Raw genomic sequence first — 55,849 nt, 5'->3', positions numbered from 1 at the left:
CCTGTCCATTGACGTTGTTCATCTGCATCGTCCTTCGCGCGTCACGCGCATCCTTGGCTGGAGGGGACATGGCGGAGCATGTTCAGGTCCATGTCGTCGTCGGCCGGCGGGCGGCCTTGCAGCGTGCCGTCGTCGCGCAGGATGACCGGCCCGGCATGGCGGCGCGAGACCACCGAGTCCGGAGCCAGGGCCTCGTTCGACAAGGCGTGGATGGCCCGCCACAAGCCGCCGTCGACCGGATAGCCGTGGCGGATGGCCTGGGCCAGCAGCGGATCCCATTCGTCGATGCCCAGGGGCCGCGCGGTGTTGAACAGCGTCACCACCGCCTTCGGCCCCTGGCCCGTGGCCTCGTCGGGCTGCGAGACTTCGGCGCCTATGCCGTAGCGGCGGCCCAGCCCGGCCATGACGTGCAACTCGTGCAGGTCCTGCACGCCGGACACGCGCAGCGTGGCCCGCCCCGCCGACCGGGCGCGCTCCACGCCCAGGTCCATCAGGGTGGGCAGCAGCACCCAGGCGTGGATGCCGCCGCCGTCCACGACCAGCGCGCCGTCATCGGCATCCACCACCGACACCCGGTCCAGCCAGCCTTCGCGCAGCCGTTCATGGCCTTCATACAGGGCGCGGAACCCGCCCAGCCCCATGGACTGGGAAAGCAGCACCACTTCCCTCACGCCGTGCACGTAGCCGGGCGGCAGGCGGCACACCAGCAGGATGCGGTCTATGCACATGCGCGCCTCGCGCACGGACACATCGAACACGCGGGCAGAATCGGCGGCTTGCCTGTTCATAGGACGGGCTCCTGGGGATAGAACCAATGGGGATCGGCGCCGGCTGCGATGTCGGCGGCGGTGGGCGCGCCCTGGTAGATGACGCCGCGCAGGTTGCGCTGCAGGTAATCGCGCGTCTTGTCGATGCCGTGTATGCCGATGTTGATGAAACGCGTGATCTCGCACGGCACGAAGTGCTCGCCCATGATGTTGGCGCGGGGCGAGTGGAAGGCCATGCCGCTGAGCGTCTGCACGCGGCTCACGATGAAACGGTATTCAGGCTTGTCCAGCAGGAAGCGCGCGACGCTGGTGGCCGGCGGACGCTGGGCGATCTCGCGGTCCAGCCCCACCACCAGGCGCGGCAGGTCCAGCCCGAGGTTGAAGACCTCGCCGGCTTCGGCGCGCGGACCCCGCCGGGGTTCTTCGGCCGTGGCCGACTTGTACCAGACGAATTTCGACGCCCCCTCGGACTCCAGGTCGATGTCGAAGGCCCACCCGTACTCGGCATGCAGCAGGTCGCGCAGATGGCCGATGGACATCGACGGATCGGTCGCGTATTCCTCGTCCACCGCCAGGCCCTCGGCCAGGCGGTCGCACAGCTCGGGCACCAATTCGGTCAGCAGGCCCAGGAAGGTTTCGTAGGCTTCCTCGTGCACCGTGCCGTCCAGCGCGTCGCACAGCGCGGACAAGGGATAGCGTTCGACGCTGCCCCGCACCGTGCCGGTGTCGTGCAGCGCCTGCACCTGTGCCCGGATGGCCGCCAGGTCGGCGGCGATGTCCGCGCTGGCCGTGAACTGTTCGTAATCCATGCGGTCCTCGCGCCGGAACGCGATGGCCTTGTCCAGCAGCTTCAACAGCAGCGCCAGCTTCGCATCGCCGGCCGCCACGCGCAGCCGCTTGGCGCCCACGATGGCCTGTTCCCGCGCCAGCACCCAGTGGTGCACCAGCTTGGGATGGTTGTTCACGTACAGGATAAGTCCCAGTGCCGACGCGTTGCCCACGCCCAGGAAACGTTCGATCTCCGGCGCCAGGCGCACCGCCGCGGGCGAGGCGCAACGCGCCAGGTGATTGACCAGGTCCACCGAGAACACCCGCATCATGTAGGCGCACAACATCTGCGCGTCCAGCGGACGCCGCAGCGGGTGCGTGCTTTCCAGCGCGCGGAACGAACGGGTGCCGAACGTGCCGTTGCCATCCAGGCCGGTGTTGCGCATCAGGTAGCAGACGTCGGCCAGCGTGGGCACGTCGGGTTGGCGCCCCTGCGCCAGCGACTCCACCGTGTGGTTGAACACGCGTGCGCTACGGTTCGAGCGGGCCCAGATCAAGGTGCCCGGCGTGGCGCGGCCGGCGTAGAGCTTGGGAATTTCCTCGCCCGTGATGCGGATGTCGCGTTCGGACACCGGCCCTTCGACCAGCGCCGCCATCATGTCCCAGGCGCGGCCGATGATACGGCCCGCCCGCCCTTCCATCCTGGGCTCGAACGAATGGACGATGAAATCGAAAGGCATCGCCCCCGTGTCGATGCGGTACAGCGCCGTCCCGCGCGCCCGGTCGTCGATCTGCCAGCGCACCCGTTCGATCGTCCACCGCTCGCGTATGGCCTTGGCCATCAGCAACCGGGACACGCTCAGGCGGCTGGCCTGCATCACGCCCATGCGGGCGGGCGTCATCAACAGATCCGCGCTGCGGATGCGCGGCTCGCGCCCGGCCGGGGCGCCGGCTTGCGCCTGGGCCACGGCGGCCTCTTCCACGTCGGCAAAGTCCATGCATGCTCCTGTCGTCATCGCGCCTGCCATGCGGCGCATCGGGAAAACCGGCTTCCTGATATTGTATTCTATTAGAATACTTATGATTCTATTTAAATCATTCTATACTTCCCATCCGCGAATGCAAGAATTTTTCTGACGAGGAAGCTGCGCCATGCTCGAAGCGCGCGAGGCCGGCGGCGTCCGGCCGCTCAGTTCGGTACTGAAGACGCTGCAATTGCTGGATCTGCTGGGCAAGTCCGACCGGCCCATGAAACTGATGGAACTCGCGGCCGCCTCGGGCAGCAGCCGCGCCACGACCTACCAGAAGCTCCTGACGCTGGTGGAAGCGGGCTGGCTGGAACAGACGGAACAGGGCAGCTACCGCCTGTCGCTGCACGCGGCGCTGGTGGGCGAGACCGCGCTGGTGCAGGCCAACCTGGGGGAACGGTTCGCGCACGTGATGCAGGAGCTGGTCCTGCAGGTGGGGGAAACGGCTTCGCTGGCCGTCCTGAACGGCAATTGCGTGCGGCTGGTGCGCCGCGTGGAAGCGCAGCAGGTGGCGGTGCGCGCCGACGTCAAGGTCGGCACCCTGCTATCCCTGAACGACAGCTCGTCCGGCCGGGTGCTGACCGCCTTCTCCAGCCCCGCCTACCGCGAGATGCTCCAGCGCCAGGGTGCCGTGCTGGCCAGGCCGGCCCTGCTCAAGGAGATCGCGGCGCGGGGCTACGCCGTCTCCGAAGGCACCGACACGCCGGGGGTGCAGTCGGTGGCCATGCCGGTGTTCGATGCCAAGGGCGCGTGCATCGCCGCGCTGTCCCTGGTCACGCCGGCCTCGCGCTTCGATCCCGACAAGCTGATCGGACCGCTGCGCGAGGCCGTGCAAACGCTCAGCCAGTTGAAGTAGCGCCGGCGGCTAAAGCTGGATGTTCAGCTTCTCCACCAGCCCTCCCCACTTGCGTTCGCCCTCGGCGATGGAGCGCCGCGCGTCGTCCACCGAACCGCCCGCCGGCTCGGCGCCTTCGCTGGCCAGGTTCTCCCGGATGGCGGGCGACTTCAGCACTTGGTTCACGTCGCGGTTGATCCGGTCCAGCACAGCCCTGGGCGTGCCCGCGGGGGCCATCAGCCCGAACCATCCCACCGCCTCGTAACCCGGCAGGCCGGCCTCGGCCACCGTGGGCACGTCGGGCAGCACCGGCGAGCGCTTCGCGCTCGTCACCGCCAGCGCCTTGAGCTTGCCACCCTTGATGTGCTCGCGCACCAGCGGAAACGGCGCGAAGTTCAACTGGATCTGTCCGGAGATCGTGTCCGAAACGGATGGCCCGCTGCCCTTGTAGGGAACGTGGGTAAGCTTGACGCCCGCCATGGACGCGAACAATTCGCCGAACAGGTGATTGGACGAGCCGTTGCCGGACGAACCGTAGTTGAGCTTGCCCGGATTGCGCCGCGCATACTCGATCAAGCCCTTCACGTCATCGAACGGCATCTTCTCGTTGGCGACCAGCACCACCGGCGGCGTGGCCAGCAGCACCACCGGCTCCAGGTCCTTGGCCGGATCGTAGCTCAGGCTCTTGTACAAACTGCGTGCGACCAGGATGTTGCCGAACGAGCCGAGCACGGTGGTGTAGCCGTCCGGCCTGGACTTGGCCACCATCTCCACGCCTATCGTGCCGGCCGCGCCCGGCTTGTTCTCGACCACGACCGACTGCCCCCAGAGCTGGGACAGCCCCTGCGCCACCACCCGCCCCAGCAGATCGGTATTGCCGCCGGGCGTATAGGGCACGATCAGCCTGCTGGGCCGCGACGGAAAGGCGTCGTCCGCCCGCGCCGCCGGAGCGGCCAGCAGCATGCCGCCCAGCGCGGCGGCCAACAGATGCTTGGTGATCATCGCCCTCTCCTCACGAAGCCGACACGGCGGCCTGCCCATGTCGGCGCTCGTACGACGTGGCGAACTCGCGCGTCTGGCCGAACACCGCCGGCAGCGGCCGGCCGTTGGGCAGGGTCAGCCAGGCGCGCAGCAAGTGCCGCCGGCGAGCCGGGTCGTCATGGTCCTGGTACTTGGTGCGGGCATGCAGCACCGAATAGTTGTTGCCGATCTGGATGTCGCCCGGCTCCATGCTGAAGCTCAGCTGCACCGCGGGGTCGTTGCAGATTTCCTCGACCAGGTCGATGGCCTGCGCCTGGGCATCGGTCCAGCGCGGCACGCCGGGCAGGTCCTGCGCCAGCTTCAGGTAGCGGCGCTTGTACAGGGCGCTGAGCCGGCCCTCGAAAAAGTTCAGGATGGGCACGGTCTGGATGCGCAAGCCGCCGCGATGCTGGCCCCGCGTGTCGAAATGGAACGGCTCCTGCAGCACGCCGACCAGGTCCGGCCGGCGCCGCAGCACCTCGTTGTACAGCGTCGCGACGCTGACCAGCTTGCTGACGCCGCCCGACCGCGCGGTGCGCAGGCACAACAGCATGAACGCGTCGCCGCCGTCGTTGTGGAAGGTCAGTTCGTCGTCGGTCTGGTAGCTGCGCACCGAATTGTCGTTCGACACTTTCATCCCGGTATTGGTGACGCTGTGCATGCGATTGCCGGCGCCATCCTGCTCCTGCGGCTCGCCCAGGTGCACGGACAGGCCCCAGAACAGCAGCCGCGCCTCGTCGTCCGTGTAGTCGGCGATGGGCAGGCCGCGCAACAGGGCGAAACCGCGTCCGCCCTCGAGTTCCCCGCGGACTTTTTCCAGGCGCGCGGCCATGCGCGGAATGGGAAAGTCGGCGGCCTCGAACCGGGTCGGCTCCAATCCCTTGGCTCGCGCCGTGGCGGTGGCCTCGGCCAGCTCGCGGATCTCCTCCGGCGCCAGGCGCCAGATCCAGTCGCTGGTGCCGGCCAGGCTGTCGCCGCTCCACACCTCGGGACCGGCGATGGGTTGCAATGGTCGGGTCGTCATGTCGTCTCCTTCGTGGCATTAATTTTGAGCATCTTAACATTGTCGACAATTTAAGGACTTGGTTGAATACGCCTGCCACCCACCTGGGCATAGGCATGATTCCAATTGCAAGAGGAACGAAGATGCATCAGACTTCCCGAAAACATGAATTAAATTTCATCAACAACCCATGGAAAGCCGTCCATGGGCCATGACATCCAGGCAAGGAGGAGACATGCACACAACGACAGCCCCCCGTACGCCCACCCGGCACGGCCGGCTCCGCCCCGGACTCCTGTTCGGCGCCAGCTTCGCGTTGGCCGTCGCGGCCTGCGGCGGTGACGGTGGCGGCGACACGTCCGGCACGGCGCCGCCGCCCGACCAGGCGGCGCTGAGAACGGCCTGCCCCGCGCTGGCCGGCACCAAGGTGGAAGGCCGCCTGCTCGGCCTGCCCAGCGGCGATGCGACACTGGCATCGGCCCAACTGGTGGCGGCCGGCGATGCCACGGGCCTGCCGGAATACTGCCAGGTGCGGGGAGCCATCGCGGCGCGCAGCGCCGGCGCCGATCCCATCCGCTTCCAGATCAACCTGCCGCTGTCGTGGAACGAGAAAGCGCTGATGGTCGGGGGCGGCGGCTTCAACGGCACCCTCGTCACCGGGCTCGACCCCCTGCGCGACGCCCCCGCCGGCCAGCCGCTGCCCTTGGCCCAGGGCTACGCCACGTTCGGCACGGACTCGGGGCACGATGCCGCCGCCTACCTTGCCACGGACCCCGCGAAGTTCGCGCTCAATGACGAGATGTTCGCCAACTTCGCCCACGAGTCCTACAAGAAGGTCAAGGACGTCGCGCACGAAGTCTTCAGGCGCTTCTACCAGCGCGCTCCCAGGAAGCAGTACTTCTTCGGCGGATCGGAAGGCGGACGCGAGAGGTTGACGATGGCCCAGCGCTACCCGCAGGACTTCGACGGCATCGTGTCGGTCGTCCCCGTCATCCAATGGACCGGGCTCTTCAACGGCTTCCTGGCCTTCACCCAGCCGCAGTTCCACGGCGGAACGCTGGATACGGCCAGCATCAAGCTGGTGGCCGACGCCGTCAATGGCGCCTGCGACGCGCTGGACGGCATCGCCGATGGCGTGGTCAGCGACTACCTGGGCTGCCAGGCCAGGTTCGACCTCCAGGCGCTGCGCTGTCCCGACGGCGGCGACGGTGCCACCTGCCTGTCGGATGCGCAGCTCGCCACGCTGAAGGCGGCCTATGAACCCGTGCGCATGCCCTTCCCGCTCGCCAACGGCATTACCACCTATCCGGGCCGGATGTTCGGCGGCGAGATACAGCCGGGGGGCGAAGGCATCGGCCGCTGGATCAGCACCGGGCAGGTCCCTTCCGTGCCCACGCCGGCAGCCACCGACGCACGAGGCGTCATCTATGGCAGCAGCTACGCCCGCTACGTCATCGCCCGCGACCCCGCCTTCGACGTGCGCGGCTACGATCTCCTCGCCTACGCCGACCGCATCCGGCAAGTCTCGGAATGGATGGACTCCACCAACCCCGACCTGTCGGCCTTCTTCAAGCGGGGCGGCAAACTGATCATCCGCGAGAACACCGGGGACTTCGCGCAAAGCCCTGCGGCCGGCATCCAGTACTACGAGAGCGTCGTCGCGCGCATGGGGCAGTCCGACGCCGACAAGTTCCTGCGGCTGTATGTCTCGCCCGCCTCGTCGCACGGCGGCCGCGCGGCCAGCCGCACCACCGGCCAGGAAGTCCCCACCACGCACGATACGCTGGACACCCTGGACCGCTGGGCCGACGCGGGCGTCGCGCCGGCCGATGCCCTGGTGCAGGTCCGGCGCGACACGGCGGCGCCGCACAAGGTCCTGGCCTCGCGGCCCATGTGCCGCTATCCGGCCTTCCCGCTCTATGGCGGTGGCGACCCGCTGTCGGCCGACAGCTACCGCTGCTCCAGCCTGGGGGCGCGCTAGGCGGCCGGCGCGCGCCGCGTCCCGGGCCGATCCAGGCCCGGCGCTACGCGGCGCCGCTGTCCTTGAGCAGGCGGCGGATCTCCGCGCTGTTCTCGTCCAGCCGGGCGGCCCACAGCCGCTCGGCCTCGTCGGCATCACCCTTGCGGATGGCCTGCAGCGACTTGCGCCACAGCGCCAGCGAACGCTTGCGGCGCTCGACCGAGCGCAGGCCCAGTCGCGTATAGCGCGACATCTGCAGCGACAGCGACGTGATCAGCGTGAACAGGCGGTCGTTGCCGCTGTGGGCGGCACAGCACAGCGTCAGGCGCGACAGCGTCTCGCCGAAAGCATCGCCACCCGCCGGATCCTCGGCCAGCGGCGCGAGCTGGGCCACGCCCGCCTCCAGGATCGCCACCAGTTCGGGGGACGACCGGGCGGCCACGCGCCGCGCCACCACGCGGACCAGGGCCTGGCGCACTTCCTGCAGGTCCTCGATTTCCTTCAGCGACAACTGCGTGGCCTGCGCGCCCCGGCGCGGATGGATACGCACGATGCCTTCCTTCTCCAGCAGCCGCATCGCCTCGCGCACCGGGCTGCGGCTGACCGCGAACTCGTCGGCCAGGTCCTGTTCGCGTATCCACTCGCCCGGCTCGATGGCGGAATTCAGGATGCGGTCGCCCACGTGGGCGGCGATCTGTTCCGGCAGCGTCAAGGTCTTGGACTGCCCCAGCAGCCAGCGGAAGCTGGTCGCGCTGCCTTCGTCGTTGGCTTGCAGGAATGCGGAAGATCGGGTGATAGCGGACGGCTCCATCGAATGCCCTGGTTGGTTGTCTGCGTCTGGCAAGCGGGCAGTATACGGCGCAGGCGCGGCCCGGACCGGCGGCCCCCGAAGCGCGCCATCTATTGCTGCTATCAATAGTTGCGCCATCGCGAGAATGCCCAGGCGTCCTCGTCCCGGCACGTCCATGCGGACGGCCCCTTCATTAATGCTGCTAATACCAAGCCTTCTCTTTCAACGATAGTTCCCCGGGCCGACCGTCATTAGACTGGCGTCGAACACGATGACTGCGCCGCGGCGACGTACCGGGCGCAGGTGGAGAGACATGGACTACACCATCACCCTGCATCCCAGCGGCCACACCTACGCCTGCCCGCCCGGCACCCCGGTGCTGAAGGCCGGCCTCGACAACGGGCTGTTCATGCCCTACAGCTGCCGCTCCGGCATCTGCCGGACCTGCCGCGCCACCATCGTCGAAGGCCGCGTCGACTACGGCGACGTGCATCCCAGTTGCCTGGACGAGGACGACAAGCGCCAGGGCTACGCGCTGCTGTGCAAGGCCACGCCGCTCACCGACCTGGTAGTCCAGGTGAACGAACTGGATCCGGCCGATGCCATCCGCTCGAAATACATGCCGGCCCGCGTGCTGAAGATGGAACGGGCCGCCGACGACGTGATGATCGTCACGCTGGGCCTGCCCATGAACGAGCCCACGCTGTTCCGCGCGGGCCAGTACCTGGACATCCTGCTGCAGGACGGTACCCGCCGCAGCTATTCCATCGCCAGCGTGCCGAACAACGAGGGCGTCCGGCAGGTCGAACTGCACATGCGCCACCTGCCGGGCGGACGCTTCACCGACCACGTGTTCGGCGCGATGAAGCTGCGCGAGATCCACAAGCTGGAAATCCCGCTCGGCTCGTTCTTCCTGCGCGAGCACAGCGACAAGCCCATGATCATGCTGGCCTCGGGCACGGGCTTCGCCCCCATCAAGTCCCTGATCGAACATGCGCTGGAGCGCGGCATCCGCCGCCCCATCACGCTGTACTGGGGCGGCCGCAGGCGCGGCGACCTCTACCTGCACGATCTGGCGCAATCGTGGGCCGACCGGCACGGGCACGTGCGTTTCGTGCCCGTGCTGAGCGAGCCCACGCCCGCCTGCGCCTGGACCGGGCGCACGGGGTACGTGCACCTGGCCGCGATGGAGGACTTCCCCGACATGTCCGGCCACCAGGTCTACGCCTGCGGCGCGCCGGTCGTGGTCGACGCGGCCCGCCGCGACTACGTGGCGCGCTGCGGCCTGCCCCAGGACGAATTCTTCGCCGACGCGTTCCTGACCGCCGCCGACAAGCGCTGACATCCGTACCCACGCCTTGGAACAAGGAGACATCATGCTGCCCGAAAATTGCAGGGTCGATACGCCGGCCCACGACTCCGTGGTCAAGCCCTTCTGTCTGGGCCACGGCACGCTGGAGTGCTACAGCCTGAAGGCCTCGCGCCGGTTCTACGAAGAATTCCTGGGACTGGAATGCGTGCGCCACGGCAAGCCGGCCATGGCGGTGCGCCTGGCCATGCGCTTCCACATCATCTGCGTGGAGGTCGGCGACCAGGTCCATCCCGCCAACCTGCTCAACCACTGGGGCCTGGACCTGCCCAGCCGCGAGGCCGTGGACCAGGCCCACGCGGACGCCGTGCGCCTGCAGGACAAGTACGGCATCCGCCAGGTATTGCCGGTGCAGGACATGCACGGCGTGTACTCCTTCTACCTCGAGGACCTGGATCACAACTGGTGGGAGCTGCAGTGCTACGACAACGGCTTCCAGCACGACGACCTGTTCGACTTCGGCGACCGCTTCTCGATGGACGACGCCGCCGACATCGGTTCGCTGGAAGAACTCAAGATCCGCAACCAGGGTGACGCATGATCCAGCTCGTGACCTTCCTGCACGACGGCCAGAGCCGTACCGGCCTGCTCCACGAGGGCAACATCTACGCCTCGCCGCGCTACCCGCGCGTGCAGGACGTGCTGGACGACTGGCCGCGCGCCGACGGCAAGCTGGCCGTGCTGGCCGGCGACCTGCCGGGCCGCGAACCGGTCCGCGGCGCCACCCTGCTCGCGCCGCACCCCCACCCGCCCACCATCTACTTCGCCGGCGCCAACTACCGCGACCACGTCGAAGAGATGCAGCGCGAGCTGTCCATGCCGCTGGAGATCGACCCCAAGGGCGCGGGCCAGATGCCCTGGCACGCCATCAAGGCCTCGGGCGCCACGGTGGTCGGGCCCGAGGCCCGGGTGCGCGTGCCGAACGGCTCCCCCCAGCTGGACTGGGAACTGGAACTGGGCGTGATCGTGGGCAGGACCGCCAAGGACGTGGCCGTGGACGAGGCGATGGACTACGTGGCGGGCTACGTGGTGGCCAACGACCTGTCGGCGCGCGGCCATTTCGGCCGGCCCGGCGTGGCCGAGGGCTCGCCCTTCAAGTGGGACTGGATAGGCCAGAAATCCTTCGACGGCGCCTGCCCGATCGGCCCCGCCATCACGCCCGCGCGCTTCGTGCCCGACCCCATGAACCTGGCCATGAAGCTGTGGGTGAACGACGAACTGATGCAGGATTCGAACACGTCGCGCATGCTGTTCAGCATCGCCGATCAGATCGCCCACCTGAGCTCGCGCCTGACGCTGCTGCCGGGCGACCTGATCCTGACCGGCACGCCGGCCGGCGTGGGCGCCGCGCGCAAGCGCTTCCTGAAACCGGGCGACGTCGTGCGGCAATGGATCGAGCACATCGGCGAATTCCGCTTCACCATCGCGCAATGAACCCGCGCGCGCACGCCCTGCGCTCAGGGCCGGAAGCCGATGCCGTCGATGCAGTCGACCACCTGCGCCCGGAACCACTGGCTGGCCGGATCCTTGTGGAAACGGTCATGCCAGTACAGCGCCACCTCGAAATGGCCCAGCGGCAGCGGCACCGGCTTCACCGCCAGCGGGAAATACTTGCACAGTTCCACCACCAGCGACTCCGGGCAGGTCCAGATCAGGTCCGAGTTCAGCACCAGGTGCGGGGCCGCCAGGTATTGCTGCATGCGCACCTGGATCCGGTCGCGGGCGCCCACCTCGTTCAGCGCCCGCTCCAGCAGGATGTGGCCGCTGCCGGCGTACTCCACCAGCAGGTGCTGCTGGGCCACGAAGCGCTTCTGCGTCAGTTCCTGCCTGGCGATGGGATGGTCCCGCCGCATCAGGCACAAGTAGCGCTGCTTGAACAGCACCTTCCGGTGGATGTTGCGCTCGAGCGCCGGCAGGTAGCCCAGCGCGACGTCGATGCGGCCGGTCGACAGGCCCTGCACGGTCTCGTCGATGGGCGCGAACACGACGTTGAGCTTGACGTCTGGCGCGGCCCGGGCGATGCGGGTGTACAGGCTGGGCAGCACCACCACCTCGCCCACGTCGCGCGTGCGTATGGTGAAGGCCCGCCGCGACTGCGCCGCGTCGAACGACGACAACATGCCCGACGTCTTGCGTATCGCGTTCAGCGATTCGAGCAGCGCGGGCGCGATCTCGGCCGCCAGCGCCGTGGGCTCCATGCGGCGGCCGGCCAGCACGAACAGCTTGTCCCGGTACTCCTCGCGCATGCGCTTGAGCGCGCTGCTGACCGCCCCCTGCGTCACGCCCAGGTTCTCGGCGGCCAGGGTAACCGAGCGATCGCGCCACAGCGCCTCGAACACATACAGCAGATTCAGGTCTTTCACGTCGCGGCTCCGGTCGCAACCCAGGAAAAACTATCAATTCCGCTAATAGCCTGGAATCACCGCCGGCCCATGGATGGCGGGCCGGCAGGCGCGGATACTGGCCAACCAACGGCACAACTATAAAGCACGGTGATGCCCGGTCCGCAGGCATGCGGGCATGCCCCAATAGGGCTGCGGGCAGGACATTCAACAAGGGAGACACACATGCGACGCACTCTGGCATTGACCCTCGGCCTGGCCGCCGCGGCCGCCTGCGGCACGGCGGCGGCCGAACTCAGGATAGGATTCCTGGCCACCCTGTCAGGCCCGTCGGCCGACGTGGGACAGGACCAGTACGACGGCTTCATGCTGGCCGTCGAGCAAATGCAGGGAAAACTGGGCGGCGTCGCCACCCGGGTCGTCCGGGAAGACGACCAGATGAAGCCCGAGATCGCGGTCCAGGCGCTGACCAAGCTCCTGGACCGCGACAAGGTGGACGTGGTCACCGGGCTGACCTACGCCAACGTCCTGATGGCCCTGCAGGGGAAGATCGCCGGCACGGACATCCCCTTCATCGGCTCGGTGGCCGGCCCTTCGCCCACGGCCGGCGCGCAGTGCAAGCCCAATCTCTTCATCACCTCGTGGCAGAGCGACGCCACCGCCGAGGCCATGGGCAAGTATCTCCAGGACAAGGGCATCGATCCGATCGCGATCCTCGCGCCGAACTTCCTGGGCTCCAAGGACAAGGTCACCGGGCTGAAGCGTTTCTATCGCGGCAAGATCGCGCAGGAAACCTATACCCCGCTCACCCAGCTCGACTTCTCGGCCGAGCTGTCCGCCACCGGCAACTCGGGCGCCAAGGGGCTGTTCGCCTTCTTCCCGGGCAGCCAGGGCGTCAGCTTCGTGCGCCAGTACCAGCAGTTCGGCATGCTGCAGAAGTTGCCCATGTATTCGGTGCACACCGTCGAGCCCGGCAGCGTGAACGCCATGGGCAAGGCCGGCGTCGGCGCCATCGTGGCCGAATCCTGGCAGCCCGGCGCCGACAACGACGAGTCGCGCCGCTTCGTCGCCGCCTTCGAGAAAAAGTACAAGCGCACGCCGACGTCCTATGCGGCGTTCAGCTATGACGCCGCCATGCTGATCGACGCCGCCGTCCGCGCCCGCTCGGGCGACGTGTCCGACCGCCGCGCGCTGGCCGCCGCGCTGCGCGGCGCGCCGTTCAAGTCGGTGCGCGGCCCCTTCCGGTTCAACCGCAACAACTACCCTGTCCAGAACTACCACATCTACCAGGTGGTGGAAGGCACGGGCGGCAAGCCCGCCTTCAAGGTGCTGGTGCCCAACGTGCTGGCCGACCACGAGGACGCCTACGCGCGCGACTGCGCGCTCAAGGCCGAGGGCGCGTGACCATCACGCCGCCGCGCGCGGCACCCCCTAGTGGTGCCGCCAGTACCCTTGCAGGTCCTCGGCCACCGGCATCGCCGCCAGCAGGCCCAGCAGCACCGCCAGCGGCACGGTGGACACGAAGCCGAAATAGGCGAACGACAGCGCGCCGCCCACGCCGCCGGCGAAGAACAGCCCCACCAGCATGCTCAGCACGCGCAGCTTGGCGCGGTCGGCCCGCACGAAATGCCCCGGATCGGCCTCGCGCGAGACGTTCCAGTAGAACAGCTTGCCCAGCTCGATGCCGATGTCGGTCACCATGCCCGTGACGTGGGTGGTGCGGATCTCGGCGCGCGAGATCTTGGTGATGATGGCGTTCTGCAAGCCCATGATGAAGCACAGCAGCATGACGGTCGCGGGCACCGCCAGCCAGCGGAACTGCTCGATGTTGCCGCCCAGCAGACCGAAGCTCAACAGGAGCCCGGCCTCCAGCAGCAGCGGCAGCGCATACTCGCTGGCCAGGCGCGAGCGGCGGCCGAAGTTGATCAGCACCGCCGAGGTCGCGGCCCCCAGCACGAAGAACAGCAGCGCGGCCAGCCCCTGCAGGAAGAAGGCGATGCCGCCCAGGGCCAGGTGATCGGCCATGGACGACAGGATGCCGGACATGTGGGAGGTGTACTGCTGCACCGCCAGGAAACCGCCCGCGTTCACCGCGCCGGCGACGAAGGCCAGGAAATAGGCGAGATGGCGGTTGGCCTGGGGCGTGCGTTCGACGGCGGTCAGTCTGCGTAGGTAGAACAGGGGCATGGCGCGGGCATTCCGGGAACGGCGGCGGCGCATGGGCCAGCAGAGGCCGCGCCGGGCGACCCGCCAAGCATAGACGTTTTCCCGCGCCCTGCGGGAGCCGGCTTCAGTCCGGCTTGCCCTTGCCGCCCTTCTTCGGCGCCTCGGCGCGCGCAGCAGCTCCCAGCAACAGGTCGGCGCCGCTCATGCGCTCCATCCACGACAGGGTATCGGCATACGACAGGAAATGCCGCAGGTATCCCGGCGCCAGGTCGTGCATCAGCATCAGCGATTGGTGGACGAGATGCAGCGAATTCAGCGGCCCGGCGTTCTCGGGCACGTTCTCCAGGGCCTGCCGCAATTCCCGGCCCACGCGCAGCTCGGCCCACAGGCCACGGAAGTAGTCCAGCACCGCCATGTCGCCGGCGGCATCCTGAAGCGCGGCGCCGTTCGCGGACAGGAGATCCACCAGCGTGGTCAGGCCGTCGGCGGCCACGGGCGCCGCCACGGCCTCGCTCGCATCCGCGGCCTGCGCCACGTCACGGGCATAGTCCGCCAGTGCGGCGGCCAGCTTCTCGTCCAGGACGCGGCGCGCCTCGCCCTCGTGGCCGGATGCCCGCCGCGCCAGCGCCTCGATGAAATGGAAACGCAGCGGGTCGACGCGATCGGCTCCCTGCCCCCGCCAAGCATCGAGCAGCGCCGCCGCCTCGGTAACGACGTCCTTACTCACGGCGCTGGGAAGACCGGGGCATGGGCGCGATCTCCACGCGCCGGTTGCGCGAACGGCCGTCCTCGTCGGCGTTGGGCGCCACCGGCTGCTCGGCGCCGAAGGCCGCGGCAAACACCGAAGACGAAGGGATGCCCTCGTCGATCAGGGCGCGCGTGACCGTCAGCGCCCGCTGCGCCGACAGTTCCCAGTTGTCGGCGAAGCGGCGGTTGCCCTCGCGGATCTGCCTGTCGTCGGTGAACCCGCTCACCATGATGATCTCATCGCGGGCCTTCAGGTAGGCGCCCAGCGGCCCCACCAGGCTCTTGAGCAACTGCCGGCCCTCGGGCTGCAGGGCGTCGGAGTTCAACGCGAACAGCACGTTGCCGCTGATGCCGATGCGGCCATCGACCAGCGTCACCCGTCCCGCGGCCAGCGGTCCGGCCAGCGCCTGCTCCAGGGCCTGCCGCCGCTGCGCCTCGCCCTGCCTGCGCTGCACCTCTTCCTCGAGCTTGGTGGACAGCTCCAGTTGCGTGCCGATCACGCCCACCAGGAGCAGCACGAAGGCCCCCAGCATGACCGACATCAGGTCGCCGAACACCGCCCAGACGGGCGATGCCGGCTCGACGTTGGATTCGATATCGTCGGCCATCAGGTCGCGTCGCCCACCGGCGCCCGTTGCGTGTCGAGCTGCCGCAGCTCCTCGACGATCTGTTTCTGCGACATCATGCTCAGGTCGATCACGTCCTTGGCCTGCGCCACGTAGTAGGCAAGCTGCTCGTCGCTACGGGCGATGGCCTTGTCCAGCGCGCCCTCGATGCCGCGCAGATGCTCCATCAGCTTGTCGCTGGACTCGCCGAACAGCTTGACCGCCTGGCCCAGCGCCTCGCCCAGGCTGGCCACCTCGACGGCGCTGCCGGTGACCTGCGCGGCCACGGACTCCAGCTTGTCGGTCTCGGCGCCGACCTGCTCGGTGAAGCGCGTCCCCACCCGTTCCAGCATCTCGGCCGACGCCGCCACCAGCGCATCGACCGCCTCCCGCTGTTCGGTGCTGGCGTGGTTGACGGTGTCCAGCAGGCTGCCCACCGTCTGCAGCAGGCGCTCGCGCTCTTCCAGCATCGCGTTGTCGCGGGTCATGCCGTCGGACAATTGCTGCCGCAGTTCGCCGATGATCCGGGCCGCCGCCAGCGGGGCTTCCGAGGCTGCCTGCACCAGCCGCTCGATCTCGGCGATGGTGGCGCGCGCATGGGCCTGGGACTCGGCCGTCATCTCGCCCGCCGTCCGCGCCAGCGTCTCGCAGACTTCCTGTTGCCGGCCCGCGATCCGCTCGCCGGCCTCGCGCCATTCCTGGCTGAGCGACCCGGCCAGGGCCTCCAGGGCGCCGGTCCATGCCGCCTGCCGCGCCTCGTCGCGCGCGGCCAGCTCGGACCTCAGCTCGCCATGGGCCTGTCCCACCGTGTCCAGCAGCGAAACCGCGTGGCGCTCGAAGGTGGCCGCGGCCTCGGCCAGCGCCTGGCGCGTGTCGCCGGACAACTGCTCGCTGACCTGTCCATGCCGCGCGAGCGCCTCGTTCCAGGCGCCCGATACGTTCTGGACCGTGGCCTCGAGCTGGCCGGCCACGCGCTCCACCAGGCTGGCCGCCCCTTGCTCGAAAGTGGCCGCGAAACGCTCGAAGGACGCACGCATGTCGCCGGCCAGGGCCTCGCCCGTGCGCCGGTGCTCGTCCAGCGCCATGCTCCAGGCACCGGACACCGTCCCGGCCGTGGCATCCAGCCGGGCGGCGATCCCGTCCACCAGCCCCGCCGAACGCTGCTCGAAATCCCCCGCCAGCCGCTCGAAGGACGCACGGACGTCGCCGGCCAGCGCCTCGCTGGTACGCTGGTGCCCCGCCAGCGCCGCATTCCAAGCCTGCGACACCTGGCCGGCCACGCCCTCCAGCCGCGCGGCCACGGTTTCCACCATCTCGGTCGAACGCCGGGCGAAGGCCTGCGCGACGCCGTCGAAGGTGGCGCGCAGTTCGCCCGACAGGGTCTCGCTGGTCTGCTGGTGTGCCGCCAGCGCCGTCCCCCAGGTCGACGACACCTTGTCCACCGACGCCTCCAGGCGGGCGGACACGCCGTCGACCAGGCTGGCCGAGCGCTGCTCGAAAGTCCGGGCGAATCCGTCCAGCGCCGCGCGCAGGTCGCCGGCCAGCGCGTCGCTGGTCCGCCGGTGCTCGCCCAGCGCGGTGCTCCAGGTACCGGCCACCGTGGCGGTGCTGGCTTCGAAGCGGCTGGACAGCGTGTCCAGCTGCCGCTGCACCGCCTGCGTGACCGTCTGGTGCAGGCTGGCCGTCTCGCGCGCCAGGCCGGCCATCGCGGACTCGACCACCGGCTGGATCGTGGCGCCGGCCACCCGCGCGCTGTCGGCCAGGCTTTCCTTCAGACTTTGCTCCACCGAACCGGCCAGGCGCCGGTACTCGGACTCGACCCGGCCGTGGAAGCTTTCCTGCCCGGCGGCCAGGCGCTCGCCCAGGGCCTCGTTGTGTTTGGCCACGGACTCCGCCAGTGCCTGCAGCCGGTCGACCAGCGCCGGCATCAGCTCCGCCTGCCGCTGCAACAGCTTGAACGACTCCTCGCGCTGGTGGGCCAGCGAATACGGCCGCAGCACCGTCGCGATGCGCGTATCCAGCGCCTGCGCCGCCTGCAGGCGCTCGCGCCGGCACAACGAGGCCAGCAGCCCCAGCATGGCCGATGCCGCCACGCCGGCCACCGACGTCCCGAACGCGAAGCCCAGTCCCTTGACCGGCGCCGCCAGCGACGCCCGGATCGCCTGCAGGTCGGTCGCGCTCTCCAGCGCCACCCCCGTGCCACGCAGCGTCGCCACCATGCCCAGGAACGTACCCAGCATGCCCAGCAGCACCAGCAGTCCGGCCAGGTACGGTGTCAGCGCCGGGCCCGGCAGCCCCACCCTTTCGCCCTCGACGCGCAGCCGGACGGCGTTGCGCAGCGAGGGGTGCACTTGCTCCAGCCACGTCCCCAGGCTGGATGGCGGGGACGACAGGTCGGCCGTGGCCCGCGCCAGCGAGGACGTCGCCTCGTGGAAGCGCCGCAGTTCCAGCCCGCCCAGCACGTAGAACGCGGCGATCAGCAGGATCACCGCCAGCGCCAGCAGGTTCGAGCCGACATAGCCCACGCCCACCCAGCCCACGACGGCCAGACCCACGAAGAAAACCACGAAAGGAAGATATCTGCTCATCTAGGACGAATCAGCTTGCGCGAAGGGCCGCCAGCAGCCCCTCGACCGGTTGAAATCGGAAATCCAGTTCGGCCAGCAGGACGCCCCGCATGTCCGCGCGGAAGGTGTCCAGCCAGGGGCCGGGATCGTTGCTGGCCGGCGCGCCGGCCTCCTGCGTCTTCTCGGCGGGATCCCGGCCCGCCTTGCGCAGGCGCAGGAAATGGCCTTCCAGCAGGCCGGGCACCGAGGCCAACAGGTTGCGCTCCTGCGTGCCCAGCACCCGCTCCATGACGGCGTCCACGGCCGCCAGCCGCGCCATGTCGGGCGACCCGGCGGCCAGCATGGCGCGCAACCGGCCGCGCAGGGCCGCGATGCCGGTCTCCATCTGCTGCTGCTTGGCCAGGTAGCGCTGGCGGTAGCGGGAAAAATCGGTGTCGTCGTCCGGATCGACCAGAAGCGCCGGATCGCGACGATGGCGGCTGCGCACCGGGCGCAGCACCCTGTCCTGCTCGATGGCCTGGGCCAGTTCGTCCCGCACCCGCACGCAGTCCTCCCGCGCGGCCGTATCGCAGGCAGGCGTGCTGGCGGGCGCCGCTTTCGCGTTGCCGCTCAGCACCGCGGACAGCGCGATGGCATCGGTCCAGCCGAGCCACAGGCTCAGCCGGTCGGCAAGCGGCTGCCGGGGGGTGGGAACGTGGGCGTGCGCCAGGCGGGCAAGCAGGCGGACGAAAGCCGGACCGCTGGCGCCTGTGCGCCCGGACATGTGCGCCATGGGACCGGACGGGCAAAAGCCGGAAGTTTACACGGCCGGCCGCCCGGCAAACCGCCTGGGGCAACGGGAACAGAAGTGGTTACATCTGCATTGACAGAGCGGGAACAGGCCCTAGTCGGCCACTTCGATCTTCCGGTAGACCTTGAACCCCTGGCTGCGCACCGTCGACACCGGCAATTCCAGCCCGCACGCCTGTTCCACCTTGCGCCGCAGACGGCGCATCTGCGTATCCAGGCGGCGCTGGTCGTAGTCCAGGAAGTTCTCGTCCAGCGCCTGCACGATGGCCTTGCGCGTCACGCACTCGCCGGTGCCGTTGGCCAGGGCGCGCAGCACCTTGTAGTCCTGCGCCGACAGCGGGATCGGCCCGAATCCGGGCGGGGTAAGGCTGGGCGGTGCCGAGGAAAGCCGCCATGTCTCCCCTGCCGCCGCCGGCTTCAGGCGCTCGTCCGGCAGTACCTCGTCGCGGGCGGAAATGTCGCGCGCCACCGCCACGCGATGCGTCTTGTCGTCCGACAGCCGCGCCGACCACATGATGTGGGCCACGCTGCCGTCCTTGCGGACATAGCGGTTTTCGAAATAGCGCTGGAGATAGCCGGCCTCGATGCGCTGGACCGCCTGCAGCGTGCGGGCGCGGTCATCGGGATGGACGAACTCGATCATGCGGCGGCCCAGCATTTCCTCGGGCTTGTAGCCGAAGATGCTCTCGCCCGCCCCCGTGATCGACAGGAAACGGCCGTCGTGGTCCACGACGCAGATGGCATCGAGCAGCAGGTCCAGGACTTCGGCGGGCGGCAGCTTGGCCATGGGTCATTCGGGCAATGGTTCGTCAAAGCAGCTTTGCAGAATACCCCTGCTTTGTTAGCAGAGACACCGCCTTCTTGTCGAACGACACAAAGGTTTCCGCGCCGAGCCACGTTCCGTCATAGGCAATTACCCCATCGGCAAAATCGCCGCCGGCCTCCAGCAACGCCAGGCCGGCCTCGGCCGCAGGACGATTGACAACGACGTTGTTCGTGCTCAAAAGCGCGCGGATCGCCACGGCGATATCCGCGCGGTCCACCTCATACCGACCGCGCAACACCCAAACGACTTCGCACAGCGTCTGGAGGCTCACCGCCACCATGTCAGCGGTTTCCAGTAGCTCGATGGCCCGGGTCGTTTGGGCTTCGTCATCGTCAACGATGCTGCGAAGGATGATGTTCGTGTCGGCGGTAACTTTCATTGCCCATCGGCCTTCATGGCACCTTCCGCTATCGCATCGTTGATGTCCTCGATGCTTAGCTTGGCGCCGTTGGTCTTGCCTTTCAGGATGCCGCGCAATTCCCGGAAGGATCCTTTCCGCTCCGCGGCTTTCAAGGAGGCCCGATTATCCGGCAGCAGATCCAGTTCGATCTTGTCGCCCGGCTTGATCCCAAGGTGTTGCAAGACTTCCTTCCGGAAGGTGACTTGGCCCCGGGCGGTCACGGTCAATATGCTCATGGCTTACCTCCATTACCCGGTCATTGTAATGCAATTTTGCATTACATGAAAGATAAATGGAAGGTAGTCGGAGAACTCAACCCAGGTACTTCTGCCGGATCGACCCCACGTGCGCTTCCATCGTCCGCACGGCCCCGTCGCGGTCGCCGCGCCGGATGCAGTCCAGCAGATCCTCCAGCTCCGCCACGTTCGCGCGCTCGCCCGCATCCACCTTGGGGCGGAACCACAGCAGCATGGAACGATCGAGCAACAGCGCCGCGAAATCCGACAAGGTGCGGTTGTCCGCCGTGTCGTACAACAAATGATGGAAACGCCGGTCGACCTCCATGCCGCCCGCGTGGTCCTTCTGGCGGTAGCGTTCCCAGCCGGCGTCCACCAGTTCCTGCAACTGCTCCACGATCTCCGGACGCATGCGATCCACCGCCAGCCCCGTCAGGAAAGGCTCGATCAACTGCCGCGCCGCGATCAGTTCCAGGAAACCGTCCAGGGTCTCGGCCTTCACCAGCAGCCCCTTGCGCGGAAGGATCTCCACCAGCCCCTCGCGCGCCAGCCGGTGCGTGGCCAGGTGGATGGGACTGCGGCCCAGGCCCAGCCGCTGGCACAACTGCGCGACATTGATGTGCTCGCCCGGCCGCAGCTCGTGCGACAGGATCATCCGCTTGACCGCCACGTAGGCCTGCTCGCCCAGCGAGGGCGAGCCACCGGCATGTTCATCGCCGTCGCGGGCGGCGGCAATACGCGAGGTCTTCGAAGGTCTGGGCATGCGGATGGATGAAGCGTGGCAAGTGCGCCCGCGATTGTAGCCTCGCGGGCGCCCCGCCTCGGCTCATTCCGGCTTGAGTCCCGCCTTCTCCACCGCCACGCGGTACTGGTCCGACTGCTGCTGCAGGAAACGCGCGAACTCGGCCGGGGCCGAGGGCTTGGCCTCCATGCCTTGCTGCTGCAGCGTCTTCTGCACCTCCGGGTCCTTCAAGGCCTGGGCGAACAGGTCATGCAGACGTTCCACCCGGTCCTGCGCCACGCCGGCGCGGGTCAGCAGGCCCATCCAGGTTTCCGACGAGAACCCCTCCAATCCGGCCTGGGCGAAAGTCGGCACCCCGGGCAGCGCGGCCGAGCGGCTCGCCCCCGACACCGCCAGCGCCTTCAGCTTGCCCGCCGCGATGTGCGGCGCCACCACGCCCACGTCGCCCAGCGTCGCGTCCACCTCGCCCGACAGCACCGCCATCGTGGCCGGCGCCGAGCCCTTGTAAGGCACGTGCAGCATCTCCACGCCCGCGCGCTGCTTGAACAGCTCGAAGCCCAGGTGGCCCGACGAGCCATTGCCGAAGGACGAAAAACTCGCCTTGCCCTGCTGCGCCTTCGTCCAGTCGATGAACCCCTTCAGGTCCTGGGCGGGCACCTTGGACGAGACCACCAACACATGCGGATTCGAGGCCAGCGCCGTCACCGGCTGGAAATCCTTGCGCGTATCGAACGGCAGGTTCTTGATCAGATAGGGATTGATGACGAAGCTCGCCGCCATCATCAGCACAGTCTGCCCATCCGCCGGCTTGGCCAGCAGCGCCTGCGTGCCGATGACGGTGCCGCCGCCGGGACGATTCTCCACCACCACCGACACTCCCGCCGCTTTGCCCACCACCTGGGCCAGCGCGCGTGCCAGGGCATCGGACGATCCGCCCGCGGCATAGGGCACGATCAGCGTCAGCGGCTGCGAGGGAAACGACTGCGCCATCGGGGCAGTGGATGCCAACGACAACGCCAGACCCAACACGAGTTTCTTCATGATCAGCCCCCCGCGCCCAGTCTGGCCTGGCCCTGGATCTCGACCAGGATTTCCGGCTTGGCCAGCCCCTTCACCTCGACCAGCGCGCAGGCCGGAAAATCGCCCGTGAAAAACTCGCGGCGCGCCTTCCACACCCCCTGGTTGCCCGACATGCGCGTCACGAACACCGTCAGCGTGACCACGTCGTCGATCTTGCCGCCCGCCGCTTCCACCAGATGCTTGATCTTGGCGAAGATGAACTGCGATTGCTCGTACTCGTCGCTGCCCTGGATGGTTTCGCCGTCGTTGGCGCGAGAGGTCAGGCCCGACAGGTAGAGAGTGTCGCCCACTTGCAGGCAGTTGGACCAAAGGCCGGGGGCGGCTTCGGCGACGTGGGGGGTGGTGATGCGCTGCTTGCGTGGCATGAAGGGCACTCCTTGTGAAATATTTGTGATATTTCACAATCATTCCACAAAAACCCAGCCACCGCTACCCGGTCATGCATATGTCGCAGCGGCATGCCTGGCCGCCTGGCCGATCACTCCCCGGAACCACTGGTGGAAGGCGCTGCGCTGGGTACGCTCGTGCCAGTACAAGGCATTGCTGACACGCGGCAAACGGCCCGGGAAATCAACCATCCGCACCGGAAATGCCTCCTGTATCTTCAGCGCCACGCGACGCGGCACCGTGGCGACGGCATCGGACACCATCAGCGTGCCGAGCAGTGCCATCAACCCTTGGGCATGGATGCAGACCGCCAGACTCTGGCCATGCTGCTTGATGAACTCGTCGATCACCCGGCCCGAGGTGGTACGGCCGCTTCCCAGCAAGCGCGCGTGCGGCAAGGCGACGTAGGCGGGCAATGTCAGCCGCTCGGCCAGCGCCCGATTGCCGGGCCCGCCGATCACCACCACATCGTCCTCGAACAGCGGCATGGCCCGCACCGAGGGCTGGGGATCGCGCACCCACCCCAGCCGGAAATTCACGTCGCCCGCGGCCAGCAGCGCATCGATGCGCCGCTGGTCGGGCGAACGTATGCTCAACGTGACGTACGGGGCATCGCGCCGCAGCACGGTCGCTATGACCGGCAGGAGCAACTGCTCCAGATACTCCGGGGCGGTCAGCACGACCTCGCGCCGCTCGCGCAAGGGATCGAAATCCTCCTGCGACGCCTGGATCTGCGCGACCTCCTCCAGGAAACGCCTGGTCTCGCGCTCCAGGGCCAATGCCTTTTCCGTCGGCTGCATGCCTTGCGGGCTGCGCACCAGCAGCGGATCGCCGAAGGTCTTGCGCAGCCTGTTCAGCGCCTGCGTGATGGCCGGCTGCGAAACGCCCACCACCAGCGATGTGGCCGTCACCCCTCGCTCGGTCATCAACGTCAGGAAAATCTGCAGGGTACGAAAGTCGACATTGGCCAACGGGTGCATAGAGGCTCCCTAATAGTGGGCAAGCGCAGTCTCGAACCTGCGCCCATTAGACGCCGCTTATTTCCTTCATAAGCGCCACCCCGCCGACACCCCGTTCGACGGCGCGTAGCATGCCTGCCAAATACAAGCATAAGGAGGCAGCGATGAAACCGACCTGGCTACTGGGCGCCCTGTTGGCGGCCTGTTCCACGCTTGCGATCGCCAGCGAAGCCAAGAGCTATCCGGCCAAGCCCGTCAAGCTGATCTTGCCCTTCCCCACCGGCGCCACCTTCGTCGTCGGCCAGATGCTGGCCGAGCGGCTGACACAGGAACTGGGCCAGCCAGTCGTGGTGGAAAACAAGTCCGGCGCCGGCGGACGCATCGCCATGGAACACGTCGCCAAGTCCCAGCCCGACGGTTATACCCTGCTGCTGACCTCGCCCACACTGACGATTACCCCCGCCATCAACCAGAGCCTGCGCTTCGACCCCTTGGCCGATCTGGCACCCGTGGCCATGGTCGCCGAGGTGCCCAACGTATTCGTGGTCAATCCACAGAAATTCGGCCAGGACGACTTTTCCGCCCTGCGCGCACGGCTAACCGCCCATCCGGGCCGGTTCAGCTACGGCTCCGGCGGCGCCGGATCATCCAACCACCTTGCCTTCGAGAAATTCAAGGCATTGACCGGCACCGACATCCTGCACGTCCCCTACCAGGGCGCCTCGCAGGCGGTGACCTCGGCGGTGGGCGGACAGATCGACATGGTGATCAACGGCTTGCCCAGCTCCGTGCCCCTCATCAAGGGACAGCAGTTGAAAGCGATGTTCGTATTGACTCGCGAGCGCCAACCCCTGTTGCCCGACACCCCGTCCGCGGTCGAAGTCGGTTTGCCCGGCATGGTCGTGACGACCTGGTACGGCGTGCTCGCGCCGCAAGGCACGCCATCGCCCATCGTCGACAAGATTGCCGCCGCCATCAAGCGAGGATTCTCGGCCGCCGAGGTCCGCAAACGCCTGGCGGACAACGGCATCGAAGTCGTTTATGCCAATCCGCGCGACTTCTCCAACTTCATCAAACAGGACTACACCGCCTGGAAGAAAGTCGTGTCCGATGCGGCCATCAGCGTACAGAACTGAGCTCCTTGCCTTGCTTAATCCTGTTCTACGGCAACCTGGGCGGGCCGCGAAAGAATCTGCGGCCGCAGTCGAAATGGGTGTCGTCCGCGACAGCTCCTGGGCGTAGTCCACCCTTTCAACACCATCGTTGCCGACGTTGCCGACGCGGTGTCCCCCCAGGTAGTAGTAGGAGTGCGAGCGGTTACCGCGTGCGCTGACCAGTTCCCCCGCCGCGTTCGTTTCACTACCCAGATACTCGTCCCGCCGCAGCACTCGTCCATCGCCGTCGACGAGATAACGGAACTCCCGTTTGCCCACGACATCGGTCGCGCTCTTGACGTTGCCGTTTACATCGTAGGTGAACCGCGAGAAGCCCGGCGCCCAGCCGGACTGGCCGTTGTCGCCTTGGGCCTTGACCTCTTTCTGCTTGGCGCTGTCCCACCATTCATAGGTATAGCTCGTCGTGGTCTTGGCAGAGCCACCGCCCTCGGACACCACCGTACTCAAGGAACCTTCTCCCGAGTACGTGTAGGTCGTCGTCCTTCCCGTCAGGTTGTCGGTTTCCAGCGTCTGCAATCCATCCGCGTCCCAGGTCCGCGTCGCATCCGTACGCACGCTGTTGTTCTCGTTGCGTTCGATATAGCGCACGACGCGCCCGGCCGCATCATTGAGCCGCTCGGCCCGCACGACCCCGCCAATGGTCACTGTGGTCAGGTAGCAGTTCGCGTCATAGGCATAGTTCTCGGTATGCGCCGGCGTTTGACTGTTGCCGGCATAGGTCGCCGACAAACGCTGTCAACCATCCTGCCGCAGTCCTATCGACTCCAACCAGCATGCTGTTGTAGGTATGGTTCCCAATGCAGACTGTTGGAAGCGGCCGGTTCGCAGATAGAATCAGCCTTATCCCTGCTTCCGGACAATAAGAAATACTCGTCCATTTTTCGGTTGTGACGCGCCCGGGCCAAACTCCATACTGGCCCCATTCAGACAAGCCGCCCTCCGACCATGCTGATCACCGACAACCGGCAAATCGACACCTACTACCGCGCCCTGCTCGACCGCGCCGCCGATCACGTAGGCATCTTCTATGTCGGCGTAAGAACCACCGGCGTGTTCTGCATCGCCACCTGCCGCGCCCGCAAGCCCAAGCGCGAGAACGTGGTGTTCTATACCGACTTCAAGGAAGCGCTGGATGCCGGCTACCGGCCTTGCAAGGTATGCAGGCCGATCGAGAACGCCCATGCCGCGCCGCCGGAAGTGGCCGAGGCTGTCGACTGGGTGCGCCGGCATCCCAAGGAGCGACTGAGCGATTGGCAGCTCAGGCAGCGCGGGCTGAGCCCCGAGCGGATCCGGCGCTGGTTCCAGCGGCACCACCGCATGAGCTTCCAGGCGTTCCAGCGTTCGCTGCGCATCAATGCGGCGCTGGAGGAATTGAAGACCGGCCGCCGTGCGACCGACGCCGCGCTGGACAACGGCTACGAGTCGCTCAGCGGCTTTGGCTACACCGTCAAGAAGCTGACCGGCGGCGCGCCTACGGCCGAGGCCAGCGTGTTGTTGATCCATCGCTTCACCACGCCGCTGGGCCCGCTGTTCGCCTGCGCCAGTGAGCGCGGCCTCTGCCTGCTGGAGTTCGTGGATCGCCGGATGCTGGAGACCGAGTTCAAGGACCTGCAACGGCTGCTGCGGGCGCGCATCCTGGCGGGCGAGAACGCGCATACGCGGCAGGCCGAGCGCGAGATCGGCGAGTATTTCGCGGGCGTGCGGCAGCGGTTCGATCTGCTGCTCGATACCCCGGGCAGCGAGTTCCAGCAGTCTGTGTGGCGGGCGCTGCAAGCCATTCCCTATGGCCACACCGCCAGCTATGCCGAGCAGGCGGCGAAGATGGGCAGGCCGCAGGCCGTGCGCGCGGTGGCGGGCGCCAATGGCGCCAACCGGGTGGCGATCGTCGTCCCTTGCCACCGGGTCGTGGGCAAGGATGGGGCGTTGACCGGCTACGGCGGTGGCCTGGCCCGCAAGCAATGGCTGCTGGAGCATGAGCAGCGGCTGCAATGCTCCGCGGCAACCCGGCCGCACTTCTGTCACGGTCAAGGTGGGCCAGGCCAACATAAAAAATGATCGTTATTTGAAAATCGGCAAGGTTATGAAATGGTTTTGCGGCATCATTGATGCTTTTGCCACCAGCTTGGCGCAGTGGGGGTGATCGCGCGGTGCCCCCTATCGATGCGAAGGGGGACCATGAACAAGCCCAGCGCCCTTGATACCCGATGGATGGACGGTGCGGCCGCCTCGGCGCGTGCCCTGCTCGGCGCGCTCGCCCTGTCCCTGCTGTCCGCCTGCGCCGGTCCGGCCGCCTCCCCGAAAGACTCCCAGGCTGCCTCTTCCATGGATCCGTCCCAGGCGGAACGAAGCTACCTGGATCGCGCGAATCGCCAGGCGATGACACGCGGCCAGGTCACCGTCAGCGTCGCGGCGCTGCGCGACGAGGAAAGCGCAGCCAGCTTCGGACTGCCCCTGGCCGAGCATGGCGTGCAACCCGTCTGGGTCAGGATCGAGAACCGCAGCACGCTTCCCTACTGGTTCATGCCGGTGTTCATGGATCGCGACTTCTACTCCGCGCGCGAGGCCGCCTATCTTTTCCACTCGGGCTCGGGCGGCGCATCGGCGGCGCAGATCGAACGCCAGTTGACCGCGCGCCAGATCAAGGTGCATGTTCCGCCCGGCCAAACGGTCAGCGGTTTCGTCTACACCAATGTCACGCGGGGCATCAAGCTGGTCAACGTCGAGCTGCTGGGGGCCCGGCATGTGCTGCGCTTCGACTTCGCCAGGGAACTGCCTGGCGGCGGCTTCGACTACCAGACCATCGATCCCGAGCGGCTTTATCAGCCGGAGCGCCGGGTCCGGGTCGACCTGGCTTCGCTGGGCTCCGCCTTGCAGAAGCTCCCCTGCTGCACCACCAATGCCCAGGGCAGCGAGCAAGGCGATCCGCTGAACCTGGTGATGGTCGGGTCCGAGCATGACGTGCTGGTCGCGCTGGTCCGGGCGGGATGGGATTTCACCGAGACCATCAACGCGTCCAGCGTCGGCCGCATGATCGGCGTGTTTGCCTTCGGCGGCAGCTATCGCACGTCGCCGGTCAGCGCGCTGCATTTCGCTGGCCGTCCACAGGATTTCTCCATGCAGCGCGCGCGGGCCAGCATCTCGCAGCGCAATCATCTGCGTCTTTGGCTGACACCGTTGCAGGTGGACGGCGTGCCGGTCTGGGCTGGCCAGATCAGCCGCGACATCGGCGTGAAGGTCACCACCCGCTCCCCCACGCTGACGACGCACGTGATCGATCCCGACGTGGACGAAGCCCGCGACTACCTGCTGCAGGACATGCTGATGACCAGCAACGTGGCACGCTGGGGCTACGTCGACGGCGTGGGCGAGGCCAGCCAGGCGCAGCCTCGCGCCAACCTGGCCGGCGATCCGTATTTCACCGATGGCCGGCGGCTGGTGCTTTTCGTGGCGCAAAGCCCGCGCGCCATGCAGGACGCCGAATTCGTCCAGTGGCATCCGCATGCGGATGGCTGCGATCCCGCCAGGCGCCATTGCGGCAAATGAACTAGAAACGCCTGATCGCCCGCCCCCGCCGGACGGGAACACCACTGTTGCCTCTAGCAAACATTCGAATAAAAAGTAAACACAAGTACAAATAAAAACAATTATCATTCACAATTCGCAAGGGGGAATCCGGTTTTCCAGCGCCGACGCTGGCGACGTGCCGCCACGGCCGTTCGCCTCCGGATCTTGTGCGCCCGTTCAATGCAGACCGACCATCATGAGGGAGAAAATGGCAGCCCGCCCAGCCGTATCCGTTCAACTCAAGCGACTCAGCCTGTGCATGGCCGCAGCCCTTCCGCTGTACGCGTCGGCGCAGGACGCACCAGCCGTGCTGCCGGAAATCAAGGTCAACGCCGCCCCCCAGGGCGAAGACTCGGCCACCACTGAAGGCACCGGGTCGTACACCACGACGGGCCCCTCCCGCACCGCCACTCCGCTGGGCCTGAGCCTGCGCGACACGCCTCAATCCGTGACGGTAGTCACGCAGCAGCGCTTCGAAGACCAGCGGCTGCAAACCATCACCGACGTGCTGAACAACACCACGGGCGTCTCGGTGAACCAGTACGAGACCCATCGCGCCCAGTTCAACGCCCGCGGCTTCGACATCAACGCCCTGATGATCGACGGCGTGCCGACCACCTGGGACCAGCCCTGGAGCTCGGGCGAGATCTTCAGCAGCCTGGTGACGTATGACCGCGTGGAAATCGTGCGCGGCGCAACCGGGCTGACCACCGGCTCGGGCAACCCCTCCGCGGCCGTCAACATGGTCCGCAAACGGGCCGGCAGCAAGGAATTCACCGGCGCCGCGGAACTGGACCTGGGCAGTTGGAACCAGCGCCGCGGCATGGTCGACCTGTCCACTCCCGTCAATACGGCCAAGACGGTGCGGCTGCGCGTGGTGGGCGAACACGCGGAGCGGGACAGCTGGGTCGATCGGCTCAGCAACAAGAGCCAGACCCTGTTCGCCACGCTGGAAGCCGACCTGACCAGCAACACCCTGCTCACGGCCGGCCTGAGCTACCAGAAGAACAAGGCCCGCGGCCCGATGTGGGGCGGCCTGCCGCTGTGGTACAGCGACGGCACCCCCACCAACTGGGACCGCTCCAAGAGCGCGGCGGCCGACTGGACGCGCTGGGACACGACCTACCAGACGTATTTCGCCTCGCTGCAGCACCGCTTCGACAACGACTGGCGGGTCAAGCTCAGCTACAACCGCAGCGAACGCAAGGCCGACTCCTACCTGCTCTACCTGTCGGGCGCGCCCGACCGGACGACCGGGCTGGGCATGACCACCTTCGCCGGCTCCTATGACGTCAAGACGACGCAGGACGACGTGGCGGTGCAGGCCGACGGTCCGTTCGAGCTGCTGGGACGCAAGCATCAGCTGGCCTTCGGCTACGTCTACGCCAACCAGAAGTTCAACGCCGATGCCCGCGCGGCCAATCCAGCGGGCGGCCTCGCACCGGACTTCAACGCCTGGAACGGCACCTTCCCGGAACCCAGCTGGGGCGCTCCCACCTTCTACGAGAACGGCACCACCACCCAGCAGGCCATCTACGGCGTCGCGCGCTTCAATGTGACCGATCCGCTCAAGGTGATCCTTGGCGCCCGGATGACGAACTACCGGAAGAAAGGCGACGTGGCCTACAGCGGCGCCTACGAGGTCAAGAGCGACAACGAGCTGACGCCCTACGCCGGCGTGATCTACGACCTGAACGACCAGTACTCGCTCTACGCCAGCTACACCGACATCTTCCTGCCCCAGAACGCGCGCGACGTGACCGGCCGCTACCTCGACCCGGTCAAGGGCAAGGCCATGGAAACGGGCATCAAGGGCGAGTTCCTGGATGGCCGGGTGAATGCCTCCGCGTCGGTGTTCCACATCAAGCAGAACAACCTGGCGCAGCAGACCACCGACACCGTGCCCGGGACCAACCCGCCCGAGACCGCCTATCGCGCCGTGGATGGCGCGACCAGCAAGGGCTTCGAACTGGAAGTCGCGGGCGAACTGGCCCCCAACTGGAACCTGAGCGCCGGCTACACGCACTTCCGGGCCAAGGCCGCCGACGGCACGGACGTGAACAGCCTGTACCCGCGCCGGCTGTTCCGCCTGTTCACCACCTACCGCCTGCCGGGCGCATGGAGCGGGCTGACGCTGGGCGGCGGCCTGAGCTGGCAGGGCAAGACCTACACGCACGCGACGAACCCGCTGGGCACGGTCGAGAAGGTCGAGCAGAAGGACTACGCCCTGGTCGGCCTGATGGCGCGCTACGAGATCAACAAGCAGATGACCGCGCAGTTGAACATCAACAACCTGTTCGACAAGCGGTACTACGGCATGTTCGCGGCCTACAGCCAGCTCACCTACGGCGCGCCGCGCAACGTCACGGTCAGCCTGAAGTACAAGTTCTGAGCCCCCGCCTCAGAACCCGCCGAACATCGTCCCCAGCGCGATGACCAGCACCAGCGCCGGCAGCGGAAAAAGGATCGTCACCGCGGCGATGTCTCCATACGACTGCCGGTGCGTCAGCTTGCAGATGGCCAGGAGCGTGATGATGGCGCCGCAGTGCGGCAAGGTGTCCATGCCGCCGGCGGCCATCACGGCCACGCGGTGCATCAGCTCGGCGCTGATGCCCGCCTCGTGGGCCATGCGCAGGTAGTCCTGTCCCAGCGTCTGCAAGGCGATGCTCAAGCCGCCCGAGGACGAACCGGTGATGCCCGCCAGCACGTTCATCGCCACCGCCTCGGAGATCAGCGGATTGCCCGGCGCCACGTTCAGCACCGCGTCGCGGATGATGGCGAACCCCGCCAGGCCCGCGATGATCGCGCCGTAGCCGACCTCGGATGCCGTGTTGAACAATGGCAGCATGAACCCGAACACGCCCTGGTTGATGGTGTTCTTCAGGTTGCTCCAATGCTTGAGCCGCAGCAGCACCAGCGCCGTGCAGGCCGTGGCCAGCGCGATGATCAGCGCCCACAGGCCGACGATCTTCTGCGGCGCCAGATCGGGAAAGCGCTGGGCCAGGAACGAGAAATCCACCGCTGGGAACACCACGTAGGTGAACAAGGCGTTGATCCCCACCACCAGCAGCAGCGGCAGCAAGGCCAGCGGCACGGGCATGACCGACCACCGGGCGTCCTGCTCCGCCTCCGCCGGCGTGCCCTCCCGCGCGTCGTCGTGGTCGCCGTAGCCTTCCCCCGCGGCATGGGCGGCCGCGGCGCGGCGCCGCAGCCACCAGGAGCCGCCGCCGAACATGATCGCGGCCGCGATGATGCCCAGGCCGGGCGCGGCGAAGACGTTGGTGCCGAAGTACGGGATGGGAATGGCGTTCTGGATGGCGGGCGTGCCGGGCAAGGCGGTCATGGTGAAGGTGAAGGCGCCCAGCGCGATCGTGGCGGGGATCAGCCGCTTGGGTATCCGCGCCGCCCTGAACAGGTCGACCGCGACCGGGTAGATCGCGAAGGCCACCACGAACAGGGACACGCCGCCATAGGTCAGCAGCGCGCAGGCCAGCACCACGGTGACGATGGCGTGCTTCTCGCCCACGCTGGCGACGATCCAGCGCGACAGCGTATTGGCGGCCCCCGAGTCGGCCATCAGTTGGCCAAACAGCGAGCCCAGCAGGAAAATGGGCAGGAACTGCAGCACGTAGCCGCTCAGGGCGGTCATGAACGTGCCGGTATAGATGGGCAGCAGCAATGCCGCGTCCCCGGACAGCACCACCGCCAGCGCGCCCATCAGCGGCGCCAGCAGCAGCACGGTCACGCCGCGATAGGCCAGGTACATCAACAACGCCAGGGAAACGACGATGGCGAGCGTGCTGGTCATGGGATTCCTTCGGGCAAGGCCTGACAAAGCCCGATCATCTCATACCGACGCGACAGTCTCCGGTCCGGGCCCCAGGCGCCGCCCTTCTAGGCCAGCCCCCGCAGGTAGGCCAGCGTTTCCTCCAGGCCGACCACGTCGCCGTATTTGGTGTCGAGATCGAACAGGCTTTGCGCGTGCGCCGCGGCCGAGCGGTCGCCCACGCCTTCCTGCACCACCATGGGGCGGAACCCCAGTTGGCAGGCGTCCACGGCGGTGGCGCGCACGCAGCCGCTGGTGGACGTGCCCGTCAGGATCAGCGTATCGACACCCAGGTTCTGCAACCGGGACGCGAGATCGGTGCCGAAGAAACACGACGCGTATTTCTTGACCAACACGATGTCGTGCTCCCGGCGATGCAGCCGCGCATCGACGTGGTGGCCGTCGCCCTCGGCCGCCAGGGACATCGTTCCCTTCTGCTTGATCGCCCACAGCCCCGCGTCGCGCATCTGCGGATCGTCGTAGCGCACGCAGGTGAAGATGACCGGCACGCCCTTCCCGGCGGCGACGTCAAGCAAGGCGTTGGTGGCGGCGACCTGGGCCGAGAGATCGGCGCCCAGCGGACGCGACGGATCGGTGAAGCCGTTGGTCAGGTCCACCACCATCAGCGCGGGCCGCCGGCCGAACCCCAGCCGCACGGCGAAGCCGCGTTCGTGGAAGAAGGCGTAATCCGGGTGCTGCGAAATATCGATCAATTGCTTCGTCCTGGCAGGGTCGATGTCCTCCATTAGATGACGGACCCCTGAAGGCATCCAGAACATTTTTGCTATGCGAGCGGTACGTTTTCGTTATCGCGACGACGACGCACCGCCTTTCGACCGGCGCCTAGAACGAATGCCGCAACCCCACCATCACCCCCACCTGCCCCTGCCCCGCCTTGGGCGACCACGGAACGATGCTGCTGCTGGACACCGAGAACACCGCCCCCGCGCCGCTGTTGCCCATGTGGGCCAGCATGGCATAGGCGGCGGTCCGCTTCGAGAAGCTGTAGCTGGCGCGGCCGACCAGCATCGTGCCCTTGGCCTGGTAGGCATTGGCGATCATGCGCGAGGCCTGCGCGTTCAGGGTCCAGTTGCCGATCGGATAGGTGGCGCCCAGGAAATACAGGTTGGTCGAGACGTCGGCGGCGCCGCCTTCGATGCGGCGGTGCATCCAGCCGGCGCCCAGTTTCAGGTCGGCGATGTGCACGTAGCCGTTGGCCATGTAGCGCCGGTCGCGGCTGTCCGACGAAGCGATCGCGACGCCGGCCACGCCCGGCACCACCACCGCCGGCGCCGCGCCGGGACCGCCCCGCTGTTCGTCGATGGCGGCCGCCACGCCCCAGCCGCCGCCGTCGTACTTCAGCAGCCCCGACCACCCGCGGCACGCCTGGGCATCCCCGGGGCGCTCGCCTCCGCAGTTGCCCGCCGCCGAGGTATCGCGGCCGAAGGAATAGGTCGCGCCGACGGTCAGGCCGCCGAACCTGCCGCGGTAGGCCAGCGAGTTGTCGGCGCGCGCGTTGGGGATGTAGCTGTCGAAGCTCGCCATGCTGAACACCGACGGTCCGATCACGTCGGCATCCATCAGCGACCAGGTCAGCATGGTCGACTGGCGTCCCAGCGTGAAGCTGCCCCACGGCCCCTCGACACCAACGATCGCGGTGCGCCCGAACAGGCGGCCCACCTGGCCGGACGAACCGGAATCGGCGAAGAAGCCGCTTTCCAGGTTGAAGATGCCGCGCCAGCCGTTGCCCAGGTCCTCGTTGCCGCGCAGGCCCCAGCGCGACGGCAGTTGTCCGCCGGTCAGCGTGGGCATGCGCATGCCCGATCCGCCGCCGGCGCTGGCGTGGGTGATGTATTCGACACCGGTGTCGATGGCACCGTACAGCGTCACGTTGCCGGCGGGCGACTGGGCCAGGCAAGGCAGGGAAACGAGGGCGAGCGCGAGCCCCCCTGAAAGCGCGAGTTTCATGGTCGTTCCTGTGGAAAGGAGAATATCGGGCAGGCCCGCCCGAGGGGACTACTCGTCGTTGCCGTTCAGTGGACGGCCGTGGCCTGTTCGGCCTCGACCTGTTCCCTGGCCAGCTTCTCCATCACGCGCCTTACCCGCACGAGACCGAGATCATGGGAATAAAGGTTCTCCTGGCTGCGCGCGTGGCGCGCCAGGCTTTCGATGACCACGCGATCCTGCTCCAGCACGTCCCAATGCAGCCCTTCCAGGCGGTTGCGGTACAGAAAGCGCCAGACGTTGCGCTCGAAGCCCTGGGACTTGCGGATGCGCCAGAAATAGACCTGGCAATTGCCGTCGTCGACGGGCGTGACGAAGCCCACGATGAAGAACTCGCCGCCGCCATACTGGGGACGATAGGGAACGGACAGGCGGATCCACAGCGAGGACGTATGGCCGAACTCGACCCAGTCGAAGTTCACGCCGCGCTGGCCGACCTTCTCGAAGACCAGGCCGCAGTCGGTGTGGCGGATGACCATTTCCGCCTTCTTGTCGCCCTGGGCCATCGAATGCGAGTTCGAATGCAGATAGGTCCCGTGCATGAGATCCATCACGTTGTCGATGGCATAGCGGTAATTGCACTTCCAGTTCTGCATGCACAGGAAACCCGAGTATTCGTCGTTCGTCATTTCCTCGGGCAGCACGAAGGGCCTGGGCTGCCCATGCTCCATGGACCCGAACCACAGGAAGACGGCGCCGCCGTACTCGACCACCGGATAGGACCGCAGGCATTTCCTGCCCACGAGCTGGCTGCTTTCCAGCGCCGGCACATCGGCCACCTTGCCTTCGCCATCGACTTCCACGCCGTGGTACCAGCAGGCGATGCGCTCGCCCAGGTTCCAGCCCAGCGACAGGCGGGCGCCGCGATGTGGGCAGCGGTCTTCGACCGCGCGCACGGCGCCGGCGCGGTCGCGCCACAGCACGATGTTCTCGGAAAGCCGGGTGATGCCCAGCGGGGTGTCGCGCACCGCATAGCTGGGCGTGACGGGGTACCAGAGGTTGCGCAGACCGGTTTCCACGCGGGTCGCGGCGGCAAGGGCCAGGCCGTCCTGGACGATGGGATTCATGGATGTGTTCCTACTGTTTCGCCGGCACGAAGTCGTTCGTGAACAAATCGTTCAGCGGGACCGCGCGCGAGATGATGCCTTCGTTCAGATAGAACGACTGGAGCGTGGCGACGCGGTCCGGGTCGATGGCGCCCAACCGGGGCTGGCCCTGGTAGACCGTGGCGTTGTACAGCCGCAGGACGGACTCCACATATTTCTCCCTGCCCTGGTACGCGGGCACCGCCTTGACGTAGTCGGCCGTGGCCGCGGCCGGATCGCGCGAGATGTCGGCCAGGCCGCGCAGCGTGGCCTTGACGAACTTGCGGATCAGTTCGGGTTCCTTGCGGATGGTCTCGTCGGACGCCAGGATGGCCTGGGCCATGCTCTTGAAATAGCGGTCCGCCGGAATGAGCTCGACCTTCACGCCGGCCTCCTGCGCGCTGACCGTCCATTCGGGCACCGAGGCCAGCGCGGGAATCTTCTGCTCGGCGAAGAGCTGCCAGACCGAGGGGCCGCTGGCCTGGATGTCGACCGCCGACTTCGGCAGGCCGTTGGCCCGCAGCATGCCCAGCAGCGCGTAGTAGGTCGTGTCGGCGTAGGACATCGCGCCTATGGTCTTGCCCTTCAGGTCCGGGATGCCGCCCGGCACGGCGGCGCGGTTGATGGCCAGGTGCATCAGCGAGGCCCCGCCCAGCACCGCCACCGCCTTCACCGGCACGCCGTTGGGCCGGACGATGATGGGCGTGTCGCCCACGCCGCCGCCCAGCGGCGCATTGCCCGCGCCCACCTGCTTGGCGACGTCGGCGCCGCCCTTGCCGACCACGAAATTGATCTTCAGCCCCTCTTGCGCGTAGTAGCCCTTCTGCTGCGCGATCATCCACGGCGCGAAGGCCGGCAGGCTGGGCGGGGCCGGCAACAGGTAGGTCACGTCCCGGAGGTTTTCCGCCCGTGCCTGCGGGAGCATCAGGGACACGGCGGCGATACAGGCGGCGGCTCTTATGGCGGACAGCAAGCTCATGGTGGCTTCCTCGTGGACGTGGGCCTCAATAGCCGAGGCGGGACATTTCCTGTTCCAGGCTGGCGGCGCTCCAGTCCCGCCCCGAGGGCATGGCGACGCCCGCCGCATTCAGGTGCTCGGCGAACTGCTGTGGCGTCCTGGCGCCGGCCAGATAGGCGCTTTCGATCGCGTCGGCCAGCGCGTTCTCGAAATCGGTAGGGACCGACTCCCGGCTCTGCCACCGAAGGTTCACTCCCTGGCCGGGCGCTTCCACCACGCCCTGGCCCGCGTGCGGGCTGGGCTCGTTCCCCTTCCAACCGGTCAGGTGGACATTGAATTCGGACATATCTTCCTCGCGATGGGGCCGCCAGAAACCGCGCTGGCGCTGGATGTTCTCTATTCCTAAAACTAGGAATAGAGAACAGGTTATCGACCGCGAAAAAAGGTGTCAAGAATTTTCAGACTAGCGAAAACGCCTACTTCACGATGCCGTGCATGATGAGGCGCGTGGCGAAATCCAGGTAGCGCCCGGTCAGGTCCTCGGCCCCCTGCTCGCCGTTGAACAGCACCTTGAGCATGGGCTGGGCATCCACGAAGAACGTGCACAGTCCCAGGAAAGCGACATGCAGGAAACGCGGGTCGATGGCATCGAGCGGCGGGTCGCCCTCGCGCGCGACCAGCAGCGCCTCGCTCAGGGCCAGCCCGCGCGCGGCCACGCCCTGGAGCGTGTCCATGCGCTCGGGCGTATCGGCATGGCTGTAGATCTCGTTGAGCACGAGCTGCAGGAAGCGCGGATTGTCCTTCAGCGCCTCGATCAGCAGCACCAGGCGCTTGCGGATCCGCGCTTCCAGCGGCGCGTCCTGGCCCAGCATGACCTGGCTCCGGGCCTGGAGCTGATCCATGATGTGCGTGGCCGCGGCGCGCATCAGCCCCTGTTTGTTGCTGAAGTAATAGCGGATCAGGGCGGGGTCGACGCCGGCGGCCGTGGCGATTTCGAGCACGCTCAGTTCCTGCGGCGTCTTGGTCTTCATCAGCGCGATCGCCGTGTCGATGATCGCGGCCTTCCCCACCATGGTCTTCTCCGTGGGATGGCCGGCGGAGCGCTTGATGCGTGGCTTCTTGCGGGGCGATGGATCAGGCATACGTGTCGTCGGTGGGACTGGGCAACGCGCAGTGTACCGGTCATTGGTGCCGGACAGGCAACACGGCGGTCCCCGGCGCGGCGCTACCGCCGCCGCCCCGGCGGGCCTACGATGGAGTCGTTCCGCAACCGACGCCTCACACCACCGAGGAAGACATCATGACCCAACGCATCAATGCCCTCGCCCAATCGCCCGAGCTGTTCAAGAAGTTCGTCGAATTCAGCATGCAGATCAAGAAATCCGGCACCATCGAAGCCTCGATCCTGCACTTGGTCGATATCCGCGCCTCGCAAATGAACGGCTGCGGCTTCTGCCTGGACATGCACGTGAAGGAAGCCAAGATCGACGGCGAGCGGGAACTGCGCGTGCACCACGTCGCCGTCTGGCGCGAGTCCCCGTTGTTCTCGCCGCGCGAACGGGCGGCCCTGGCCTGGACCGAAGCCTTGACCCGCCTGCCCGGGCACGGCGTGCCCGACGAGGTCTACGAGCAGGTCCGCGCCGAGCTGTCGGAGAAGGAGATCTCGGACCTGAGCTTCGCGATCATGGCGATCAACGCCTGGAACCGCCTGAACGTGGGTTTCCGGACCACGCCGGGCTCGGCCGACAAGGCCTATGGCCTGGACCGGGCCAAGCTGGACTGAAGCATCGGCGCCACCGGCTAGGCCGCATGTTTCCACGGCGCGGCCAGCCGGCTCGCCTCTGGGTCCGGGCGGTCCGGAATCCGGAAATCCAACGCGCGGATGCGCGCCGTCATGTAGTCGATGAAGGCCCGCATGCGCGCCGGCAGGTGCTGGCGGCTCAGATAGCAGAGGTAATGGCCGCGATCGTCCGGCGCATGATGCGGCAGGCAGGCCAGCAGCGTGCCGGCGCGCAGGTGCTCGCAGACCTGGTAGCCCGCCATCTGCGCGATCCCCTGCCCGTCCAGCACCGCTTGCAGCACCAGGTCCGCGTCGTTGAAGGCCAGCATCGCCTGCGGCGGCCGCGGCATGAACTTGCGCAACCGGTCGCCCGCCTGGAATTCCCACTCGGCCACGCGTCCGGAAGCCAGGCGAAAGTTCACGCATCGATGGCCGGCCAGTTCGTCGAGGTCGCGCGGCAGCCCGCGCTGTGCGGCATAGCCGGGCGATGCGCACAGCAGCATCGGCATGGGGATCAATCGCCGGGCGATGATCTGGCTGTCCTCCATGCGTCCATCGCGGAACGACACATCCACCCTGTCCGCCGTGAAATCCGTGGGCCTGTCGTCCAGCAGCAGGTCGACCGACACCTCCGGATAGGCGGCGCGAAAGCCGTTCAACAGCGGCGCGACGACCTTGCGGCCGAAACCCGCCGTGGCGCTGATGCGCAGCAAGCCCGCGGGCGGTCCTTCCCGCAATTCCCGCATCTCGTCCAGCGCCTGCACGATATGCTCGACGCCGGGCCGGCAATGTTCGTAGAAACGTTCGCCTTCCCGCGTCAGCGACGTGGCGCGCGTCGTGCGCACGAACAGCCGGATTCCCAACTGGTCTTCCAGCTTCTGCACGCTGCGGCTGACCGCCGACCGGCCGATGCCCAGGCGATCGCCCGCCCTGGCGAAACTGCCTTCGGCGGCCACCGCGATGAAGGCCACCACGCCGGCGTAGCTGGTGGCGAAACTGGAGGCCAGCGCGTCGGGCCCGGGGAATGTGTGCTTGTCCATGCCATTAGGACGAAACAGCGGCCGGCTTTGTGACGCCACGCCGCGGATTTCACGGCCCGACCCCGCAGGCGCGCACGAAATCGTCGGCCAGCCCGGCCACGGAGCGCTTGGGCCAGATGGCACTGACGTCGAAGCTGGGCAGCCGCGTCCCGTCCGCCACCTCGCAATAGCGCACCCCGGCGAAATCCAGCGAACGTATCCAGCTGGGCAGCAGCGCGATCCCGCAGCCGCCCGCCACGCAGGCCAGCACGGTCAAGGTCCGGTTCGCCTCCTGCACGACGTCGGCATCCAGGCCTTCCTTGCGGAACGCATCCATCACCGCCTCGTAGAAGGTCGGCAGCTGGGCATGCGGAAACATCACCAGGCCGGCACGGGCGATGTCGGCCATCGTCACCCTGTCTTTGCCGCCGGGCAGCAAGTCCGCCGGCACGGCCGCCACCAGGCGCTCGCGCATCAGCACTTTCTCGTGCATGACCCCCGACAGGGCCACCGGCGTGTGCACCAGCGCCACGTCGATCTCGCCGCGCGACAAGGCCTGCGCCTGCTCGGCGTTGCTCATTTCGCGCAGCACGATGCGCAGGCCCGGCACCTGGGCGCGCAGGACCCGCAGGGCGCGCGGCAGGATGTCCACCAGCGCGCTGGAAACCAGGCCGACGCGCAGCACGCCCGCCCTGCCCGCCGCGATGGCCTGGGCCGCGTCGATGGCGTTGACGATGCGGAACACGCCGCGCCGCACTTCCTCGGCGATCTGGCGCGCCGCCGGCGTGGGCTCGGCGCCGCGCCGCGACCGCTGGAACAGCTTGACGCCCAGTTCGCGTTCGAGCCGCGCCAGGGATTGGCTCAGGGCCGGCTGGGCCACCCCCAGCCGTTCGGCCGCCTTGCTCAGGCTGCCCGTGTCCAGGACCGCGATGAACTCTTCCAGGCGCCGGATATCCATCACAAGACCTTATAACAAAACATCCGAAAATGGATAGATAAATATAACAAGCGTTTCTAGAATCGGCCCGATTCCGGCACGACGCCCAGGCCGGACACGATTCTGGAGAGCCCTCCGTGGCCAACCCCGCGCCCCTGCTGATCGACGCCCATGCCCATGTCTTCGCCCGTTCGCTGGCGCTGGCGCCGGGACGGCGCTATGCGCCCGAAACCAATGCCTTGCTGGAAGACTATCTCGGGCACCTGGACGCCCACGGGCTGCGGGCCGGCGTACTGATCCAGCCCAGCTTCCTGGGCACGGACAACGGCTACATGCTCGACGCCATCCGCCAGGCGCCGAACCGGCTGCGGGGCGTGGCGGTCGTGGACCAGCATGCGGCGCCGGACGAACTGGAGCGGCTGGCGCGCGGCGGCGTCGTCGGTATCCGGCTGAACCTGATCGGCCAGCCGCTGCCCGTGCTGGACCGCGGCGGCTGGCCCCGCCTGCTGGCCTGCCTGCGGGCGCTGGACTGGCATGTCGAAGTCCATGTCGAGGCGGCACGCCTGGCCGCCATCGTCGGCCCGCTGCGCGCGGCGCAATGCCGCGTGGTGGTGGACCACTTCGGCCGACCCGCGCCCGCGACGGGCGCCGCGGACCCCGGTTTCCAGTGGCTGCTCGAGGCCGCCCGCGACGACGGCGTCTGGGTCAAGCTCTCGGGCGCCTATCGCAACTGGTCCGAGCCGGACGGGCCGGCGGCCCGCCAGGCCGCGCGCCTGTTGGTCGAACATGCCGGGCCGGAGCGCCTGGTCTGGGGCAGCGACTGGCCCCATACCCAACACCCCGGCGTGACCTACGCGCAAACCTATCAGGCACTCGCCAACTGGATCGACGACATCGATCTACGCCTGCGCATCCTCGCGGCCAATCCGAGCCGCTGCTTTGCATTCTAAGGAGACACCATGATCCGCATCCCCGCCCTGGCCGCCCTGGCCCTTGCCCTGCCCTTGTCCACCGCGCACGCCGCCTGGCCCGAGAAACCCGTCACCCTGATCGTCACCTATCCGCCCGGCGGCACGGTGGACACGGTGGCCCGCATCATCGGCCCCAGGCTGTCGGCCAGGCTCGGCCAGTCCGTCATCATCGACAACAAGGGCGGCGCAGGCGGCATGATAGGCGGTGCCGCGGCGGCCCGTTCCGCCCCCGATGGCTACACCTTCATGCTCGACGCCTCCAACCACGCGCAGAACCCGGCGCTGCAGAGCAAGATGAGCTTCGACACGCTCAAGGCCTTCGACGCCGTCTCGCTGCTGCTGCGCGTGCCCAACGTGCTGGTGACCTCGCCGCAAGGCAAGATCGCCTCGGTGCAGGACTTGATCCGGAACGGCAAGTCCGCCAACCCCGCCTACTTCGCCTCGGCCGGTCCCGGCTCGGCGCAGCACCTGGCCGGCGAACTGTTCAACGTCATGGCCGGCACCTCGCTCGTCCATGTCGCCTACAAGGGCGGCGGCCCCGCCATGGTGGACGTGATGTCGGGCCAGGTGCCCATCATGTTCGCCAGCCTGGGGTCGGCGTGGACCCACATCCAGAGCGGCAAGCTGCGCCCCATCGCGGTCGGCGGCGACAAGCGCTCGGCGGTGCTGCCGCAGATTCCCACCATCGCCGAATCCGGCGTGCCGGGTTTCTCGTCCTACGAATGGAACGCCGTGTTCGCGCCCGCAGGCACCCCCAAGGCCATCATCGACCAGATGTCGGCCGCGCTGGCCGACGTGCTCAAGGATCCGGAGGTCAAGGCCAAGCTCGAAGGCATCGGGGCCGAACTGGTGGGCTCCAGCCCGGCCGAGCTCGAGTCCTTCCGCCGCGCGGAAATCCAGAAGTGGCAGGACGTGGTCAAGAAGAGCGGCATCACCATCAACTGAGATCCGCGACCGCCGGCAAGATCAGTGCGACTTGCCGGTAATCGCAGCCATCAGGTCGTCCACATGCACCATCAGCCCGCGCACCTGGCGCAGCCGCGGGTACTGATCCAGCACCGCGGCCCAGCCCGGCGCATGCAGCAGCTCGTTCCAGACCGCTTCCAGCCCCCGCGGATCCGGGTCGCGCCCTTCTGCCAGCGCGCTGGCGAACGCCAGGCTGGCCGGCGCCGACAGAAGCTGCATGCGGCTGGCCGCGCCCAGTAGGCGCGGTGTGGGTTCGGCGGGCGCATCGCAGCAATACAGCACCGAACGCGCCACGCCCGCTTCGTCGGCGGACAGCTCGCGCAGCGATGAACCGCACAAACGCACCGCGCCTTCGCTGGCCTGGAACGAATAGGCCACGCCAGCCTCGGCCTGCGCAAGCACACGCACGCCGCGCTGCAGCCGCGGCAGGTCTGTCGTCGCAGCCTCGATGGAGGCCTTGGCTTCGACCAGCAGGCGGACGCTCCAGGCCGGTTCACCATCCATATCCGGCACGCGCCGCAGCAGGACCACATCCCATTCGGTCTTGGCGCGTTCACGGCTGGCGCGTATCGATGAGGGCACCCGCATCGACGTCACCACCCGGTGCACCGCTCCGGCGCCCTCCTCCCGGTCCAGGCGTCCGGCCAACGCTCCGAGCGCCCGGGCGGCAGCCGCCTCGACGGCCTTGCCACGTTTCTGCGAAACGCCCCCTTGCGCGGCGGCCTCGGCGCTTCCCTGGCGCGGCCCATGGCCGTCCCAGAGCGCCTGGTAATGGCGCACGAGTTCGTCCGACGCCAAAGCATCGAGACGTTGCAGGCGGACTAGCGCGGGATGCTCCAGCAGCCTGGCCAGGCCGGCCTGGAGTGGCGTGTCGCTGGCGATGTCCGGCATGCCCAATAGGCGCGGCAGGCCCATGCGGAGATCGCGCCAGGACTCGCGAGAGGCGGCGGTGCGCCATTGCGCCAGGGCTTGCTGCACGGGTCCACCGGGCATGCGCTGCAATCGGGCAGGATGAGCCACGGCATCGACCGCCGCCCGGACCTGCCGGCGGTCCTGGCCGGCTCGCGCGTATAGCGAGGCATATTCGCGCACATGCGCATGCCGGTGTCTGAGCACCATGGCCTGGATGACCGGGTCGCCGCCCTCCGGATGCATCGCTTCGCCGATCAGGCGGGCAAGCGCCCCGGTGAAGACCCGCGTCAGGTCCGCGTCCGGCTCGCCCCCACCCGCGATCGCTTGGCGGGCCCGCTCGATGGCCAGCGCAAGCGTGGCGGACGGGTTGGCGGTGCGCGTGCCTGGAGGCAGACAAGCGTCCGTGGGCAGGCGATAGCGGCGAACCACGGCTTTCAGAAAATCGTCGAGCATCTGGCAGTCATGCCAATACGTTGGTATTTCGATTCGCGTTCAGCAACCGCTTCGGCACCCTACCATACAATTCCCGGGTGAACTCCGCCCCTTCGTCCAAGCCGCGCCGCGTGGCCGCCGCCGCGCGCGGCAAACCCGCCCCCGTCCGGTCCAGCGTCAAATCGGCGGACCGCGTCCTCGACCTGCTGGAGCTGCTGGCCAGCACCGGCCGCGCCATGACCCATGCCGAGATCTCGCGCCGGACCGGCGTCCCGAAAAGCAGCCTGAGCGCGCTGCTGCGCAATCTTGTCGAACGGGGCTACATCGAGCAATTGCAGGACACGCAGCAGTTCCAGCTGGGCGAAGGCGCCTACGCGCTCGCGCGCCGCGGCGCGCACAACCGCGACCTGCTTCGCGCCAGCGAACCCTGGCTGCAACGGCTCATGCGCGATACCGAGGAGTCGGCCGGCCTGAGCGTGCTGCGCAACGACATGGCCGAACGCATCGCCTCCGCGCAATCGCCAAACGCGGTGCTGTACTCGGTGCACGTGGGCGTCATGCAGCCGCTCTATGCCAGTTCGGCGGGCAAGGTGCTGCTTGCGTGGCTGCCGCCGGCCGAACGCGAAGCCTATCTCCAGCGCGTCAAGCTGCAACCGCGCACCGAGCAGACCATACGCTCCACGACCGTCCTGCGGCGGCAGTTGAACCAGATCCGGGAAGAAGGCGTGGCCTGGTCCTTCAGCGAGTTCACCGTCGGCATCGTGGGCCTGGCCGTACCCATCCTGGACGTACACGGCCGCGCGCTCGCGGCCTTGGGCCTTGCGCTTCCGGCCAGCCGGCTGGACGACGCACGCAAGCGGAAGCTGGAGCTTGCCCTGCGCGCCGCCGCCGCGGAAATCGCCGCGGCCACGGATCGGCCCAGGCCCATCGAAACGAAAAGTGTTCACATATGAGAACACCGTCTGGCGGCAAGCGGCGCTGAGCGCAACACTGCACGGCATGACAGGAGGCACCCGCACAGGGCGCCCGGGAGACATGCATGCCGCCATCCGACACCATCCAGGAAACCCTGAACACGCCCGTCGCGGGCCGCTATGACGTCATCGTCGTCGGCGGCGGCGCCTCCGGCACCGTGGCCGCCATCGCCGCGGCGCGCACCGGCGCGCGCACGCTGCTGGTCGAGCGCGGAGGCTGCCTGGGCGGCGCCGCCACCGCCAATCTCGTGGCGCAATGGGTCGCCTTCTTCCACGGCGAAACGCGCGTGGTAGGCGGCATCCCGTTCGAGCTGGCCGAGCGCGTGCAGGCCGCCGGCGGCTCGGACGGCTTCCACCGCTACGTGATGGGCGAGGCAGCCGGCACGCCGTTCCCGCTGCGCGTGCTGCCCTTCAACCCCGAGACGGTCAAATGGGTGCTGGACGGCGCCGTCAGCGAAGCGGGCGCGGAGGTACTGCTGCACACGAGCTTCGCGCGCGCACTGGTACGGGACGGCGCCATCAGCGGTGTGACGGTCGAGTCCGTGCAGGGTCGCCTGGCCCTGCTCGCGCCGGTGGTGGTGGATGCCTCCGGCGATGCGCTGGTATGCGCCAGCGCGGGCGTCCCGTTCCAGGACGATGGCGGCGAGCGCCAGCCCTGCACCCTGTCCTTCCGCCTGTCGAACGTGGACGTGGCGCGCTTCCGGGCGGTGCCTTCCGACGAACGCCGTGCCCGGGTACTGGATGGCTTGCGGCGCGGCGAACTGTTCTGGGAAAGCCTGTCCTTCGTCAGCACGCCCGGCGGCACCGACGCCATCTGCCTGATGAGCCGCATCCAGGACATCGATGCGCTGGATGCCCGCGACGCGTCGCGCGCCGAGCAGGAAGGCCGCCGGCAGATCGCCAGCATCGTGGGATTCCTGCGGCGCGAGATCCCCGGCTTCGAGCACGCCATCCTGGCCGATGTCGCCGAACGCGTGGGCGTGCGCGAGACGCGCCGCATCGAAGGGCGATACACGCTCAGCGAAGAAGACATCATGCAGGCGCGCGGCTTCGAGGACTCCATCGCCCTGGGCGCCGGCCCCATCGACCGCCACCAGCCGGGCGGCACCGGCATCCGCCTGTATGCGCCGCCCCAGCCCTTCGAGATACCGCTGCGCACGCTGCTGCCCGCAGGCGTGGAGGGCCTGCTGGTGTGCGGCCGCACCTTGAGCGCGACCCGCGAGGCCATGGCCGGCGCGCGCCACATGGCGACCTCCATGGCGATGGGGCAGGCGGTCGGCACGTTGGGCGCCATCGCCGCGGCCGGCAGCCGCCCTCCCTCGGACGTGCCGGTCTCGCAAGTGCAGCACCGCCTGGCGCAGGACCATGCGCTTTTCCGCCGCGAACAGGTCGTCCGCCAGAACCCGCCCGCCTGAGATTTCCCCGGAGACATCCATGAAAAAAACACGACAAGCCATCGCCTGCCTGGCGCTGCTGGCCACCGCCACCGCGGCGGCCGCCCAGGACTGGCCCAGCCGCGCCACCACGGTGATCAACCCCTTCAGCGCCGGCACGACCACCGATACCGTGGCGCGGGTCGTCGCCGAGGGCCTGCAGAAGAAGTACGGCACGCCCTTCATCGTCGACTCCCGGCCCGGCGCCGGCGGCATGATAGGCACCACGCTGGTCGCCCGCGCGCACCCGGACGGCAGCACTTTCGGCGTCAGCATCGCCGGCCCGCTGGTCCACAACCCCCTGCTCTACAAGCGCATGGCCTACGACCCGGCCAAGGACCTCACGCCCTTGACGCTGGGCGTGCACCAGCCCTGCCTGTTGATCGCATCCCGGGAACTGGGCGTCAAGACGCTGCCCGAGCTCATCGACGTCCTGAAAAAGAATCCCGGCAAATACAACTACTCGTACGTGGGCAACGGCTCGCTGGGCCACCTGGTCATGACGCTGCTCGCCAACAAGAGCGGCACGCAGATCGTTCCGGTGATGTACGCCGGCGCCGTGCAGGCCACCACCGCCGTGATGACCAACGAGGTGCAGATGGGCTGCCTGCCCGCACAGGCCACCATGGCCCAGGTGCGCGGCGACAAGGTAGTGCCGATCGCGGTCTCCACCGCCGAGCGCGCAGCGCTGCTGCCCGAGGTGCCGGCCTTGCGCGAGTTCTACCCGGACATCGTCGGCAGCGCCTGGATGGGGTTCGTCGCACCCGGCGGCATGCCCGCCGCGCTGGCCGGACGCATCAGCGCCGCGATCGGCGAGGTGCTGCGCCAGCCCCAGGTAGTCGAACTGCTGCGCCAGCAACTGATGGAGCCCGCGCCGGGCACGCCCGCGCAATTCAAGGCCTTCATGCAGGAAGAACTGGCGCGCTGGAAACCGGTGATCGTCGACAACAAGATCACCGCCGAATAGCGATAGGGAGAATGTGAGTTGAACAGCAGTAGCATCCAGCCCCTGGGCCGCACCGCCCGGGGCGTGCCGGTCATCGGGGAAGCGGACGTCGTCGTCATCGGCGCGGGGCCGGGCGGCTTCGCGGCGGCGCTACGCGCGCGCCGCGAGGGTTGCAGCGTGATCATCGTCGAGAAATTCGACATGCCCGGCGGCGTCCATACCTCGGGGCTCCAGGGCGCCGCCAACACGGGCGTAGGCGGCATCCATACCGAGCTGATGGAGCGCTTCGCGGCGGCAGGCGCCATCTACACCGCCACCGAGAAGGAACTGCCCGACTGGGCCGGCAATGCGCTGTCCCACTACGACTACTACCTGGAGCCGGGCTCGCCCTTCCGCCGCGCCTCCTTCAATCCGGATGCCGCCGGCAACATCATGCTGCGCATGCTGGACGAGGCCGGCGTGCACGCCATCTACGGCGCCGCCTTCGTGGACGTCGAGATGCAGCCCGACGGCGGGCAGCGACGCATTACCCACGCCATCATCGAAACCGTGCAAGGCCGCCAGGCGATCCAGGGCCGAATCTTCGTGGAAGGCAGCGGCACCGCCGAAGTCGTGGCGCGCGCTGGCGCCCCCTACGTGCGCGGCGGCGGACGCCAGCCCGAGACCGTGACCACGGACGCCCAGGCGCGCCCCATACCCGGCGGCCTGCTGTGGATCATGAGCGGCATCGATTTCGCGCAGACCGCCGCCTACCAGAAGCGCGAAAACGATCCGGCCCTGAGCAGGCTGATCAACGCGGCCCGCGCGGCCGGCGACATCCCGCCCGAACTGTATCGTCCACGCCTGGCCGACCAGGGCGTCTACGGCGATCACTACATCGGCCATCCGACCGTCGACATGAGCCCCATCCAGGGCCCGGGCACCTTCATCCTGTGGCAGAACGTGCCCTACGAATGGGCGCTGCACATGGACGACGATGCCGAGCACGCCTCGCGCGCCAAGCGCGAACTGCGCCGGCTGATCGATGCCGAGGCCGCCTTCCTGCGCAAATACGCGCCGGGCTTCCAGGACGCCTTCATCTCCCATGTCGGCCGCTACGTGGGCGTGCGGGACGGCCGTCACCCCATCGGCGAATACGTCTTCTCCATCGACGACGCGCGCGAGCAAAGGCGCTTTCCCGACGCCGTGACGCGCCCCATGACCAAGACCTTCTTCTGGGACCGGTACGCCAGGTACAGCTTCGAGGTGCCCTACCGCTGCTTCCTGCCCAAGGAAGTCGACAACCTGCTGCTGACCGGCGCCTCGCTGTCCTTCACCTTCGAGACCATCTTCATGGTCATGCGCAATTTCCCCTGGTGCTGCCAGACCGGCGAAGTGGCCGGCCATGCCGCCGCGCGCGCCATCCGCGAAGGCGTGAGCCCCAAGCAGCTCCGCTGGACCGAGCCGCTGCCCTTCTGATCCGCAAGGAGACACGACATGAATGCTTCGGTCATTACCGAAACCCTGAACACGCCCGTACTCGACCATTACGACGTCATCGTCGCGGGCGGCGGCGCTTCCGGCCTGATCGCCGCGGTCGCGGCGGCCCGCGGCGGCGCCCGCGTGGCGCTGGTCGAACGCGCCGGCTGCCTGGGCGGTACCGCCACATCCGGCATGGTCGCCCAATACATCGGCCTCTTCAACAGCACCGTGCGCTGCGTGGGCGGCATAGGCTTCGAACTCACCCGGCGCATCGAGGCGGCCGGCGGCAGCGACGGCTTTCGCCGCTACACCCTGGCCGAGGCCAGCGCCAACCCCGTCACCATCATCAACTTCCCCTTCAACCCCGAGGTCGTCAAGATCGTGGCCGACGACATGGCGCGCGAAGCCGGCGTGGACGTGCTCCTGCACTCGCGCGTCGTCGGGCCGCTGATGGAAGACGGCCGCGTGGCCGGCCTGTTGCTGGAAAACGTCTCCGGCCGGCGCGCCCTGCGCTCGCGCATGCTGGTCGATGCCACCGGCGATGCCGTCATCGCCGCCGCGGCCGGCGTCCCGTACGTGGGCGAAGAGCCAGAACTGCGCGACAAGCGCCAGCCCCTGACCCTGGTGTTCCGCATGTCCAACGTGGACGTACGCGCCTTCCGCGCCATCCCGCGCGAACGCAAGCGCGCCATCGCCCTGGACGGCCTGCGGCGCGGCCAATTGGCCTGGGAAAGCCTGTCCTTCTGCAGCACGCCCGGCGACACCGACGCCATCTGCCTGATGAGCCGCATCCACGGCATCGACGCCCTGGACGGCGCGCAGCTGACCCGGGCCGAACAGATCGGGCGGCAGCAGATCAAGACCATCGTGCCCTTCCTGCGCGAAAACGTTCCGGGCTTCGAGAAATCCGTGCTCGCCGGCATCGCCGAACGCGTAGGCATACGCGAAACGCGCCGCATCGTCGGGCGACACACCCTGACGACCGAAGACATCGTCGGCGGCAAACGCTTTGCCGACGCCGTCGCCCTGGGCGCCGGACCCATGGACCTGCACGAAGCCGGCGGCACCGGCGTCGACCTGTGGATGCCGCCCGCGCCGTTCGAGATCCCCCTGGCCTGCCTGCTGCCCCAGTCCATCGAAGGCATCGTCGTGACCGGCCGGGCCATCTCCGCCACGCGCGAGGCCAACGGCGGTGCCCGCCACATGGGCACCGCCATGTGCCTGGGCCATGCCGCCGGCGCCTACGCCGCCCTCGCGGCCAGCGGCCAGGCCACGCTGGAAAACCCGGCCGTCGACACGCTGCGCCAGGTGCTGCGCAGCCAGGGCGCCTTGATCTCGGCCGACGAGGCGGTAGCCGCCGCCGATGAAAACGCGGTCCAGGCACGCCCCGCCTGAATCGATTGAAGAAGGAGACAACCATGCAGAACATCGTGCGACGCAAGATACTGGCCACGGCCTTGCTGATGGCCACCACGGCCGGCGGCGCCTTCCCCGCGCTGGCTGCGCAGGACTATCCCAGCAAGCCCATCCGGCTCATCGTGCCCTTCCCCGCCGGCGGCCCCTCGGACACCACCGCGCGGTCCATCGCCGAAGGCCTGGGCAAGGAACTGGGACAACCCGTCGTCGTGGAAAACAAGCCTGGCGCGGGCGCCATCGTCGGCAGCGAATTCGTGCTGGGCCAACCCGCCGACGGCCACACCCTGCTGATGGCCAGCAACGTCATCTCCACCGGCAAGTGGCTCTACCCCTCCATGAACTTCGAACCCGTGCGCGACTTCCGCGCCGTGGTCGGCGTCTTCCGCAGCCCGCACCAGGTGGCCGTGGCGCCGGACTTTCCGGGCAAGGGCATCCAGGACCTGATCGCCCTGGCCAGGCGCGAAGGCGGACGGATGAACTACGGCTCGGGCGGTTCAGGCACCATGCCGCACCTGGGCGCGGAGCGGTTCAAGCAGGTTACCGGGGTGGAGATGCAACACATTCCCTACCGGGGTTCGGCACCGGCCAACGTCGCGCTGGTCGCGGGCGACGTGCCGGTGCATTTCGACATCGAGTTCTCGGTGCAGCCGCTGCTGAAGTCGGGTCGGCTGCGGTCCCTGGGCGTGACGGCGTTGAAGCGGTCGCCTCAGTTTCCTGATGTTCCCACGCTGGATGAACAGGGGATCAAGGGATTTGAGTTGTACTCGTGGTTCGGCATCGTGGCGCGTACCGGCACCCCGGACAACATCGTCGCCAAACTGAATCAGGCCATCAACCAGGTGATGGAGACGCCGGAATTCAAGCAGCGGCTGGCGGCGCTGGGAGCCGAGAAGCTCGGCGGACCGCCTGCCGCGTTCGAGAAGATGATCAAGGACGACTATCGGCTCTGGGGCGAGGTGATCCAGAAAGCCAATATCAAGATCGAGTAGGCGCACGGCATCAGGTATCGACGAAGCAGCGAGATGTCGCCATCATTCGCACCTGCTGCGTCGAATTGATCGACGGGGTGTGCAGCAGGCGCATGTCCATGAGAAAGACATCGCCTGCGCGCCCGGACATCTCGACGATCCCGATCCCCAGGTCGTCAAGCTGGCGCTCCAGATCCTCCGCCGTCCTCAATATCCGGCGCAACCGGGATGACGACACATCCGGCCGCGTATCGACACGATGGGAGCCCGCCAGTGCCAGCGTTCCCCCACCACCGCTGGCCACGTCGTCGAGCAGGAAGAATGCCTGTATCCCCGGCAAGCGGCCTGGCGGCTTCGCCGCCACGTCCACATGCCAGCTCAAACCTTGCAGCGTCCAGTCGCCTTGACGGGGCGGCGACAGCAGCAGTTCGACATCCTGGACCAGGTTCGGCGCTCGTCCGGCCAGTCGCGTCACCTCGGCCAGCAATTCCCGCGTAACCAGCGATTCATGCAGGCCGGGCAGCCTGACCAGCGAAGACAGCTTGCCGATCTGCTGGAAGACAGGCAGACCGCGCACCGAAGCAGGCATGCCCTTTCCCTCGGACACGCGTTTGAGTTCATCAAGCAGCTTCTGCCGGACCGCCATCATCCGCTTGCGCGGATGAAAGCCCTCCAACCGGACGTAGCCTTGATCGGCGAAGCAATCGGCTTGAGCAGTTTTCATTGGCAAGAATTCCTTGGAGGAACCGACGTCCGCATTCCCGCCACTCGATGCAGGTAAAGCGGCGTACCGCCCTGTGGCCATGCACTGTCTATTCGACTGCTTCGAGGATACACATGGCATCGCCCTCCGCCCAGACCGCTGGCCGCGCAACTGGCGTGGACCACACTAGCGATGGAGTGGCGGCGAAGCTTGAGGCAGATTTCGCGGATAAGCCTCCAGGCAGAGATCCAGCACTTCGGCACGAAACCAGCAATGAGCCGGATCGTGATCGAGGCGCGGATGCCAGATTGCCGAGATATTGAAAGCGGGTATGGGCACGGGCAGTTCGAAGCACTGTAAGCCATTGGCCGCCGCGTAATCCGGCACAAAGGAGTTGCCGACGCATGAATGCGGGACAACGGCCAGCAAGTCCGAATGACGAGCCAGCTGCATGGCGCTCGTATAAGACGGCACCACTATCCGCACCTTCCGCCGCCCATTCGGCGGTTCAACGGCTGCGTCAATCGAACTTTCCGCTTCGCCGGTACGTGAAGTCATCACATGGTCGTATGCGGCCCATTGTTCCACGCTGATGCTCCGTTCACTCAGAAGCGGATGGCCGATGCGGCACACGCCGACATAGCGATCGCGGAAGAGCAAACGCGTACGTACCTCGGGTGCCGAAGTTTTGACGATGCCGATCTCCAGATCAATCGCGCCTTCCCTTAGCGGTTGAGCATTCCAGTCCGGCTTGGGGGCGAAGCGAAGCTGCACACCGGGTGCCGTGCGGCGGATCCGGTCCATCAAAGCCGCGCCAAGCAGGTCGATAAAGCCTTCACCCACTCGCAGGGTGAAGCGTTGCTCCAGGGAGGCAATGTCGAACTGATGCTCGGTACGACTCAGTACCCCCTCTACTTCGCGGGTCAGCGCCGAGAGACGCTGGCTCAGCTGTTCTGCATATGGCGTGAGCACCAGCGTGCGCCCAGCCTGCAGCAACAGGCGATCGCCCGTAACCGCGCGCAGGCGAGTGAGCGTACGGCTCGTTGCAGAAACACTGAGCTTCAGTCGCCGGGCGGCCCCCGTGACGCTACGTTCACTCAGCAATGCATCCAGCGCGGGAAGGAGGTTGAGGTCGACGCGTGTCATGCGCCCAGCATAATCGAAAACCTTCCAGGTATGGCGTCTGGCGCAATCAAGAATTGCAGTCCAGGCGTCTGGTGCAAATTAGAGCCAGGTTCGACAATCCATGGCTTCAATAGTGCGAAAAGGAGAATCCCATGCCCCAAGCATCGGTTCACACCCCCGCCGTCCTGCTCATCGGCGCCTCGCGCGGCCTCGGCCACGCCATGGCGGCCGAATTCCTGAAAAACGGCTGGCACGTCGTGGGCACAGTCCGCGCCGGTGGCGGCCGGACCCTCTTGCACGATTTGGCCGATGCGCATCCGGACCGGGTCGACATTGAAATGCTGGACATTACCCGACCCGAGCAGATCCGAGCCTTACACGAGCGCCTGTCCGGCCGGATGTTCGACATTCTGTTTGTCAATGCCGGGACGACCAATCCTGACCCGACTCAGACCATCGGTGAGGTCTCGACGGAGGATTTCGTGAATCTCATGATCACCAATGCACTTAGCCCGATGCGGGTGGTCGAGCGCTTGTCCGACCTTGTCACGCCGGCCGGCCTGATCGGGGTCATGTCATCCGGACAAGGCAGTATCGCCGACAACGAATCCGGCCAGCGGGAGGTTTACCGTGGCAGCAAGGCAGCCTTGAACCAATTCATGCGCAGCTTTGCCGCGCGTCAAGCGCAAACGCCACGGGCCATGCTGCTGATCGCGCCGGGTTGGGTGCGCACCGACCTGGGAGGCCCTGAGGGGAGATTGTCGATCGAGGAAAGTGTTCCCGGGGTTGTGAACGTGCTTCTGACCAAACGGGGCCATCCCGGCCTCGAATACCTCGACTATTGTGGTCGAACCGTTCGGTGGTGATCATGGCCGACTCATCAAGGCACCCGTTCCCCTGGCTGCCGCAAAAAACAAAAAAGGCCACACAAAGTGCGGCCTTTTTTTCAAACTACGACACCCCTACTTCTTCCTGACCGGCGGCAAATCCGTACACACCCCCTCCGCCACCTCGGCCGCCATCCCGATCGACTCGCCCAAGGTCGGATGCGGATGAATGGTCTTCCCGATATCCACCATATCCGCCCCCATCTCGATCGCCAGGGCGACCTCGCCGATCATGTCGCCGGCATTCGTCCCCACGATGCCGCCCCCCACGATCCGGTGCGTCTCTTCATCGAACAGCAGCTTGGTAAACCCTTCGTCCCGCCCATTGGCAATGGCGCGGCCCGAAGCGGCCCACGGAAACATTCCCTTGGTGACCTTGCGCCCCTGCTTCCTGGCTTCGTCTTCGGTCAGCCCTACCCACGCCACTTCCGGATCCGTGTAGGCCACGGAGGGGATGACGGTGGCGTCGAAGTGGCTCTTCTGGCCGGCCGCGGCTTCCGCCGCCACGTGGCCCTCATGCACGGCCTTGTGGGCCAGCATGGGCTGGCCGACGATGTCGCCGATGGCGTAGATGTGCGGCACGTTGGTGCGCATCTGGGAATCCACCGGAATGAATCCGCGGTCGCCCACCTGCACGCCGGCCTTGTCGGCGCCGATCTTCTTGCCGTTGGGGCTGCGGCCGACGGCCTGCAGGACGAGGTCGTAGCGCTGGGGTTCCTTGGGGGCCTTCTCGCCCTCGAAGGTGACCCAGATGCCATCGGCCTTGGCCTCGATGCCCACCGTCTTGGTCTTCAACATGATGTTGTCGAAGCGGTGTTCGTTCATCTTCTGCCAGACCTTGACCAGGTCGCGGTCGGCGCCCTGCATCAGGCCGTCCAGCATTTCGACGACGTCGAGCCTGGCGCCCAGGGTCGAGTACACCGTGCCCATTTCCAGGCCGATGATGCCGCCGCCGATGATGAGCATCTTCTTGGGCACGCTCTTCAAAAGCAGCGCGCCGGTGGAGTCGACGATGCGTTCGTCTTCCGGGGCAAAGGGCAGTTTCACGGACTGGCTGCCGGCGGCGATGATGGCGCTGGCGAACTGGATGACCTGCTTGCCGTCCTTGCCCTGCACTTCGATGTGGTTGGGGCCGACGAAGGCGCCGACGCCGGTCACCACGGTGACCTTGCGGGCCTTGGCCATGCCCGCCAGGCCGCCGGTCAGCTTGCCGACGACGCCGTCCTTGAACTTGCGCAACTTGTCCAGGTCGATTTCGGGCTTGCCGAAGGTGATGCCGTGCTCGGCCATCTTGGCGGCTTCCTCGACCACGGCCGCGGTATGCAGCAGGGCCTTGGAGGGAATGCAGCCGACGTTCAGGCAGACCCCGCCCAGGGTCGAATAGCGTTCGACCAGGGCCACTTTCAGGCCCAGGTCGGCGGCGCGGAAGGCGGCGGAGTAGCCGCCGGGGCCGGCGCCCAGGACCACGACGTCGAAGCTCTGGTCGGCCTTGCCGCCGAAGCTGGCGGCGGCGGGCAGCGGGACGGGGTCGGGATCCGGCTTGTCGGAGGTCGGTTCGCCCAGTTCGTGCATGGCGGCGGGCGCCACTTCGACCTTGGGGAAACCGGTACGCGACTTGCCGTCCGCGGCCGGGGCCGGGCTGGCCGCGGCGGCGCCTTCGGCCGCATCGACCTCGACGAGCACCGAGCCTTCGCTGACCTTGTCGCCGACCTTGACCTTGATGGCCTTGACCACCCCGCCCTGCGCGGCGGGGATTTCCATGGAGGACTTGTCGGATTCGACGGTGATCAGGCTTTGCTCGGCCTTGATGGTGTCGCCCACGGCCACCAGGATCTCGATGACTTCGACGTCCTTGAAGTCGCCGATGTCGGGTACCTTGAGTTCTATCGCCATCTCGGGCTCCTTACAGCAGGATGCGGCGGTAGTCCGCCAGCACCGAGGCCAGGTAGGCGTTGAAGCGGGCGCCGGCGGCGCCGTCGATGACGCGGTGGTCGTACGACAGCGACATGGGCAGCGTCAGTTGCGGCACGAACTGCTTGCCGTCCCAGACGGGCTTCATGGTGGAACGGCTGACGCCCAGGATGGCCACTTCGGGCGCGTTGATGATGGGCGTGAAGCTGGTGCCGCCGATGCCGCCCAGCGACGAGATCGAGAAGCAGCCGCCCTGCATTTCCGAGGGCGAGAGCTTGCCGTCGCGCGCCTTCTTGGCCAGTTCGGAGGTTTCCTTGGCCAGCTCCAGGACGCCCTTCTTGTCGGCGTCGCGGATGACCGGCACCACCAGCCCGTTGGGCGTGTCGGCGGCGAAACCGATGTGGAAGTACTTCTTCAGGATCAGGTTGTCGCCTTCCAGCGAGGCGTTGAACTCGGGGAATTTCTTCAGCGCCGAGACGACGGCCTTGATCAGGAACGCGAGCATCGTGACCTTGACGCCGGATTTCTCGTTTTCCTTGTTGAGCTGGACGCGGAAGGCTTCCAGGTCGGTGATGTCCGCATCCTCGTTGTTGGTGACGTGGGGGATCATCACCCAGTTGCGGTGCAGGTTGGCGCCGGAGATCTTCTTGATGCGCGACAGCGGCTTGGCCTCGACTTCGCCGAACTTGGCGAAATCGACCTTGGGCCAGGCCAGCACTTCCAGGCCGGAGCCCGAGCCGCCGGCGGCCGCGGGCGCTGCGGCGGCGCCGCCCGCCAGGGCCTTCTTGACGAAGTTGCGCACGTCGTCGGGCGTGATGCGGCCCTTGGGACCGGTGGCGGGCACCTTGGAAAGGTCCACGCCCAGTTCGCGCGCGAACTTGCGCACGGACGGCGAGGCATGGGCCTTGGAAGGCGCGTGTTCGACGGCGGAGTCGGCCGGCACGGGCGGCTGCTTGGCCGCGGGCGCGGCAGCCGGCGCGGCGGACGCCGGCGCCTCGGCCCTGGCGGCG

General features: G+C 67.5%; 53 protein-coding genes (1 of these 53 cut by a window edge). 20 read left to right on the top strand and 33 right to left on the bottom strand.

The window, feature by feature from the left end; genetic code table 11:
• The 3 genes in view from CDO46_RS24595 to CDO46_RS24585 are tightly spaced (at most 19 nt apart) and all read right to left on the bottom strand, a layout consistent with a single transcriptional unit that may run on beyond the window.
• Nucleotides 1-22 carry the 5' portion of a dipeptidase gene (locus CDO46_RS24595; RefSeq protein ID WP_165963266.1) on the bottom strand. 986 nt of this gene lie to the left of the window's left edge, so only the first 22 of its 1,008 coding nucleotides appear in the window; its start codon is at nucleotides 20-22; its stop codon lies beyond the left edge, outside the window.
• Nucleotides 23-41: 19 nt separating this feature from the next.
• Nucleotides 42-788, bottom strand: coding sequence for a hypothetical protein (locus CDO46_RS24590; protein ID WP_087841203.1), 747 nt, complete (start codon nucleotides 786-788; stop codon nucleotides 42-44).
• The gene (locus tag CDO46_RS24585; protein ID WP_254914676.1) at nucleotides 785-2,533 is read right to left on the bottom strand and encodes a hypothetical protein; all 1,749 of its coding nucleotides are present in this window, start codon (nucleotides 2,531-2,533) and stop codon (nucleotides 785-787) included. The genes CDO46_RS24590 and CDO46_RS24585 overlap by 4 nt, the downstream gene beginning before the upstream one ends.
• Before the next feature lie 154 nt (nucleotides 2,534-2,687).
• Between CDO46_RS24585 and CDO46_RS24580 the strand changes: the two genes are divergently transcribed.
• Nucleotides 2,688-3,419, top strand: a complete 732-nt coding sequence (locus tag CDO46_RS24580) for an IclR family transcriptional regulator (protein WP_087841202.1) — start codon at nucleotides 2,688-2,690, stop codon at nucleotides 3,417-3,419.
• A 9-nt stretch (nucleotides 3,420-3,428) separates the two neighbouring features.
• Here the strand turns inward: CDO46_RS24580 and CDO46_RS24575 are convergent, their stop codons facing one another.
• A complete protein-coding gene (locus CDO46_RS24575; protein ID WP_165963267.1) occupies nucleotides 3,429-4,400 on the bottom strand; it encodes a tripartite tricarboxylate transporter substrate binding protein in 972 nt (323 codons plus the stop codon).
• A 10-nt stretch (nucleotides 4,401-4,410) separates the two neighbouring features.
• Nucleotides 4,411-5,442, bottom strand: a complete 1,032-nt coding sequence (locus tag CDO46_RS24570) for a TauD/TfdA family dioxygenase (RefSeq protein WP_087841200.1) — start codon at nucleotides 5,440-5,442, stop codon at nucleotides 4,411-4,413.
• A gap of 214 nt (nucleotides 5,443-5,656) precedes the next feature.
• On the opposite strand from CDO46_RS24570, the gene CDO46_RS24565 reads away from it, so the two are divergent.
• On the top strand, nucleotides 5,657-7,402 hold the full coding sequence (locus tag CDO46_RS24565) for a tannase/feruloyl esterase family alpha/beta hydrolase (protein ID WP_087841199.1): 1,746 nt from the start codon (nucleotides 5,657-5,659) through the stop codon (nucleotides 7,400-7,402).
• A 43-nt stretch (nucleotides 7,403-7,445) separates the two neighbouring features.
• Here CDO46_RS24565 and CDO46_RS24560 read toward each other — a convergent pair whose 3' ends face one another.
• On the bottom strand, nucleotides 7,446-8,192 hold the full coding sequence (locus tag CDO46_RS24560) for a GntR family transcriptional regulator (RefSeq protein ID WP_176400842.1): 747 nt from the start codon (nucleotides 8,190-8,192) through the stop codon (nucleotides 7,446-7,448).
• A gap of 292 nt (nucleotides 8,193-8,484) precedes the next feature.
• On the opposite strand from CDO46_RS24560, the gene CDO46_RS24555 reads away from it, so the two are divergent.
• The 3 genes from CDO46_RS24555 to CDO46_RS24545 are packed head-to-tail and all read left to right on the top strand — an operon-like array spanning nucleotide 8,485 to nucleotide 10,974.
• Nucleotides 8,485-9,513, top strand: coding sequence for a CDP-6-deoxy-delta-3,4-glucoseen reductase (locus CDO46_RS24555; protein WP_087841197.1), 1,029 nt, complete (start codon nucleotides 8,485-8,487; stop codon nucleotides 9,511-9,513).
• Nucleotides 9,514-9,547: 34 nt separating this feature from the next.
• Nucleotides 9,548-10,081 carry a VOC family protein gene (locus CDO46_RS24550; protein ID WP_087841196.1) on the top strand — a complete coding sequence of 178 codons (534 nt, stop codon included), beginning with the start codon at nucleotides 9,548-9,550 and terminating at the stop codon, nucleotides 10,079-10,081.
• Nucleotides 10,078-10,974 carry a fumarylacetoacetate hydrolase family protein gene (locus CDO46_RS24545; RefSeq protein ID WP_087841195.1) on the top strand — a complete coding sequence of 299 codons (897 nt, stop codon included), beginning with the start codon at nucleotides 10,078-10,080 and terminating at the stop codon, nucleotides 10,972-10,974. Before CDO46_RS24550 ends, CDO46_RS24545 begins: the two co-directional genes overlap by 4 nt.
• 23 nt (nucleotides 10,975-10,997) lie before the next feature.
• On the opposite strand, the gene CDO46_RS24540 is transcribed toward CDO46_RS24545, so the two are convergent.
• Nucleotides 10,998-11,903: a LysR family transcriptional regulator gene (locus CDO46_RS24540; RefSeq protein WP_087841194.1), complete on the bottom strand. Its 906-nt coding sequence runs from the start codon at nucleotides 11,901-11,903 to the stop codon at nucleotides 10,998-11,000.
• Between the two features lie 204 nt (nucleotides 11,904-12,107).
• Here CDO46_RS24540 and CDO46_RS24535 point away from each other — a divergent pair, with 204 nt between their 5' ends.
• A complete protein-coding gene (locus CDO46_RS24535) occupies nucleotides 12,108-13,286 on the top strand; it encodes an ABC transporter substrate-binding protein (protein ID WP_087841193.1) in 1,179 nt (392 codons plus the stop codon).
• A 27-nt stretch (nucleotides 13,287-13,313) separates the two neighbouring features.
• Here CDO46_RS24535 and CDO46_RS24530 read toward each other — a convergent pair whose 3' ends face one another.
• From CDO46_RS24530 to CDO46_RS24475, 12 genes are all read right to left on the bottom strand, one after another.
• Nucleotides 13,314-14,069 carry a YoaK family protein gene (locus CDO46_RS24530; protein ID WP_087841192.1) on the bottom strand — a complete coding sequence of 252 codons (756 nt, stop codon included), beginning with the start codon at nucleotides 14,067-14,069 and terminating at the stop codon, nucleotides 13,314-13,316.
• 103 nt (nucleotides 14,070-14,172) lie between these two features.
• The gene (locus CDO46_RS24525; RefSeq protein ID WP_087841191.1) at nucleotides 14,173-14,775 is read right to left on the bottom strand and encodes a DUF2894 domain-containing protein; all 603 of its coding nucleotides are present in this window, start codon (nucleotides 14,773-14,775) and stop codon (nucleotides 14,173-14,175) included.
• On the bottom strand, nucleotides 14,768-15,403 hold the full coding sequence (locus tag CDO46_RS24520; protein WP_087841190.1) for an OmpA family protein: 636 nt from the start codon (nucleotides 15,401-15,403) through the stop codon (nucleotides 14,768-14,770). Before CDO46_RS24520 ends, CDO46_RS24525 begins: the two co-directional genes overlap by 8 nt.
• Nucleotides 15,403-17,988 carry a DUF802 domain-containing protein gene (locus tag CDO46_RS24515; protein ID WP_087841189.1) on the bottom strand — a complete coding sequence of 862 codons (2,586 nt, stop codon included), beginning with the start codon at nucleotides 17,986-17,988 and terminating at the stop codon, nucleotides 15,403-15,405. Before CDO46_RS24515 ends, CDO46_RS24520 begins: the two co-directional genes overlap by 1 nt.
• Nucleotides 17,989-17,998: 10 nt before the next feature.
• Nucleotides 17,999-18,739 carry a DUF3348 domain-containing protein gene (locus CDO46_RS24510; protein WP_087841188.1) on the bottom strand — a complete coding sequence of 247 codons (741 nt, stop codon included), beginning with the start codon at nucleotides 18,737-18,739 and terminating at the stop codon, nucleotides 17,999-18,001.
• A gap of 111 nt (nucleotides 18,740-18,850) precedes the next feature.
• A complete protein-coding gene (locus tag CDO46_RS24505; RefSeq protein ID WP_087841187.1) occupies nucleotides 18,851-19,543 on the bottom strand; it encodes a PAS domain S-box protein in 693 nt (230 codons plus the stop codon).
• A gap of 22 nt (nucleotides 19,544-19,565) precedes the next feature.
• Nucleotides 19,566-19,961, bottom strand: a complete 396-nt coding sequence (locus CDO46_RS24500; RefSeq protein ID WP_087841186.1) for a type II toxin-antitoxin system VapC family toxin — start codon at nucleotides 19,959-19,961, stop codon at nucleotides 19,566-19,568.
• Complete coding sequence (locus tag CDO46_RS24495) at nucleotides 19,958-20,218, bottom strand: AbrB/MazE/SpoVT family DNA-binding domain-containing protein (protein ID WP_087841185.1); 261 nt, start codon at nucleotides 20,216-20,218, stop codon at nucleotides 19,958-19,960. Before CDO46_RS24495 ends, CDO46_RS24500 begins: the two co-directional genes overlap by 4 nt.
• Before the next feature lie 76 nt (nucleotides 20,219-20,294).
• Entirely contained in the window at nucleotides 20,295-20,981 is a 687-nt protein-coding gene (locus tag CDO46_RS24490) for a GntR family transcriptional regulator (protein ID WP_087841184.1), read from the bottom strand.
• Nucleotides 20,982-21,044: 63 nt separating this feature from the next.
• Nucleotides 21,045-22,001 carry a tripartite tricarboxylate transporter substrate binding protein gene (locus CDO46_RS24485; protein WP_087841183.1) on the bottom strand — a complete coding sequence of 319 codons (957 nt, stop codon included), beginning with the start codon at nucleotides 21,999-22,001 and terminating at the stop codon, nucleotides 21,045-21,047.
• Between the two features lie 2 nt (nucleotides 22,002-22,003).
• Nucleotides 22,004-22,405: a RidA family protein gene (locus CDO46_RS24480; protein ID WP_087841182.1), complete on the bottom strand. Its 402-nt coding sequence runs from the start codon at nucleotides 22,403-22,405 to the stop codon at nucleotides 22,004-22,006.
• Nucleotides 22,406-22,477: 72 nt separating this feature from the next.
• Nucleotides 22,478-23,407: a LysR family transcriptional regulator gene (locus CDO46_RS24475; protein ID WP_087841181.1), complete on the bottom strand. Its 930-nt coding sequence runs from the start codon at nucleotides 23,405-23,407 to the stop codon at nucleotides 22,478-22,480.
• 143 nt (nucleotides 23,408-23,550) lie between these two features.
• Between CDO46_RS24475 and CDO46_RS24470 the strand changes: the two genes are divergently transcribed.
• From CDO46_RS24470 to fhuE, 4 genes are all read left to right on the top strand, one after another.
• Nucleotides 23,551-24,522 (top strand): tripartite tricarboxylate transporter substrate binding protein, encoded by a 972-nt coding sequence (locus CDO46_RS24470; protein ID WP_176400841.1) that lies wholly within the window; start codon nucleotides 23,551-23,553, stop codon nucleotides 24,520-24,522.
• Between the two features lie 984 nt (nucleotides 24,523-25,506).
• Nucleotides 25,507-26,616, top strand: a complete 1,110-nt coding sequence (locus tag CDO46_RS24465; RefSeq protein WP_087841179.1) for a bifunctional transcriptional activator/DNA repair enzyme AdaA — start codon at nucleotides 25,507-25,509, stop codon at nucleotides 26,614-26,616.
• Between the two features lie 120 nt (nucleotides 26,617-26,736).
• A complete protein-coding gene (locus CDO46_RS24460; RefSeq protein ID WP_165963270.1) occupies nucleotides 26,737-28,104 on the top strand; it encodes an LssY C-terminal domain-containing protein in 1,368 nt (455 codons plus the stop codon).
• Between the two features lie 217 nt (nucleotides 28,105-28,321).
• Nucleotides 28,322-30,517 carry a ferric-rhodotorulic acid/ferric-coprogen receptor FhuE gene (fhuE, locus tag CDO46_RS24455; protein ID WP_087841177.1) on the top strand — a complete coding sequence of 732 codons (2,196 nt, stop codon included), beginning with the start codon at nucleotides 28,322-28,324 and terminating at the stop codon, nucleotides 30,515-30,517.
• Nucleotides 30,518-30,526: 9 nt separating this feature from the next.
• Here fhuE and CDO46_RS24450 read toward each other — a convergent pair whose 3' ends face one another.
• From CDO46_RS24450 to CDO46_RS24420, 7 genes are all read right to left on the bottom strand, one after another.
• Nucleotides 30,527-31,933 carry a GntP family permease gene (locus CDO46_RS24450; protein WP_087841176.1) on the bottom strand — a complete coding sequence of 469 codons (1,407 nt, stop codon included), beginning with the start codon at nucleotides 31,931-31,933 and terminating at the stop codon, nucleotides 30,527-30,529.
• An 86-nt stretch (nucleotides 31,934-32,019) separates the two neighbouring features.
• Nucleotides 32,020-32,664 (bottom strand): isochorismatase family protein, encoded by a 645-nt coding sequence (locus tag CDO46_RS24445; RefSeq protein ID WP_254914675.1) that lies wholly within the window; start codon nucleotides 32,662-32,664, stop codon nucleotides 32,020-32,022.
• Between the two features lie 130 nt (nucleotides 32,665-32,794).
• Entirely contained in the window at nucleotides 32,795-33,919 is a 1,125-nt protein-coding gene (locus tag CDO46_RS24440; protein ID WP_087841174.1) for a porin, read from the bottom strand.
• Nucleotides 33,920-33,984: 65 nt separating this feature from the next.
• Entirely contained in the window at nucleotides 33,985-35,022 is a 1,038-nt protein-coding gene (locus tag CDO46_RS24435; RefSeq protein WP_087841173.1) for an aromatic ring-hydroxylating dioxygenase subunit alpha, read from the bottom strand.
• Between the two features lie 10 nt (nucleotides 35,023-35,032).
• Nucleotides 35,033-36,019: an ABC transporter substrate-binding protein gene (locus CDO46_RS24430; protein WP_087841172.1), complete on the bottom strand. Its 987-nt coding sequence runs from the start codon at nucleotides 36,017-36,019 to the stop codon at nucleotides 35,033-35,035.
• Nucleotides 36,020-36,044: 25 nt separating this feature from the next.
• The gene (locus CDO46_RS24425; protein ID WP_087841171.1) at nucleotides 36,045-36,344 is read right to left on the bottom strand and encodes a recombinase-like helix-turn-helix domain-containing protein; all 300 of its coding nucleotides are present in this window, start codon (nucleotides 36,342-36,344) and stop codon (nucleotides 36,045-36,047) included.
• Nucleotides 36,345-36,474: 130 nt separating this feature from the next.
• The gene (locus tag CDO46_RS24420) at nucleotides 36,475-37,140 is read right to left on the bottom strand and encodes a TetR/AcrR family transcriptional regulator (RefSeq protein WP_087841170.1); all 666 of its coding nucleotides are present in this window, start codon (nucleotides 37,138-37,140) and stop codon (nucleotides 36,475-36,477) included.
• A 158-nt stretch (nucleotides 37,141-37,298) separates the two neighbouring features.
• Between CDO46_RS24420 and CDO46_RS24415 the strand changes: the two genes are divergently transcribed.
• Nucleotides 37,299-37,781: a carboxymuconolactone decarboxylase family protein gene (locus CDO46_RS24415; RefSeq protein WP_087841169.1), complete on the top strand. Its 483-nt coding sequence runs from the start codon at nucleotides 37,299-37,301 to the stop codon at nucleotides 37,779-37,781.
• Between the two features lie 17 nt (nucleotides 37,782-37,798).
• On the opposite strand, the gene CDO46_RS24410 is transcribed toward CDO46_RS24415, so the two are convergent.
• Together CDO46_RS24410 and CDO46_RS24405 are read right to left on the bottom strand one after the other, a co-directional pair.
• Nucleotides 37,799-38,818 (bottom strand): LysR family transcriptional regulator, encoded by a 1,020-nt coding sequence (locus CDO46_RS24410; protein ID WP_087841168.1) that lies wholly within the window; start codon nucleotides 38,816-38,818, stop codon nucleotides 37,799-37,801.
• A gap of 49 nt (nucleotides 38,819-38,867) precedes the next feature.
• A complete protein-coding gene (locus CDO46_RS24405) occupies nucleotides 38,868-39,755 on the bottom strand; it encodes a LysR family transcriptional regulator (RefSeq protein WP_087841167.1) in 888 nt (295 codons plus the stop codon).
• 116 nt (nucleotides 39,756-39,871) lie between these two features.
• Here CDO46_RS24405 and CDO46_RS24400 point away from each other — a divergent pair, with 116 nt between their 5' ends.
• Complete coding sequence (locus CDO46_RS24400; RefSeq protein ID WP_087841166.1) at nucleotides 39,872-40,684, top strand: amidohydrolase; 813 nt, start codon at nucleotides 39,872-39,874, stop codon at nucleotides 40,682-40,684.
• Between the two features lie 9 nt (nucleotides 40,685-40,693).
• A complete protein-coding gene (locus CDO46_RS24395; RefSeq protein ID WP_087841165.1) occupies nucleotides 40,694-41,650 on the top strand; it encodes a tripartite tricarboxylate transporter substrate binding protein in 957 nt (318 codons plus the stop codon).
• Between the two features lie 21 nt (nucleotides 41,651-41,671).
• Here the strand turns inward: CDO46_RS24395 and CDO46_RS24390 are convergent, their stop codons facing one another.
• Nucleotides 41,672-43,036, bottom strand: a complete 1,365-nt coding sequence (locus tag CDO46_RS24390; protein ID WP_087841164.1) for a 3-deoxy-D-arabino-heptulosonate 7-phosphate synthase — start codon at nucleotides 43,034-43,036, stop codon at nucleotides 41,672-41,674.
• 77 nt (nucleotides 43,037-43,113) lie between these two features.
• Between CDO46_RS24390 and CDO46_RS24385 the strand changes: the two genes are divergently transcribed.
• The 6 genes from CDO46_RS24385 to CDO46_RS24360 all read left to right on the top strand — a co-directional run bounded on the left by CDO46_RS24385 (nucleotide 43,114) and on the right by CDO46_RS24360 (nucleotide 50,234).
• Entirely contained in the window at nucleotides 43,114-43,968 is an 855-nt protein-coding gene (locus CDO46_RS24385; RefSeq protein ID WP_132980332.1) for an IclR family transcriptional regulator, read from the top strand.
• 86 nt (nucleotides 43,969-44,054) lie between these two features.
• Nucleotides 44,055-45,404: an FAD-dependent oxidoreductase gene (locus tag CDO46_RS24380; protein ID WP_087841162.1), complete on the top strand. Its 1,350-nt coding sequence runs from the start codon at nucleotides 44,055-44,057 to the stop codon at nucleotides 45,402-45,404.
• Nucleotides 45,405-45,423: 19 nt separating this feature from the next.
• Nucleotides 45,424-46,389 (top strand): tripartite tricarboxylate transporter substrate binding protein, encoded by a 966-nt coding sequence (locus tag CDO46_RS24375; protein WP_176400840.1) that lies wholly within the window; start codon nucleotides 45,424-45,426, stop codon nucleotides 46,387-46,389.
• 18 nt (nucleotides 46,390-46,407) lie between these two features.
• Nucleotides 46,408-47,826, top strand: a complete 1,419-nt coding sequence (locus CDO46_RS24370; protein ID WP_087841160.1) for an FAD-dependent oxidoreductase — start codon at nucleotides 46,408-46,410, stop codon at nucleotides 47,824-47,826.
• An 18-nt stretch (nucleotides 47,827-47,844) separates the two neighbouring features.
• Nucleotides 47,845-49,224 carry an FAD-dependent oxidoreductase gene (locus tag CDO46_RS24365; protein ID WP_087841159.1) on the top strand — a complete coding sequence of 460 codons (1,380 nt, stop codon included), beginning with the start codon at nucleotides 47,845-47,847 and terminating at the stop codon, nucleotides 49,222-49,224.
• A gap of 23 nt (nucleotides 49,225-49,247) precedes the next feature.
• Entirely contained in the window at nucleotides 49,248-50,234 is a 987-nt protein-coding gene (locus CDO46_RS24360; RefSeq protein ID WP_087841158.1) for a tripartite tricarboxylate transporter substrate binding protein, read from the top strand.
• Between the two features lie 10 nt (nucleotides 50,235-50,244).
• On the opposite strand, the gene CDO46_RS24355 is transcribed toward CDO46_RS24360, so the two are convergent.
• Nucleotides 50,245-50,937, bottom strand: coding sequence for a phytanoyl-CoA dioxygenase family protein (locus CDO46_RS24355; RefSeq protein WP_087841157.1), 693 nt, complete (start codon nucleotides 50,935-50,937; stop codon nucleotides 50,245-50,247).
• 165 nt (nucleotides 50,938-51,102) lie between these two features.
• Nucleotides 51,103-52,062, bottom strand: coding sequence for a LysR family transcriptional regulator (locus CDO46_RS24350; RefSeq protein ID WP_087841156.1), 960 nt, complete (start codon nucleotides 52,060-52,062; stop codon nucleotides 51,103-51,105).
• A gap of 131 nt (nucleotides 52,063-52,193) precedes the next feature.
• On the opposite strand from CDO46_RS24350, the gene CDO46_RS24345 reads away from it, so the two are divergent.
• Nucleotides 52,194-52,907: an SDR family NAD(P)-dependent oxidoreductase gene (locus tag CDO46_RS24345; RefSeq protein WP_087841155.1), complete on the top strand. Its 714-nt coding sequence runs from the start codon at nucleotides 52,194-52,196 to the stop codon at nucleotides 52,905-52,907.
• A gap of 96 nt (nucleotides 52,908-53,003) precedes the next feature.
• Here CDO46_RS24345 and lpdA read toward each other — a convergent pair whose 3' ends face one another.
• Together lpdA and CDO46_RS24335 are read right to left on the bottom strand one after the other, a co-directional pair.
• Nucleotides 53,004-54,821: a dihydrolipoyl dehydrogenase gene (gene lpdA, locus CDO46_RS24340; RefSeq protein WP_087841154.1), complete on the bottom strand. Its 1,818-nt coding sequence runs from the start codon at nucleotides 54,819-54,821 to the stop codon at nucleotides 53,004-53,006.
• A gap of 10 nt (nucleotides 54,822-54,831) precedes the next feature.
• Nucleotides 54,832-55,849 (bottom strand): 2-oxo acid dehydrogenase subunit E2 (locus CDO46_RS24335; protein WP_176400839.1); only part of this gene is annotated, 1,018 nt, incomplete at its 5' end.

Source organism: Pigmentiphaga sp. NML030171 (genome assembly GCF_002188635.1).
Taxonomy (GTDB): Bacteria; Pseudomonadota; Gammaproteobacteria; order Burkholderiales; family Burkholderiaceae_B; genus Pigmentiphaga; species Pigmentiphaga daeguensis.
This window is presented reverse-complemented; position numbering and strand designations above follow the sequence as displayed.

Excerpts from the sequence above, each read along its gene's own strand:
- CDO46_RS24495 (WP_087841185.1), bottom strand. The coding sequence starts at position 20,218 with ATGAGCATATTGACCGTGACCGCCCGGGGCCAAGTCACCTTCCGGAAG.
- CDO46_RS24395 (WP_087841165.1), top strand. The coding sequence starts at position 40,694 with ATGATCCGCATCCCCGCCCTGGCCGCCCTGGCCCTTGCCCTGCCCTTG.
- CDO46_RS24425 (WP_087841171.1), bottom strand. The coding sequence starts at position 36,344 with ATGTCCGAATTCAATGTCCACCTGACCGGTTGGAAGGGGAACGAGCCC.
- CDO46_RS24565 (WP_087841199.1), top strand. The coding sequence starts at position 5,657 with ATGCACACAACGACAGCCCCCCGTACGCCCACCCGGCACGGCCGGCTC.
- CDO46_RS24530 (WP_087841192.1), bottom strand. The coding sequence starts at position 14,069 with ATGCCCCTGTTCTACCTACGCAGACTGACCGCCGTCGAACGCACGCCC.
- CDO46_RS24490 (WP_087841184.1), bottom strand. The coding sequence starts at position 20,981 with ATGCCCAGACCTTCGAAGACCTCGCGTATTGCCGCCGCCCGCGACGGC.
- CDO46_RS24535 (WP_087841193.1), top strand. The coding sequence starts at position 12,108 with ATGCGACGCACTCTGGCATTGACCCTCGGCCTGGCCGCCGCGGCCGCC.
- CDO46_RS24415 (WP_087841169.1), top strand. The coding sequence starts at position 37,299 with ATGACCCAACGCATCAATGCCCTCGCCCAATCGCCCGAGCTGTTCAAG.
- CDO46_RS24585 (WP_254914676.1), bottom strand. The coding sequence starts at position 2,533 with ATGGACTTTGCCGACGTGGAAGAGGCCGCCGTGGCCCAGGCGCAAGCC.
- CDO46_RS24350 (WP_087841156.1), bottom strand. The coding sequence starts at position 52,062 with ATGACACGCGTCGACCTCAACCTCCTTCCCGCGCTGGATGCATTGCTG.
- CDO46_RS24345 (WP_087841155.1), top strand. The coding sequence starts at position 52,194 with ATGCCCCAAGCATCGGTTCACACCCCCGCCGTCCTGCTCATCGGCGCC.
- CDO46_RS24475 (WP_087841181.1), bottom strand. The coding sequence starts at position 23,407 with ATGCACCCGTTGGCCAATGTCGACTTTCGTACCCTGCAGATTTTCCTG.
- CDO46_RS24520 (WP_087841190.1), bottom strand. The coding sequence starts at position 15,403 with ATGGCCGACGATATCGAATCCAACGTCGAGCCGGCATCGCCCGTCTGG.
- CDO46_RS24440 (WP_087841174.1), bottom strand. The coding sequence starts at position 33,919 with ATGAAACTCGCGCTTTCAGGGGGGCTCGCGCTCGCCCTCGTTTCCCTG.
- CDO46_RS24505 (WP_087841187.1), bottom strand. The coding sequence starts at position 19,543 with ATGGCCAAGCTGCCGCCCGCCGAAGTCCTGGACCTGCTGCTCGATGCC.
- CDO46_RS24560 (WP_176400842.1), bottom strand. The coding sequence starts at position 8,192 with ATGGAGCCGTCCGCTATCACCCGATCTTCCGCATTCCTGCAAGCCAAC.
- CDO46_RS24555 (WP_087841197.1), top strand. The coding sequence starts at position 8,485 with ATGGACTACACCATCACCCTGCATCCCAGCGGCCACACCTACGCCTGC.
- CDO46_RS24435 (WP_087841173.1), bottom strand. The coding sequence starts at position 35,022 with ATGAATCCCATCGTCCAGGACGGCCTGGCCCTTGCCGCCGCGACCCGC.
- CDO46_RS24360 (WP_087841158.1), top strand. The coding sequence starts at position 49,248 with ATGCAGAACATCGTGCGACGCAAGATACTGGCCACGGCCTTGCTGATG.
- fhuE (WP_087841177.1), top strand. The coding sequence starts at position 28,322 with ATGAGGGAGAAAATGGCAGCCCGCCCAGCCGTATCCGTTCAACTCAAG.
- CDO46_RS24500 (WP_087841186.1), bottom strand. The coding sequence starts at position 19,961 with ATGAAAGTTACCGCCGACACGAACATCATCCTTCGCAGCATCGTTGAC.
- CDO46_RS24580 (WP_087841202.1), top strand. The coding sequence starts at position 2,688 with ATGCTCGAAGCGCGCGAGGCCGGCGGCGTCCGGCCGCTCAGTTCGGTA.
- CDO46_RS24365 (WP_087841159.1), top strand. The coding sequence starts at position 47,845 with ATGAATGCTTCGGTCATTACCGAAACCCTGAACACGCCCGTACTCGAC.
- CDO46_RS24405 (WP_087841167.1), bottom strand. The coding sequence starts at position 39,755 with ATGGATATCCGGCGCCTGGAAGAGTTCATCGCGGTCCTGGACACGGGC.
- CDO46_RS24570 (WP_087841200.1), bottom strand. The coding sequence starts at position 5,442 with ATGACGACCCGACCATTGCAACCCATCGCCGGTCCCGAGGTGTGGAGC.
- CDO46_RS24465 (WP_087841179.1), top strand. The coding sequence starts at position 25,507 with ATGCTGATCACCGACAACCGGCAAATCGACACCTACTACCGCGCCCTG.
- CDO46_RS24450 (WP_087841176.1), bottom strand. The coding sequence starts at position 31,933 with ATGACCAGCACGCTCGCCATCGTCGTTTCCCTGGCGTTGTTGATGTAC.
- lpdA (WP_087841154.1), bottom strand. The coding sequence starts at position 54,821 with ATGGCGATAGAACTCAAGGTACCCGACATCGGCGACTTCAAGGACGTC.
- CDO46_RS24390 (WP_087841164.1), bottom strand. The coding sequence starts at position 43,036 with ATGCTCGACGATTTTCTGAAAGCCGTGGTTCGCCGCTATCGCCTGCCC.
- CDO46_RS24515 (WP_087841189.1), bottom strand. The coding sequence starts at position 17,988 with ATGAGCAGATATCTTCCTTTCGTGGTTTTCTTCGTGGGTCTGGCCGTC.
- CDO46_RS24420 (WP_087841170.1), bottom strand. The coding sequence starts at position 37,140 with ATGCCTGATCCATCGCCCCGCAAGAAGCCACGCATCAAGCGCTCCGCC.
- CDO46_RS24575 (WP_165963267.1), bottom strand. The coding sequence starts at position 4,400 with ATGATCACCAAGCATCTGTTGGCCGCCGCGCTGGGCGGCATGCTGCTG.
- CDO46_RS24460 (WP_165963270.1), top strand. The coding sequence starts at position 26,737 with ATGAACAAGCCCAGCGCCCTTGATACCCGATGGATGGACGGTGCGGCC.
- CDO46_RS24550 (WP_087841196.1), top strand. The coding sequence starts at position 9,548 with ATGCTGCCCGAAAATTGCAGGGTCGATACGCCGGCCCACGACTCCGTG.
- CDO46_RS24480 (WP_087841182.1), bottom strand. The coding sequence starts at position 22,405 with ATGCCACGCAAGCAGCGCATCACCACCCCCCACGTCGCCGAAGCCGCC.
- CDO46_RS24510 (WP_087841188.1), bottom strand. The coding sequence starts at position 18,739 with ATGGCGCACATGTCCGGGCGCACAGGCGCCAGCGGTCCGGCTTTCGTC.
- CDO46_RS24590 (WP_087841203.1), bottom strand. The coding sequence starts at position 788 with ATGAACAGGCAAGCCGCCGATTCTGCCCGCGTGTTCGATGTGTCCGTG.
- CDO46_RS24410 (WP_087841168.1), bottom strand. The coding sequence starts at position 38,818 with ATGGACAAGCACACATTCCCCGGGCCCGACGCGCTGGCCTCCAGTTTC.
- CDO46_RS24485 (WP_087841183.1), bottom strand. The coding sequence starts at position 22,001 with ATGAAGAAACTCGTGTTGGGTCTGGCGTTGTCGTTGGCATCCACTGCC.
- CDO46_RS24375 (WP_176400840.1), top strand. The coding sequence starts at position 45,424 with ATGAAAAAAACACGACAAGCCATCGCCTGCCTGGCGCTGCTGGCCACC.
- CDO46_RS24355 (WP_087841157.1), bottom strand. The coding sequence starts at position 50,937 with ATGAAAACTGCTCAAGCCGATTGCTTCGCCGATCAAGGCTACGTCCGG.
- CDO46_RS24380 (WP_087841162.1), top strand. The coding sequence starts at position 44,055 with ATGCCGCCATCCGACACCATCCAGGAAACCCTGAACACGCCCGTCGCG.
- CDO46_RS24545 (WP_087841195.1), top strand. The coding sequence starts at position 10,078 with ATGATCCAGCTCGTGACCTTCCTGCACGACGGCCAGAGCCGTACCGGC.
- CDO46_RS24430 (WP_087841172.1), bottom strand. The coding sequence starts at position 36,019 with ATGAGCTTGCTGTCCGCCATAAGAGCCGCCGCCTGTATCGCCGCCGTG.
- CDO46_RS24470 (WP_176400841.1), top strand. The coding sequence starts at position 23,551 with ATGAAACCGACCTGGCTACTGGGCGCCCTGTTGGCGGCCTGTTCCACG.